This is a genomic window from Streptomyces hokutonensis (genome assembly GCF_000376565.1).
Classification (GTDB): Bacteria; Actinomycetota; Actinomycetes; order Streptomycetales; family Streptomycetaceae; genus Streptomyces; species Streptomyces hokutonensis.
The window spans coordinates 55,670-111,726 of the sequence record NZ_BARG01000047.1 but is presented as its reverse complement, the minus strand read 5'-3'; the positions used below and the strand labels follow the sequence as shown (position 1 = coordinate 111,726).

The window sequence follows — 56,057 nt, the reverse complement described above, 5'->3', positions numbered from 1 at the left end:
GTCACCCGTACAGAACAGGAACAGCCCATGCCTGAGCCCGACATGAACGCGGTCGTCGGGGACCACGACATCCTGCTGGTCACCCTCGACACGCTGCGGCACGACGTGGCCGCCGAGTTGGCGGCCGAGGGGCGCATCCCGAATCTGGCCCGCCAACTGCCCGGCGGACGCTGGGAGAAGAGGCACGCCCCGGGCAGTTTCACGTACGCCTCGCACCAGGCGATCTTCGCCGGGTTCCTGCCCACTCCGGCCCGACCCGGCCCGCATCCACGGCTGTTCGCGGCGAGCTTCGCGGGCAGCGAGACGACCGCCGAGGGCACCTTCGTCTACGACACCCCCGACCTGGTGTCCGGACTGGCGGCGGCCGGCTACCGCACCGTCTGCGTCGGGGGCGTGGGCTTCTTCAACCGGCGCGGTCCGCTGGGCTCCGTACTGCCCGGCCTGTTCCAAGAGGCGCACTGGGAGGAGGAGTTCGGCGTCACCTCGCCGCACTCCTTCGAGAACCAGGTCGCCCGCGTGGAACAGGTGGTGGGCCAACTGCCCGCCGAACAGCGCCTGTTCCTGTTCGTGAACGTGTCGGCGCTGCATCAGCCCAACTGGTTCCATCTGCCCGGCGCGACCCGCGAGTCGGGTGACACCAGGGAGACGCACGCCGCCGCGCTGGAGTACGTCGACCGGCACATCGGGCGGCTGTTCGCCGCCGCGAGCTCCCGGCGCCCCTGCTTCGTCATCGTCTGCTCCGACCACGGCACCGCCTACGGCGACGACGGCTACACCGGCCACCGCCTGGGCCACGAGTCCGTGTGGACCGTGCCGTACGCCCACTTCTTCCTCGACCCCGCAGAGGCCGTCCGATGACCACCGCGCAGCAGACCGGCCCCTACCAGCACTACGTGTACGCCTATCCGCACAAGACGGCGTACCGCCGCCTGCAAGACCGGCCCGCGCTGCGGGAGTTGTGGGCGGCGGAGGACCGGAGCGCGCTCTCGCTGTATGTGCACATACCGTTCTGCGAGGTCCGGTGCGGGTTCTGCAACCTCTTCACCCGCATCGGTGCCCCGGACGGCCTGACCGGCGCCTATCTGGACGCCCTGGAGCGGCAGGCGGACGCCGTCCGGGCAGCGTTGGGCGACGCGGAGCCAACACGTTTCGCCACGGCGGCGTTCGGCGGCGGCACCCCGACCTTCCTCACCGCGGCCGAGCTGGAGCGCCTGTGCGACATCGCCGAGCGGCGCATGGGCGCCGATCTGCGCGCGGTCCCGCTCTCCGTGGAGGCCTCGCCCGCCACGGCCACCGCTGACCGGCTCGCCGTCCTCGCCGAACGCGGCGCGACCCGCCTCAGCCTGGGCGTGCAGAGCTTCGTCGACTCCGAGGCCAGGGCCGCCGTACGCCCGCAGCGCCGCGCCGACGTGGAGGCGGCGCTCGGCCGGATCCGGGACGCCGGGGTCCCCGTTCTCAACATCGACCTCATCTACGGCATCGACGGCCAGACCGGGCGGACCTGGCGCGACTCCCTGGACGCGGCCCTGGCGTGGCGGCCCGAGGAGCTGTACCTGTACCCGCTCTACGTACGGCCGTTGACCGGCCTCGGCCGTCACCAGGGGGACGCCGGAGCCGACCCGGAGTGGGACGAGCAGCGGCTGCGCCTGTATCGCGCGGGACGCGATCACCTCCTCGCACACGGCTATGTCCAGCAGTCGATGCGGATGTTCCGCCGGGCCGACGCCCCGCCCCAGGGCGCCGACGACTACGCCTGCCAGACGGACGGCATGATCGGACTCGGCTGCGGGGCCCGCTCGTACACGTCGGCGCTGCACTACTCCTTCGACTACGCGGTCGGCATGCACGAGATCCGCGGCATCATCGACGACTACGTCACGACGGCCGACTTCGCGCACGCGGAGGTCGGCTACCGCGTGGACCGGCACGAGGCGCGCCGCCGTCATCTCCTCCAGTCCCTCCTCCAGGCCGAGGGGCTGTCCGTCGCCGACTACCGCGCCCGCTTCGGGAGTTCACCCGACGACGACTTCGGGACGGAGCTCGACCGGCTGGCCGGGCGCGGCTGGCTGACCGACACGGCGGGCGAGCGGCTCGTGCTGACCCCGGAGGGGCTGGCGCACTCCGACGCCATCGGCCCGGAGCTGTTCTCCCCCGAAGTGCGGTCCGCCATGGCCGCCTACGAACGGAAGTGACGGACCGTCATGGATCTCACCGTCCTCTACCGGGGCCCGCTCGCGTCCTGCGACTACGACTGTCCCTACTGCCCGTTCGCCAAGCGCCGCGACTCGACCGCCCAACTCCGCGCGGACCGCGATGCGTTGGAGCGCTTCGCGCGCTGGGCGGCGGACAGCGAGGACGAGTTGTCGCTCCTGTTCACGCCCTGGGGCGAGGGGCTGGTCCGCTCCTGGTACCGGCGCACCCTGACCGAGTTGTCCCAACTGCCGCACGTGCGCCGGGTCGCCATCCAGACCAACCTGAGCTGCCGCACCGGCTGGCTCGCCGAGGCCGACCTGGACACGCTCGCGCTGTGGTGCACGTACCACCCGGGCCAGACCCCCTACGACCGTTTCCTCGCCAAGTGCCGCGAACTGGCCGACCGCGGGGTGCGGTTCAGCGTCGGCGTGGTCGGCCTGCCCGCCCACCTGCCGGCGGCCCGCCGGCTCCGCGCCGACCTGCCCCCGCACGTCTACCTCTGGATCAACGCGGCCGAGGGGCACATCTACGGCGACGCCGAGGCCGACGACTGGACCGCGCTCGACCCCCTCTTCCCGTACAGCCGGCACCCGCACCGCAGCGCCGGACTCCCGTGCCGTACGGGCGAGTCCGTGATCTCGGTCGACGGCACCGGCACGGTCCGCCGCTGCCACTTCGTCCGCGACGAGCTGGGGAACCTGTACGACGGCTCGTACCGGGCGGCGCTGCGCCCGCGCGCGTGTCCGCTGGCCGTCTGCGACTGTCACATCGGGTATGTCCACCTGGAGTCCCTGCCGTTGTACGACGTGTTCGCGGGCGGTGTCCTGGAGCGGGTGCCGGCCGCACTCCGCTGAGCCGACGGGTCGATGTGCGTCGTAATGTCAAGATCGTGTCCTCAGTGATGCCGTCCCTTCTCAGGCGTGTCTCAGGAGTGTCATCGGCTGAGGGATCGTCCCGGGGGCCCCGTGATGGAGGGAGAACGACCGCGGGGCAACCGCGGATCGGCAATCACGGGGAGAACGAGACACATGATGTTCAAGCGATTCGGGACCATCGCCGCGACCGCGATCACCGGCACCCTGCTTCTGACCGCCTGCAACGGCGTGGACGGTGCGGCCGACGCCACCGTGTCCCATCCGGCGGCGGAGGCGGGGGCGACGCAGGCCGCCGGTGCCGTCGGCCGCTACTCCCAGAACGCGCCGGGGGCGCGGTACTTCACCACGATCCTCACCGGTGACAACGAGGTGCCCGTCAAGGGCAAGCCGGCCGTGGGCGACAAGGACGGCAACGCGGTGGCCCTCATGCGGATCCAGGGCGACGAGGTGTCCTTCGCGTTCGCGTGGACGGGGATCGGGACCCCGACCATGGCCCACCTCCACCAGGGTGTGCGGGGCACCAACGGTGACGTGAAGATCCCGTTCTTCATGGAGAAGCTCAAGGGCGGCACGCCGTTCGTGTTCGGCACGGTGAAGGTCAAGGACGCCGACCTGCTGCGCAGCATCAAGGCACATCCCGACCAGTTCTACTTCAACCTGCACACCGCCGAGTTCCCCGGCGGCGCGGTCCGCGGACAGGCCGTGGCACTGCCGGGCGCCGTCTCGCTGCCCGACGCCATCCGGCACTCGGCGCTGGCCGGCGTCGTCAAGGGCGCCCAGATCTACGCCTGCACCAAGCAGGCCGACGGCTCCTACGCCTTCACCCAGGACAACGTCGACGCCACCCTCCAGGGCGGCATCCAGCACAGCTTCGCCAAGCACGGCCCCGCCGGCCCGCCCCAGTGGATCGCCCCCGACGGCTCCTCGGTGACCGGCTCGGTCGTCAACAAGTTCGACAACGGCAAGGGCAACATCCCCCAACTCCTGCTCCGCGCCCAGCAGACCGGCAAGAGCAAGGGCCTCCTGTCCAAGACCACCTCGGTCCTGCGGCTCAACACCGCCGGCGGCGTCGCCCCGTCCGGCACCTGCAACCCGACCGAGCAGCCCACCGCCCGTGTCCCCTACACGGCCGACTACCTGTTCCTCGCCACGAAGTAGCACCTACCTGGCCGACCGGCCCGAACACCACCAGGCGATGCGAGTCCCGCGCGGACTCGCATCGCCGCGTGTTCCGACAACAGGCGCTTCGCGCCTCACTAGAGGTTGATCGTTACGGACGCTCCCGGCTTGAGGGAGATCTTCCTGCGCACCTTTCCGGCGCGGAGTTCCGTCCCCGTTCCTCCGACGCTCCGGACCGTCACCGTGGTCGCCCTGCCGTCCCGCCAGGCGAAGTCGACCGTGAAGCCGCCGCGGGCGCCGATCCCGGTGACGGAACCCTTCGCCGACCAGGCCTTCGGCAGTGCGGGGAGCAGTTCCAGGACTCCCGGTCTCGAGTACAGGAGCATCTCCAGCGCGGCGGTGGGACCGCCGAGGTTGGCGTCGATCTGGAAGATCGTGTAGCTGCCCTGGCTGTACATGTCGAACCAGTTCGCCGAGGTGCCGTTGCCGTTGTTCATCGAAGGGCGCAGCACGGTGAGATAGAGCTGGTAGGCCTTCTCCGCGTCCTTGAGCCGCGACCAGCACAGCGATCGCCAGGCACAGGCCCAGCCGAAGCTGTCCATTCCCCTGGCGGTCAGGAGTGCGCGTACGCCGTCCACCAGTTCGCGCGGGCCGGTGTCCACGGAGATCCGGTCGCCGGGGAAGAATCCGATGAGCGGTGACAGATGACGGTGTGTCGTCTCGCCGAGATTGTCGGGGCTCATCCACTCCTCGAGCCAGCCGGTCTTCGGGCTGACCCGGGGAAGGTAGAGCCTGGCCTGCATCGCTTCCAGCTCCGCGGCGAGGTCGGCGTCACGCTTCAGAACGCGGGCGGCGACGGCGAACTCCCGGAAGAGTTCCCACGCGAGCTCCTGCCCGTAGGTGTTGCCCTTGCCGTCCGGTCCGTGCTCCGGCGACCAGGAGGTGTCGTCCACCAGGACCTCCCGGGACGAACCGTCCGCGTCGGTCACCTCGGTGGTGATCAGCCGGGCCTTCCAGAACTCGGCGGCCCCCTTGAGCACCGGGTAGATCGTCTCCAGGTACGCGCGGTCCTGGGAGTACTCGTAGTGGCGCCACAGCGTGGCGCAGAGCCAGGCGTTGCCCGAGGGGTGCCAGGCCCAGCCGCTGCCGCCGTAGATGTTGGTGGAGAAGGCGACGGCCCAGCCGGCCACGTTTCCCGAGCTGTTGCGGAAACGGTTGTCGGGGCTGTTGAAGAGCCGTCTCGTCACATCGGTCCAGACCGGCAGTTGGGACCGGCAGTAGCGGGCGAGCGCCTCCGCGTTGTCGCCCAGCCCTGCGGGGTCGGCCAGCCAGTAGTTCATCTGCACGTTGATGTCGGTGTGGTAATCGGCGTACCAGTCAGGGGTGTTGTTGTGGATCCACAGCCCCTGGAGGTTCATGGGCAGCCAGTCCCTCGACCCGGTGATGGTCAGATAGCGGCCGTACTGGACGTACGCGGCCTCCAACTCCGGGTCCGGGGTGGACGCGTCGGTGTGTCTGACGGCGATGCGCGACCACGAGTCCAGCGACCGCTGCACCGTCGAGGATCTGCCGAGATCGATCGAGAAGCGGTCGTAGAGGCGCCGGTAGTCGGCCACATGGGTGGCGAGCAGCGCGGCGCCGGAGACCTTCGCCGCGGCGGCGGTCTTGGTACGGGCCACCGTGAGCGGGACCAGGGACGGGTCGCGGAAGTCCTTGTCGGCATCGGGTGCGTAGTCGGTACCCGCGCAGAGCGCGATCAGCAGTTCGCGGCAGCCGGAGAAGGACAGCTTGCCGTCCTCGGCCCTGATGGTTCCGGTACTGCTCACGGCGGTCACGGAGGCCGCGTACCGCAGGCCGTTCTTCAGGTTCGCGGCGAACGAGAGCTGTTTCCCGTCCGCCGAGGTGGTCTCGCCGTGCGTGCCCTCCAGCGAGATCGCACCGGTGTGGGTGCCGCCTCCGGTGAGCCGGACCACGATCACGTCGTCCGGGTGGCTGGCGTAGATCTCGCGACGGAAACGGGCGCCGCTGTGCTCATAGCTCGCCGACACGACGCCGTTGCTCAGGTCGAGGCTGCGCCGGTAGCCGCTGATCTGCTGTGCGGTGTGGCCCGGCAGCGTGACGCGGAGCTTGGCCAGCAGCCCGAAGCTTCCGAAGTCATCTGCTCCGTAAGGAAGTTGGCCGTCGCTGGTGGGGGTGTCGTTGCGTCCGCCCGTCCAGAACGAACCGTCCGTGAGGTACAGGAAGTCGTCCGCGGGGTCGCAGCCGACCAGGGCGCCCATCCTGCCGTTGCCCACGGGAAGCGCCTCTTGGATGATGCGCGACTCGTCGGCCGACTGCCGGTACCAGAGGGTGGTGGCCTCGCTCTCCGGAACGATGTCCGCGTGCGCGGGACGCTCGGGGTCGGCATGCGCCACGAACGGGGGCAGGCCGCCGAAGGCGGCGAGACCAGCACCGGCGACACCGGTCAGACGAAGGAAGTCACGACGGGAGGAAGAAGGCACGGCGGATCTCCTCGGGCGAGACGGTCGGGATTAATTCGTAAATTAGTGAGACGCCGAGGAACAAGCAATGGTCGTGCAGCCAAAAGATCCGACCTCTGAGACCTTCCTTCGCCGCCAAAGAGGCGATTAGCGATCCAACCGGGACTATTTATCGGATGACTGAACGACACCCTTGAGCCGTCCGGCCGTCACCGTGCCGCACCGCGTCCCCACGCCGTCCCCACCAGGACGAGTACGCCGCCCGCCAGCCCGTACGCGCCGAGCCGTTCCCCGCCGAGCGCGATGCCGGCCGCGGCGGCCCACAGGGGCTCGGTGCCGAGCAGCAGGCTGACCCGGGAGGGGGAGGTCCGGCGTACGGCCCACATCTGGACGAAGAACGCGAAGAGGGTGCAGCACACGGACAGGAACAGCAGCCCGGCCCACTCGCGCGGCCCGAAGTCCGCCGCCGTCGCCCACGGTGTGGTGTCGGCACCGGCGGACAGCAGCGCGAACACCCCTACGGCGGAGCCGAGTTGGACGGTGGTCAGGGGCAGCGCGTCGGCGCCCCGGACCGACTTGCTGCGGGACATGGCCAGCACGTGCAGGGTGCGGGCCAGGGCAGCGAGCAGCATGAGGAGGTCGCCGAGGGAGGGGCGGCTGAAGCCGGCGCCCTGGGTCAGGAGCAGCACGCCGAGGACAGAGAGCGCGGCGGCTCCGAGGAAGGCGCGGGAGGGCCTCGTGCGGGTCACCGCGGCCTCGGCGAGCGGGGTGAAGATCATGGTGAGGCTGATGATGAGGCCCGCGTTCGTCGCCGAGGTGTGGACGACGCCGTAGGTCTCCAGGAGGAAGATCCCGGCGAGGATCAGCCCGAGCAGGGCCGCGCCGCGCCACTGGGCGGCCGTCAGGGCGCGCAGCGAGCGGTGGCCGGCGACCGCCAGGACGGGCAGGACGAGGGCGAAGCGCAGGACCAGGACGGCGAGGACCGTGCGGGCGGTGGTGATGTCCTTCGCGGCGAGATAGCTGGCGCCCCAGACCACGGCGACCAGCAGGACGGGCAGGTCGGTGGACCAGGTGCGGCGGGGCGCGGCGGCGCGCGGTACGGCGATCGAGGACATGGGGGCGGCTCTCCCGGTCTCCGGCGAAGGGGTGGAGACATCGGCGGCTGCCACACGGAACGATCACCGTACCCGCGCGGACCCCGGCTGACTAGGCGTTTTCCGGGTCGGCGTACGAGCCGTACGTCGGGCGGCCCGCGAGGTCGTACGACTGGATGGAGACCCCGGTGCTGGTGATGGTCCCGCCGGTGCGCCTGAAGGCCTTCGGCGTGGTGCCTTCGGGGAACAGGCGCAGGCCGGTGCCGAGCACGACGGGGAAGGTCACCAGGTGGACGGTGTCGAGGAGGTCGAGTTCGAGGAGGGAGCGGACGAGGGCGCCGCTGCCGTGCACCTGGAGCTCGCCCTCCGTGCGCTCCTTGAGGTCGGCGACCTCCTTGGCGAGGTCGCCGCCGAGGACGGTGGTGCCGGCCCAGGAGGGGTCGGTGAGGGTGGCCGAGGCGACGTACTTCGGCAGGGCGTTCAGCTTGGACGCGATCGGGTCGGCGGGGTCGGTCATGTTCGGCCAGTACGAGGCGAAGATGTCGTACGTCCGGCGGCCGAGCAGATAGGCGCCGGAGCGGTCGAAGACGTCGACCACGAAGCGGCCGAAGTCGTCGTCGCCGTACACGAAGCTCCAGCCGCCGTGCTCGAAGCCGCCGCGGGTGTCCTCTTCGGGGCCGCCGGGGGCCTGGTAGACGCCGTCGAGGGTGACGAAGATGGTGGAGACGAGCTTGCCCATGTCGGGTGCCTGCTTCCTGGTGCGGGGGCCGATGGTGTCATCAGCTCAGACCCCGCCCACCCCCGCAACTCATCGGTCGTCGCTACGGCGTCTCACCCGGCGTGGGTCGAGAACATGCCGCCGGTCGGGCCCTGCTTGTCGCCGCCCTGGGCCTTCTTGAGGGCGTTGGCGAGGCTCTCGATGGTGAGGGACTGGAGGATGACACGGCCGTTGCCCTCCAGGGTGGCCAGGGAGAGTCCCTCGCCGCCGAACACGGCGTTCATCAGGCCCTGGCGGTTGAGGCCGCCGATGCGCTGGACGCCGTACTGGATGCCCTCCTCGAAGGCGACGAGGCAGCCGGTGTCGACCTCGATGCGGCCGCCGAAGTCGGCCGGGTTCAGGTCGATGAAGTTGCCCGCGCCGGCGATGATCACCGTGCCGCGCCCGGTGAACTTCTCCAGGATGAAGCCCTCGCCGCCGCTCATGCCGGTGCGGCCGCCCTGGAAGGCGATGCCGAACTGGACGCTGGACTCGGCGGCCACGAAGGCGTCCTTCTCCGCGAACCACGCGCGCGTGCCGTCCAGTTCCAGGGCGCGCATCTCTCCGGGGAGCACACCCGCGAAGCCGACGGTGCCCTCGCCGCCCTGGGAGGTGAAGTACTGGAACGCCAGCGACTCGCCCGCGAGCGCGCGCTGGCCGACCTGCATGGCCGTCCCCATGGCCTGCCGGAGGATGCCGCCCATACCGCCGGAGCCGGCGCCGCCCTGCTGCTGTCCGGCGCCGGGCGGGCCGCTCAGCCGGGTCTCCATGGTCACGTTCGTCGTCTTGAAGAGGAACTTCCCGGCCTCGCAGTACACGGTCTGGCCGGGGCTCAGGTTGACGACCGCCATCTGCATGGCGTTGCCGACGATTTCTTGCTGAAGGGTCACATGGGGAGAACGCGGCGGGGGGTCGTCCCGGTTCCGGGTGCGGGTGGATTGTGGCTCGGGTCCTTCTGGGAGCTGCGATGAAGAGGCGCCGGACAGGCCGGCAATGCCTGCCCGGCGCTCGCAACCGTGGCTCAGCCGCCCAACTCCTGGTGCCTCGCCGCCAGCCCCGCCGCCCCCTGCTCCGTCAGCGAACCGAACAACCTCAGCCGCGAGATCCCGCCGTCCGGATAGATGTCCACGCGCGCGTGCGTCGCGATCGCCGGGGTGGGGAGTACGAAGCGGTGGTTCGTGTCGGGCTGGAGGCGGGTGCGGGGGAGGATCTCGTGCCAGTCGCCGGTGTCGCCGTCGCGTACCGACACCGATGCCCAGCCCGCGCTGTTGCCCTTCAGGTATGCCGTGTCGATCTCGAGGGCGCGGATCTGGGACTGGGCGGCCAGGGCGTAGCGGATCCAGTCGTTGCCCTGGTCGCGGCGGCGGCGGGTCTCCCAGCCGTCGTCCATCTTGCGGGAGCGGCCTGGCTGGATGGTGTTGGTGGCGGGTGAGTAGAAGAGGTTGGAGGCGTCCTCGGCCCGGCCGCCGTTCTCCAGGGCGACCACGTCGAAGGTGCCCAGCGCCGCCAGCCAGTCGGGGTCGGGGACGACCTCGCCGTAGACCCGCAGGCGCGCGATGCCGCCGTCGGGGTGCTGGTTGACGCGGAGGTGGGTGAAGCGCTGTTCGACCGAGATGGCGAAACCGTTCGCCGCGTGGCCGCCGACCGGCGTGCGCGGGACCAGGGTCGTCCACTTCACGTCGTCGGAGAGCAGGTCCTGGGGGGACGGGGAGCCCGGCACCGAGGTGGCTTCCACAGACACCGCCTGGGGGTAGTTGCCCCGGAAGTGGGCCGTGTCGACGACGATCCCCCGGATGACGCCCGGCGCGCCGAGGCGTACCAGTGCCCAGTCGTGGTCCTCCGCCGTCGGCCAGGGGTGTTCCGCCGAGGCACCCCGGCGGCGGCGGGTCTCCCAGCCGTCCATGATCTTGCCCTTGTGGCCGAAGTGCTCGGGGTCGAACTCGGCGGGCCCGGGCACCAGGAGGTTCTCGCGCTGGGCGAAGAACTCGTCGTTGGCGGCGATGACCCCGGCGCCGAGCTGCCGGTCGGCGAGATTGGCGTACTGGGTGAAGGGGAAGTCGGCCGTGCGGTAGTCCGCGTACGGGTCACCGCCTCCGTAGGGGTTCGCGTCGCCGGTGAAGCGAGCCAAAGGAAATGGATGCTGCGCCGTCACTGAATTTGCCTTTCGGGAGTCGGCCGCTGCGGGTGCGGGGAATCGATCAATCAGGGGGTACGGGTCAGGAGTTGGCCCTTCGGGTCGGTGAACTCGCCGTCCAGCACGATGCGTTCGCCGCGCAGCCAGGTCGACTTCACGACGCCGCTGAGGGTCTTTCCGGCGTACGCCGTGACGCGGTTGCGGTGCTGGAGGGCGGCCGGGTCCACGGTGAACGTCTCGTCGGGCGCCAGGACCGCGAAGTCGGCGTCGCGGCCCGCCTCGATGGCGCCCTTCTGGTCAAGTCCCGCCAGCCGTGCGGTCCTTGACGACATCCAGCGGACCACGTCCTCCAGGCCGTAGCCACGCTTGCGCGCCTCCGTCCACACCGCCGCGAGGCTCAGCTGGAGGCCGGAGATACCGCCCCACGCGGTGGCGAAGTCGGCGGTCTTGAGGTCGGCCGTGGAGGGCGAGTGGTCCGTCACCACGCAGTCGATCGTGCCGTCCGCCAGCGCCTGCCACAGGAGGTCCTGGTTGGCGGACTCGCGGATGGGCGGGCAGCACTTGAACTCGCTTGCGCCGTCTGGGACTTCCTCGGCCGTGAGGGTCAGGTAGTGCGGGCACGTCTCCACCGTGATGCGGACGCCCTCGGCCTTGGCGGCGGCGATCAGCGGCAGCGCGTCGGAGGAGGACAGGTGCAGGACGTGCACGCGCGCGTCGAGGCGCTTGGCGGCGGCGATCAGTCCCGCGATGGCCGTGTCCTCGGCGTCGCGCGGCCGACTCGCAAGGAAATCGGCGTACTTGGGGCCGCCGTGCTGCGGAGCCGCCTCCAGGTGGTGCGGGTCCTCGGCGTGCACGATGAGCAGGCCGCCGAAACCGGCGATCTCGGCCAGGGAACGGGCCAGTTGGTCCTGGTCGAGGTGCGGGAACTCGTCCACGCCGGACGGGGACAGGAACGCCTTGAAACCGAAGACGCCGGCATCGTGCAGCGGGCGGAGGTCCTTGACGTTGTCGGGCAGGGCACCGCCCCAGAAACCGACGTCGATGTGGGCCTTGGTCGCGGCGACCTCCTGCTTGGTACGGAGGTTGTCGACCGTCGTCGTCGGCGGGAGGGAGTTGAGCGGCATGTCGATCAGGGTGGTGATGCCGCCGGCCGCCGCCGCGCGCGTGGCGGTCCAGAAGCCCTCCCAGTGGGTGCGGCCGGGGTCGTTCACATGCACATGGGTGTCGACCAGGCCGGGCAGCAGGACGTCGTCGCCGAAGTCCTCGAACCGTGCTCCGGACGGGACTTGGGCGTCGTAGGGGAGAACGGCCGTGATCTTTCCGCCTGTGACGGCGACCGCCGCGGCGCGCGTCCCCTCGGGGGTGATGACTCGCGTGGAGCGCACCACCAGTTCAGCGTCGGACACCCGGACCCCTCTCTGCCGCCGTCGTCGCTTCCGTTACTTACGAGAAACGGGATTTACGTCCACGTAACGGAATTCAACGTTCTGTTGAAGGAGTCTTCACTCCCGCTCCCGTACCGTCAAGGGCACACTTCTCCACGATGCGCCCACCGCGCACACTCTGGACGTTTCCACAAAGCGGAATTAAACTTCCGGCAAGCAGAACGTAGCTACGCACAGGCGGGGAGTCAACCGACCCCCGGGTAGGCTTCAGCCCTTCCCGCCCGTGCCGAAAGGAACGCGCCGTGCCGCCGTCCAGCGCCAGCAGCACCGACTCCACCAAGTCCGCCACGGGTGGGGTCCAGTCCCTCGAGCGCGCCTTCGACCTGCTGGAGCGGATGGCCGACGCGGGCGGTGAGGTCGGCCTGAGCGAGCTGTCCGCGAGCAGCGGTCTGCCGCTGCCCACCATCCACCGGCTGATGCGCACGCTCGTGGTCTGCGGTTACGTCCGCCAGCAGGCCAACCGGCGGTACGCCCTCGGCCCGCGCCTGATCCGCCTCGGCGAGTCCGCGTCCCGGCTGCTCGGCACCTGGGCCCGCCCCTACCTCGCCCGGCTGGTCGAGGAGACCGGCGAGACGGCGAACATGGCGCTGCTCGACGGCGACGAGATCGTGTACGTGGCGCAGGTGCCGTCCAAGCACTCGATGCGCATGTTCACCGAGGTCGGCCGGCGCGTCCTGCCGCACTCCACGGGCGTCGGCAAGGCGCTGCTCGCCAACACGCCGGACAACGAGGTGCGCGCGCTGCTCGCCCGCACCGGCATGCCCGCCGCGACCGAGAAGACGATCACCACGCCCGATGGGTTCCTCGCGGCCCTGGAGGACGTGCGCCGCCTCGGCTACGCGATCGACGACAACGAGCAGGAGATCGGCGTGCGCTGTCTCGCGGTCTCCGTGCCCAACTCCCCCACCGCCGCCGCGATTTCGATCTCGGGTCCGGCGGGCCGGGTCACCGAAGTGGCGACCGAGAAGATCGTGCCGATCCTCCAGCAGGTGGCCGGCGAACTGTCGGAGGCGCTCACCAGCCAGAACCCGGCGTGAGCGCCGAGCAGTTCTGGCCGGGCCGCTACACCGACCGGCACGGCAGCGAGGCGGTCGTCTTCGAGTCGGACGGCCGGGAGTCGATCCGTACGACGATCCGGGGCGTCCGCTTCGAGGGCGACAGCATGGACGACCTCGGCGCGCTCGGCGGCGATCCGCCGGAGGTCCCGTTCGCCTTCTTCGACGGGGCGTTGTGCTCCTGCCTGTTGGAGTGGGAGGTCCCGGTCTCCGTCACGGTCGAGGGACAGGGCGTACGGACGGCCGCACTGGACTGCGCGTTGTGGCTCGGGGCACCGGCCGGACCGGGCAGGGGCCTGGACATGGAGAGGCTGTTCACCATCCTGCGCCTGGACGGGCAGGAGCACCTGACCACGGAAGACCATGGCACCTTCGAGGACGCCCTGAACGACCTCCAGCGCTGGCTTCTCCCGACAGGCGTACGGCTCCGGACCTGTGTCGCGTGCGCCTGGTCCGACTACAGCCCGTTCGGCAACGGGCTGATGGCGGGGCTGGCCTGCTTCCGTGACGTCAAGGACCGCTACCGCCGGGTCGACGGCAAGCACGGCCCGACGGGCATCTTCGACCTCTGGGACGCGCGCACCGAGTTCATCCAGGAGACCTGGCTGTGCGGGGAGTTCGAGCATCGTTCCGGGAACGCGGGGTACCGCGGAGCGTTCCCGGCGCCGCCGAACTAGCCCTGCCCGCCCCGTGGTTGCCCGAACAGATCCACCGCGTTGCGTACGTCCGTCAATCCCCTCGCGAGCGCGCTCACCGAGCCGATCGCGCCGGCGATCAGGAGCAACGAGCGGCGCAGGCGCGGGATTTCGGGGATGCCGTCGATGGTCATCGCGGCCAGCGCCGCGAGTTCGTCCTCGGCGATGACGCGGTCGGGGAACTCGGCCGGATGCGCGGCCAGTTCGCGGCGCAACCGGGACACCGCGGTCCGCAGTTCCGCCACCCTCGGATCCTCGTCGCTGCCGGTCACTGGCCTCTGCCCCAAGCTCCGCAACACAGCTCTCCCCCCTCGCACGCCGTCGTGCGCAAGAACTTTGTGATCCCGCCGCGCACCCCGCGACACTGGTCGGGCACCGAGGGACGCGGGCCAGTAAACGCCACCCGGTACGGGCTGCGCCACTCCGCGGACCGAAATTAAGTCGGAGGATTCCGTGCCGTCGCCGCCCGGTCAGGTATGCAGGAGGTATGACGCGAAACGAAGACCAGGTGGCCGGGCTGCTGCTCGCCGCCGGGGGCGGCCGGCGGCTCGGCGGGCGGCCCAAGGCGCTGCTGGAACACCGGGGGCGGCCCCTCGTGGAGCACGCGGTCGGGGTGCTGCGCGCCGCCGGGCTCAGCCGCGTCCACGTGGTCCTGGGGGCGCGCGCCGACGCCGTACGGGAGCGGGCGGAGCTGAGCGGGTGCGTGGTCGTGGAGAACCCGGAGTGGGAGCAGGGGATGGGGTCCTCGCTGCGGGCCGGGCTCGACTCGCTCGCCGGTACGGGGGCGCGGGCGGTGCTCGTGTCGCTCGTCGACCAGCCCGGGATCGGTGCGGAGGCGGTGGCGCGGGTGCTGGCGGCCTACCGCTCCGAGGACTCGCTCGTCTCGGCCGCCTACGACGGGGTACGCGGGCATCCGGTGCTGTTCGGGGCCGCGCACTGGGCCGGGATCGCCGAGAGCGCGACCGGGGACCGGGGGGCGCGGGCCTACCTCAAGGCGCATGCGGACGAGGTCGTGCTCGTCGAGTGCGGGGATGCGGCCGAGCCGTACGACATCGACACTGAGGCGGATCTCGTCCACCTTGAGTGAACGGGGTGACACTGAGCGCCACTTTGGCTCGATACGGAGAATCTCGACGTCAACAAACCATTGAACTTCCACGATGAGGAAACTAGTATCCACTGTTCAGAAGCGCCCGGCGGCCCCTCGGGTGCTCACCGTCCTACCCGGGTCATCTGGCACCCGGTGCCACGCTCGCTGAAGGAAGTGACAGTTCATGTCCGCACCAGCGCCGTCCTCGCCGGTCGTCGTCGACGCCGAACCGCTGCCCCGGCAGGAGGAGGTCCTCACCGACGAGGCGCTCGCCTTCGTGGCCGAGCTGCACCGCCGGTTCACGCCCCGCCGGGCCGGACTCCTCGCCCGCCGGGCCGAGCGCCGCGCGGAGATCGCCCGCACCTCGACGCTCGACTTCCTCCCGGAGACCGCCGCGATCCGCGCGGACGACTCCTGGAAGGTGGCCCCCTCCCCCGCCGCGCTGAACGACCGGCGGGTCGAGATCACCGGCCCCACCGACCGCAAGATGACGATCAACGCCCTCAACTCGGGCGCGAAGATCTGGCTCGCGGACTTCGAGGACGCCTCGGCACCGACGTGGGAGAACGTCGTCACGGGCCAGCTCAACCTGATCGACGCCTACACGCGCGCGATCGACTTCACCGACCCCAACTCCGGTAAGTCGTACGCCCTGAAGGCGGACGAGGAGCTGGCGACCGTCGTCATGCGGCCCCGCGGCTGGCATCTCAACGAGCGGCACCTCCTGGTGGACGGTGAGCAAGTCCCGGGCGCCTTCGTGGACTTCGGGCTGTACTTCTTCCACAACGCCCAGCGGCTACTGGACCTGGGCAAGGGCCCGTACTTCTACCTCCCGAAGACCGAGTCGCACCTCGAAGCGCGGCTGTGGAACGACGTGTTCGTCTTCGCGCAGGACTACGTCGGCATCCCACAGGGCACGATCCGCGCGACCGTGCTGATCGAGACGATCACGGCCGCGTACGAGATGGAGGAGATCCTCTACGAACTCCGCGACCACGCCTCGGGGTTGAACGCGGGCCGCTGGGACTACCTGTTCTCCATCGTCAAGAACTTCCGTGACGGCGGGCCCAGGTTCGTCCTCCCGGACCGCAACGCGGTCACGATGACGGCCCCGTTCATGCGGGCGTACACCGAACTCCTCGTCCGCACCTGCCACAAGCGCGGGGCGCACGCGATCGGCGGCATGGCGGCGTTCATCCCGTCCCGCCGGGACGAGGAGGTCAACAAGGTCGCGTTCGAGAAGGTCAAGGCGGACAAGGACCGTGAGGCGGGCGACGGTTTCGACGGCTCGTGGGTGGCCCACCCGGACCTGGTGCCGATCGCCCTGGCCTCCTTCGACGCGGTGCTCGGCGAGAAGCCGAACCAGAAGGACCGGCTGCGCGAGGACGTCGACGTCAAGGCGGCCGACCTGATCGCCGTCGACTCGCTGCACGCGAGGCCGACGTACCCGGGGCTCGTCAACGCCGTCCAGGTGGGCATCCGTTACATCGAGGCATGGCTGCGCGGGCTCGGCGCGGTCGCCATCTTCAACCTGATGGAGGACGCGGCCACCGCCGAGATCTCGCGCTCGCAGATCTGGCAGTGGATCAACGCGGACGTCGAGTTCGAGAACGGCGAGAAGGCGACTCCCGAGCTGGCGCGCAGGATCGCCGCCGAGGAGCTGGAGAACATCCGTGCCGAGATCGGCGCGGACGCCTTCGCCGCGGGCCACTGGCAGCAGGCCCACGACCTGCTCCTGGAGGTCGCGCTCGACGCCGACTACGCGGACTTCCTGACGCTGCCGGCGTACGAGCAGCTCAAGGGCTGAGCCCTCAGGAGGCGGCGGGTTTGTCCGAGTGGCCCAGGGACTTCTCCGGGGCCACTCGGTCGCGTACGAGCTGCTTCACCGCCGTAGGCTCGGGGAAGCCCTGCACACGGCGGTCCCACACGACCTCGTCGTTGACGCGGACGACGAAGACACCGCCGGTGCCGGGCTTCAGGGACAGTTCCGTCAGCTCGGTCTCGAAGGTGGTCAACAGCTCCTGCGCCAGCCAGGCGGCGCGCGGCAGCCAACGGCACTGGGTGCAGTACTCGATCTGAACTCTTTGGGTCATGCCCGTCGTCTTCCCGTCATCCCAGGTGTACCGACCAATCCTGTTCCGCCGCCGGTTTGCCGTGCAGGTCGGGGACCCGCTTGAGCCAACTCGGGCGGCCCTGCTGTGTCTTCGCCGCGCGCCGGGCCTCCTCTGCGGCGAGTTCCTCCCCGCTGGGGAAGTCGGTGGGCAGCCAGGCCGCGGAGGCCCGCACGCGCGCGTGGAGGTGGTCGACGTACGCCTCCCGGATGAGGGCGGGGGTCGCGAGGCCCGGTTCGCCGGCCAGCCAGGCGTCCGGGACCTCGGCCACGATCCGGCGCAGCAGCTCCTCGGTCACCCGGGGCGCGAGTTCCGCGTCGGCGGCCCGGGTGTCGGGCGTGTAGCGGCCGAGGGCGTGGTGGCGGAAGTCGTAGGCCTTCGTGGGGTCGGCGCCGTCCCAGCGGTGGTGGAAGACGAGGGCGGCGCCGTGGTCGATGAGCCACAGGCGCGGGGGTGCGACACCGAGGGTGGGCCAGATCATCAGGTTCGAGCTGTGGACCGTACGGTCGACGTTGACGGTCAGCGCGTCGAGCCAGACGATCCTCCCGGCCTCCAGCGGGTCGACCGTGCACCGCGCGGCGACTTCCGGCGTGAAGTCCTGCGCGCCCGGCAGATAGTCCATCCCGAGGTTCAGGCCCGCGCTCGCGCGGTGCAGGTCCCGTACCTCCTGGTGCGGTTCCCCGTCGGCGATCTCCGGGTCGAAGTGCACGAGCACGAGTTCGGGGAAACGCAGTCCCAGGGCGCGGGCGAGTTCTCCTACGACGACTTCGGCGACGAGTGCCTTGCGGCCCTGCGCGGAGCCGGTGAACTTCACGACGTAGGTGCCGAGGTCGTCGGCCTCCACGACTCCGGGGACGGAGCCGCCCGACCTCAGCGGGGTCACGTATCGAACAGCGGTCACTTCGCGCAGCACACCGGTCAGGGTATGTCAGGCGCTCACCTCGCCAGCGGGCTGGCCACCGGGAGATAGCGCGCGTCCGCGCCGTCCGCGCCCGTCCAGCGCAGCAGCAGATTGGTCTTGCCGGGCAGGGTGGGCGAGGCGAGGAGCGCGGCGATCTCGGGAAGGTCGTCGCGGCGGGCGAGTTCGGCGCGGACGGCGGGCCAGGGGTCCAGCTCCGGGTGGCGCTCGGCGAGGACTCCGGCCACCTCCACGAGGTGGTTGACGACCAGGCAGTACACCAGCCGCTCCCACCCGGCGGCCCGGTCCACGTCCGGCAGCAGCTTCACGCCCTCCGCGTCCCGGTACAGCGCTTGTACGGGCGTTCCGTCGGCGTCGACGGCGACCACCGTGTTCTGCAGATGCGCTTCGAGTACGACGCCGTGGTCCGCGAAGGCGGCCAGCGCGGGCGGTACGACCGTCCTCAGATACGCCTCCCACCAGGCCGCCGGGTCCGCCGTACCGTCGAGCGGGTTGCCGTCGAAGCCCTCCACGAACGCTGCGGCGAGCAGCGGGGTGGTGCCGGGCAGGACGTGGTCGCGCAGGCCGTCGCGGACCAGGACGGCGAGTTCCTCGAAGGCGAAGTCGGCGGTGCGGTGGCCGCGGTCGCTCAGCCAGCCGGCCGGGCCGCCCATCGCCGCGAAGGCGTCCCGGACGGCCGTGTCGGTGCGCCGGAGTTTCAGCAGGTCGTGGCGCCAGAGCCGGCGCACGTCGTTGGTGATCCGCACATCGAGACTGAACTTGAGGAACAGGTCGTCGACGGGGTCGTACACCGTGCGGATCGCGGCCGTCGGCCAGACCGGCGTCGCCGTCGTGCCGAGCCGGATCAGCCGGCCGTCCGCGAAGGCGTCCGCCAGTCCGTCGCCAACGAGGTCGAGCTGCCAGGGATGGGCGGGCAGCAGCCGGTAGCCGGGCGGGGCCTCGCCCAGCGCGTCCAGCGCCGACACGTCGCCCTCCTCCACGACCGCGTCCTCACGCAGCCCCAGCAGCACCAGCGGGAAGCGGGCGTACGCCTCGGGGGCGTAGGGCAGCCAGCCGGCGACGGGGCCGCCGCCGCGGGCCTTGGGCGCGGGATGGTAGGGATGGCCGGTGATCAAGGACTGTTCGGAGCGGAGATACGGGTCGTCGGGCGCCGTCGCGCTCTCGCGCGCGGCGAGCAGCGCGGCGACCGCGTCACGGCTGTCCGTCATCTCGGCGGGCAGTTCGTGGTTGGACACCCCGGTGTGCCGTGCCAGTTCCTCGGCTACGAGTTTCACGAGTTCGGGGTGGCCGACGGGGTGCCAGTCGCCGTCCGCGTACACCTCGGGCCCGGCGGGCCGCCGTGCGCCGCGCACCCGCAGCAGGCGGCCGCTCGCCGGCAGCCGGTACACCCGTCGCTCCCCGGGATCCGGGAGTGGCCGGGCCACCTCCCGGAGCAGACAGTTGAGCAGGGGCGCCGCCGCGTACGCGTCGGCGCGCTCGGCCGTGTCGGCGCCCGGAGGTGTGAAGTCGACGCGATCCATTCGTTCCCTAAGTCCGTGTCCTGCGATCGCGATCAGTATGTCTCTCGTCGTCACCGACCCTGACGCCCCGTCCGCACCCGAGGAGTCGACCGTGGACCGTCCCCCGCATCCCGAGGCAGAGGTGGCCGAGGAGCTCGCCGCCGTACGGCCCGACCTCCTGCAACGGTACGCGGCCGAGTTGCCCGGCGCCCGTGCGGCGGTCCTCACCCGGCTGTGGCGGGCGCTCGCGCACGAGCCGCTGCCGTGGATCACCGGCCGGTCCCCGGGCCTGGTCCTACGGCTCTCCGGCGGCCGGACGCTGCACGGCCCGCCCGCCGATCCGTACGCCACGGCCGCGTACGTCACCGTCGTCCACCTCGACGGCGTGACCTACGACGATCCGGCGCGGCTGATGACCGACCTCGCGGTGCCGCACGGCACGGCCTTCGCCGTCGAACTCGGGCACAGCGTCGCCTCGTTGGCGCTGTCCCGGGCCAACCAGCCCGCCCGCACGGAGGAGTGGCCGACGCACGACTGGGAGTGGGAGCAGCGGATCGTCGACGGGCATCCCTTCCACCCCAACTGCCGTTCCCGGCCCGGGTTCTCGGTGGCCGAGCAGCTCGCGTACGGGCCCGAGCACCGGCCGGTGGTGGCGCTGGGGTCCGTGCCGGTGCGGGTGGAGGAGTGTCTGCTGACCGGCGCGTGGCCGGACGAACTGCGGGACACGGGACGGCTGTTGATCCCGGTGCACCCGTGGCAGGCGGCCCATGTGCTGAAGCGCGCCGGGGACGCTCCGGTGGACGCGCATCCGCTGATGTCGCTGCGCACGCTGGCCCTGGCGGGCGGTACGCACGTCAAGACCGCGCTGAGCGCCCGGCTGACGTCCTCGGTGCGGGACATCTCGGTCTACTCGATCGGCCTCTCGGCGGCCTTGTCGGCCTTCGGGGAGACCCTGGCGGCGCGCTCGGACGGCCTGTTGCACGTCACCCGCACACTGGGCGCGGCCACGGCCAACTCCCCCGACCTGGCGGCCGTGTTGCGGGAGTCGCCGCAGACGTACGCGGACACGGAAGCGGGCGAGCGGGTGCTGCCGGTGGCCGCCCTCGCGACCACCGGCCTGCCCCGATCGCCCGCCTGGCTGGCCGAGTTCACCCGTCTCGCCCTCGTCGTCGGTCTGCGTCTGCTGGAGTCCGGTGTGGCCCTTGAGGCCCACGGTCAGAACCTGCTGGTGGTGCTGGACCGGACGGGTGCCCCGATCCGTCTGGTCTACCGCGATCTCGCCGACATCCGGGTGAGCCCCAAGCGCCTTGCCCGGCACGGGATTCCGGTCCCGGAGCTGAGCGGACGGATCGTCACCGACGACGAAACGACCCTGCGCCGCAAGCTGTTCGGCTCGCTGGTGGCGGGCGCGCTCGCGGGCACGGCCGGTTCCGGTACGGCGCTCAGGGCGGCGCTGGCGGCCGTCGTACCGAAGCTGGAGCGGACGCCCGACCTCCTCGCGCTCCTCCGACAGCCGCTGCCGACCAAGGCGTTGACGCTGATGCGGCTCTCGCCGGAGCTGCCCGGGGACCAGTGGACCGGGCTGCCCAACCCGCTCGTTTTGGAGCCCGGTCCATCTGATCAATAGGATCCGGCGATGATCACAAGACAACGGCTGGCGGCGGGGATCTGTGCCCTGCTCGCCACCCTCTCGGCCGGGGTCGCCTTCCCGGCCGGAGCGGTCGCCGACGAGACGGACTCCACGGCCTCCCCCAAGGTCGAACTCGTGCTGGACGTCAGCGGATCCATGAGCGCCAAGGACATGGACGGCGGCTCGCGGATGGCAGCGGCGAAGCAGGCGTTCAACGAGGTGCTCGACGCGACACCCGAGGAAGTGCAGCTCGGCATCCGCACCTTGGGCGCCAACTACCACGGCAACGACCGCAAGACGGGCTGCAAGGACACCGCGCAGCTCTACCCGGTGGGCACCCTGAACCGCACCGAGGCCAAGACCGCGGTGGCGACGCTCCAGCCCACCGGCTGGACGCCGATCGGGCCCGCGCTGCTGAAGGCGGCGGACGACCTGAACGGCGGTGACGGCTCCCGCCGTATCGTCCTGATCAGCGACGGCGAGGACACCTGCCAGCCGCTGGACCCGTGCGAGGTGGCCCGCGAGATCGCGGCCAAGGGCATCGGCCTGACCATCGACACGCTGGGTCTGGTGCCGGACGCCAAGACCCGCGACCAGCTCAGCTGCATCGCGGACGCGACCGGCGGCACCTACACCTCCGTACAGCACAAGGAGGAACTCTCCGACCGCGTGGGCCAGTTGGTGGACCGCGCGGCCGACCCCGTGGTGACTCCGGTCGCCACCGACGGCACCGCTCAGTGCTCAAGCGCCCCGACCCTCAAGTCCGGTCTGTACACGGACCGCGAGGAGTTCGGCAAGCAGCGCTTCTACCGCGTGGACGTCGACCCCGGTCAGGAGCTGCGCGCCTCGGTCAGCGTCGGCGCCGACCGTGAAGTCAACCCGGACTACGGGGTGTTGCTGCGGGCGGTCACCGTGCACGGCCGCGAGATCGTGCGCGGCGAGGGCACGGGCAACGGCCGTACGGACGTCATCTCCACCGGGCTGCGCTACCCGAAGGCGGAGAGCGACGACGACAACGCACCGGCCGAGACCGTGTGTCTCCAGGTCACCAACTCCTTCTCGGCGGCCTCCGGCGTGAAGACCACACCCGGCCTGCCCCTGGAACTGACCGTCGACGTCGTGGACGCGCCCAGCAGTTCGAGCGACGTGGCCTCCTTCGGCCTCGGCCGCGGCTGGTGGCTGCTCGGCGCCCTCGTGCTGACCGGCTTCGTCGCGGGTCTGCTCTGGGGCTGGCTGTCGCGCTGGCGTCTCGCGGTCTGGAGGACCAACTGATGCGGATCACACGTGTGTTGAGCACAGCCCTGCTGATGGCGGGACTGGCGGCCGCCCCCGCGGTGGCGGACTCCTCGCCCTCCGCGAGCGCCTCCGCCTCCGACGGCAGTTCGGCTCCCACCCAGGCCGGCACCTCCTTCCGTACGGCCACGGAACTCGACCAGGGTCAGCAGGGCACCGCGAGCGGCTCCACGGGTGACTACCTGTACTGGTCGTTCGCCGCGGACGCCGGCCAACGCCCCACCGTCAAGGCGACGGTGAAGCTCCCGGACACGCACGCGGGCGAGACCTGGCAGCTCGATGTCTACGACGGCCTGCGGCGCCGCCAGGCCTGCCAGTACGGGGCCGCGACGCGCACCGCAGCGCAGGGCACCGCCTCCCTGGACCTGGCGTGCACGCTGCGCACGGTCCGTGCCTGGTCGGAGCAGTGGGCCAACGACCCGTTGCCCGGCACCTATTACGTCCGGCTGACGGTCGTGGACCTCCAGTCCTCGGACCTGGGCCAGCCGGTGAGCACCGAACTGCGGGTGGACTCCAAGGACATCGGCGGTTCGGCGGCGGTGGACGGCTCGCTCGCGGAGCCGCTGACGCCGGGGATCGCGGTCAAGTCGTCTTCGGACGAGGACAGTTCGTCGACCACGTCGGCCGCGCTGTCGAGCATCGAGCCCGACGGCGGCTGGTCGTCGGGCTGGTGGTCCGACCGCTGGGTGTGGACGGCCATCGGCGGTGTGCTGGCCGCGCTCGCGGGGATCGGCGGGTATGCGCTGACGCGGGGGTCGGGACGGCCTCGGCGCGTACCGCCACCCGGTATGTGACGTCCCGTCAGAAGGCCCGCCCCCGGCGGGCCTTCTGTCATCTCAGGCTTCCCGCAGGACCTTCGCGAGCGTGCCGTCGCCGCTCACCTCGATGCGTCCGGCACGCACCCCTTCGACAAGGCTCAACTCCCCCTGGGCGACGGCCGTGCACGTCTCGACGCCGAGGACCAGCCGGGCATCGGGCTCGACGGGCGCGGGCCCTTCCCCGTAGACCGCCTCCTCACCGCCCTCCCCCACCCGCAGGTGGAACTCCCCCTCGTCCAGCCGGACTTCGACGAGCCCCTCGCCCTCCAGCGCCCGCAGCAGCGGCAGCGCGAACCAGTGGGCACGCACCGCGTCCGTGGGCCGCCGCTCCCCCAGCTCGGGCGCGCCCCAGGCACCGAGGGCCTGCAGCACGGGCAGCAACTCCCGCCCGCGCCCGGTGAGTTCGTAGACGTAGGCCGCACCGGGCGGCGGCAGCCGTCGCCTCGTCGTCAGCCCGTCCCGCTCCATGTCCTTCAGCCGTGAGGCGAGTACGTCCGTGCTGACACCCGGCAGATCGGCGTGCAGGTCCGTGTAGCGGCGCGGTCCTGCGAGGAGTTCGCGGACGATCAGCAGGGTCCAGCGGTCGCCGACGAGGTCGAGGGCCCGGGCCGCGGAACAGTACTGGTCGTAGCTTCGGCGAGGTGACATGCGACGCAGTCTAGACATGTTGTTGGACTTTCCAAGCTCACACTTGGTAAAACCAAGCAACACACGAAGCCGATGGGGCGAGGGCGCAATGGAGTTCCGGCAGTCGAGCAAGCTCAGCGAGGTCTGTTACGAGATCCGCGGTCCGGTGATCGAGCACGCCAACGCACTGGAGGAGGCGGGCCACAGCGTCCTGCGTCTGAACACCGGCAACCCCGCGCTCTTCGGCTTCGAGGCACCCGAGGAGATCATCCAGGACATGATCCGGATGCTCCCCCAGGCGCACGGCTACACGGACTCGCGGGGCATCCTCTCGGCCCGCCGCGCGGTCGCCCAGCGCTACCAGACCCTGGGCCTGGAGGTGGACGTCGACGACGTGTTCCTCGGCAACGGCGTCTCCGAGCTGGTCTCCATGGCCGTACAGGCGCTGCTGGAGGACGGCGACGAAATCCTCATCCCCGCCCCGGACTTCCCGCTCTGGACGGCGGTGACGACCCTCTCCGGCGGCAAGGCGGTCCACTACCTCTGCGACGAACAGGCCGACTGGTACCCGGACCTGGACGACATGGCGGCGAAGATCACCGACCGCACCAAGGCCGTCGTCATCATCAACCCGAACAACCCCACCGGCGCCGTCTACCCCAAGGAGATCGTCGAGGGCATCCTCGACCTCGCCCGCCGGCACGGCCTGATGGTCTTCGCCGACGAGATCTACGACCAGATCCTCTACGACGACGCCGTGCACCACTCGGCCGCCGCGCTCGCCCCCGACCTGGTCGTCCTCACGTTCTGCGGGCTGTCGAAGACGTACCGGGTGGCCGGCTTCCGCTCGGGCTGGCTGGTGGTGACGGGCCCGAAGCAGCACGCGAAGAACTATCTGGAGGGCCTGACGATGCTGGCCTCCATGCGGCTGTGTCCCAACGCGCCCGCGCAGTACGCCATCCAGGCCGCGCTGGGCGGCCGGCAGTCCATCCGCGACCTGACCGTCCCCGGCGGGCGGCTGTACGAACAGCGCGACATGGTGTGGGAGAAGCTCAACGAGATCCCCGGGGTGTCGTGTGTGAAGCCGAAGGGCGCGCTGTACGCGTTCCCCCGGCTCGACCCCAAGGTGCACAAGATCCACGACGACGAGCAGTTCGTCCTGGACCTGCTGCTCCGGGAGAAGATCCAGGTGGTCCAGGGCACCGGCTTCAACTGGCCCACCCCCGACCACTTCCGCATCCTCACGCTGCCGCACGCGGACGACCTGGAGGCGGCGATCGGCCGGATCGGACGGTTCCTCGGCGGGTATCGCCAGTAACCCCGTCCCACCCTGGGTAGCTCCTCCGCATGACAGACCGCCCGCTGCTGCTCCTCGATGTCGACGGCCCGCTCAACCCGTACGGCGCCCGGTTCCTGCGCCACCGCGGCTATGTCACCCGTCGGATGTGGCCGCCGAACTGGGCGGCCCGCCAGCGGGCGGGCTCCCGGCGGCTGCGGCGCGGGCTGCGGGTACGTCTGCACCCGGGGCACGGCGAGCGCATACTGGCGCTGCCGTACGAGCCGGCCTGGGCCACCACCTGGATGCACCACGCCAACGAGATGATCGCTCCGGTGATCGGACTCCCCGGCGACCTCCCGGTGATCGAGTTCACCGACCTGTTCGCGAAGGACCCGGACGGCCTCTACTGGAAGACCCGGCAGGTCGTGGCCTGGGCGGCGGGACGCCCCTTCGTCTGGGTCGACGACCTGGTCACCGACCTGGACGTACGGCATGTCGAGGCCCACCACGACGGGTCGGCGCTCCTCCTCAAGGTGGACCCGCGCCGCGGTCTACGGGAGAGCGATTTCGCGACGCTGGAGCGGTGGGCCCATAGCCTGTGAGGTATGGGTGATCTTTTCCTGGTACGGCACGGAGAGACCGAATGGTCCCGCTCGGGGCGGCACACCGGCTCGACCGATGTCCCGCTGACCGCGAAGGGGCGGGAGGAGGCGCGCGGCCTGGTCCCGCTGATCCGTTCGCACCGGGTCGGCGCCGCGTTCGTCAGCCCCTTGCAGCGGGCGCGGGAGACCGCCGAGCTGATCGGTCTCACGGACGTACGGATCGACGTGGATCTGCGGGAGTGGGACTACGGCGGCTACGAGGGGATCACGACCGTCGAGATCCAGCGCACCCGGCCGGACTGGTTCCTGTTCACCGACGGGGTCGCGCCCGGGCCGCCCGACCATCCCGGGGAGACCCCGGAGCAGGTGGGCCAGCGCGCCGACCGTGTGCTGGCCAAGGTCGACGCGGCGCTCGCCAACACCGAGGGCGTGGTCGTCCTGGTGGCGCACGGCCATTTCCTGCGGGTCCTCACCGCGCGGCGGCTCGGGCTGCCGCCGTCGGACGGGGCGCTGTTCCAGCTGGCGACCGGGACGCTGTGCCGGCTGGGCACGGAGCACGGGCGGCCGGTGATCGCCGCCTGGAATGTCAGACCCCCGTCGTAGCCTTCGAATGAGCCGCGGACACCCGTCGACGCGGCGGGGAGGAGCACGCCGTGACACGACCGCCGACCGCCGCGCAACGGCGTGTCATCGACGCCGCCGATCCCGTCACCGGACGGCTGCGGGGTACGGAGGCGCAGCTCGCCGCGCTGGTGAAGCGGGGCCTCGCGTTCCGGCATCCGCGCCCGCCGCACGACCACTTTCTGACGCCGACGGGGCATCGCGTACGGGAGGCGCAGCCCGAGGTCGCCGAGCCGGTCGCGGAGACCCCCGCGACCGCCGGGGTCTTCGCCGCCCGGATCGGCGGCGAGGACCTGCCGGACACCGGTCCGGCCCGCACCCGTGAGGTGCACAGCGCCTGGCAGGGGCTGCTGGAGCTGCGCCGGATGACCAATCCGGACGGCTCCGTGGACCGGCCGTGCGGCTGGGAGCGTACGCATCTGGTGCAGGCCGCCGCGCTCGCCCTGGAGGCGGCGGGGCACCGGCCCGCCGGACGGGACTTCGACGGCTACAAGGTGCGGGCGACCCCGCAGCCCGAGGCCGTCGCCGTGCGCGACCCGGACGGGGCGGCGCTGCGCGCCTGCGCGGGGACGCTGGAGCGGGCGGGCTGGCAGGTGAGCGAGCACAACGAGGCGCGAACGGGGGCGAGTTATCTGCTGGCCTCACCGCGGAGAAGCTGAGGGGCGTGCCAAGATCGGTGGGGCAGATCGTCCGTCAGTACGAGAAGGGAACGCAGTGAGCGAGCCGTTTTCCGTCCCGGTGACCGTCCGCGGATACGAGACCGACAGCCTGGGGCACCTCAATCAGAGCGTGTATCTGCAGTACGCGGAGCATGCCCGCTGGGAGCTCTTGCAGGCCGCGGGGGTGGGTCAGGCCGAGCTGCTCGCCGAGGGGATCGCGCCGGTCGTGCTGGAGACGACCATCCGCTATTTGCGGGAGCTGCGCGCGGGCGAGGACGTCGAGGTCAGCTGTGTCTTCGAGTGGGGCGAGGGCAAGACCTTCCGGGTCACCCAGACGATCACGAAGACCGACGGCACGGTCTCCGCGGAGGTCGCGTCGGTCGGCGGCCTGCTGGACCTCAAGGAACGCCGGCTGACCGCCCAACCCCGGGAGTACTTCAAGCAGTTGACCACGGACCCTGGCCTGTTCGGGCTCTGAGCCACGACGCGACCGACGTCCCGGGCCCGGCCTCCATGCCCACCCGTGCTCGGGTCACCCCGCCTCGAACGCGCCTCGGTGGTCCCGGACCCACTCCCGGTAACTCCGCGCCGGGCGGCCCAGGACCTCCCGGACGTCGTCGGTGACGGCCTCGTTGCCGCCGGCGCGGACGAACGCCAGGCCGGTCAGCACACCGTCCGCCCGGATCTCGTCCATGCCCCAGGCTGTACGAAGGAATGCGCGGGTCCCGTCCGGGGACAGGTTCCGGACCGGAACCGGGCGGCCGAGGACCTCGGCGAGCACGGCGGCCTGGCCGGGAACGGTGATCGCCTCGGGACCGGTGAGGGTGTACGTCCGCCCCTCGTGCCCGGCGTCGAGCAGCGCCCGTACCGCCACCTCGGCGATGTCCCGCGGGTCGATCACGCCCGAGGCGCCGTCCCCGGTCATGTTGGGCACCGGCTCGCCCGCCCGGAGCGCCGGGAGCCAGGTCAGTGTGTTGGAGGCGAACGACGACGGCCGCAGCACCGTCCAGTCGAGCCCGCTGTCCCGCACGGCCCGCTCGCCGTCCACGTGCCACTGTCCGGAGGGGCCGGAAGCGGAATCGCCGGTGGCGATGGCGGAGAGCTTGACCAGCCGGTCCACACCTGCGGCCCGCGCCGCGGCGACCAGCGCCGCGTCCTGTCCCTCGTCCGGGCCGGGCGGACGGACCAGGAACACGGCCGTCGCACCGGCCGACGCGGCGTCCAGGGACGCCGGTTCGCCGTAGTCCCCGCGCACCACCTCCACCCCGGCGGGCAGCCGCGCCCGCGCCGGGTCACGGGTCAGCGCGCGCACCTTCGCGCCACGCTCGGCCAGTTGTCGCACGACGTCACTTCCGATGGTGCCCGTGGCACCCGTCACCAGGATCATGTGGTCCACGGTGGACCCGCCGGGGCGCTCGGCTCTTGGAAATTCCGGCACGACCGGCCCGCTCGGACGGCGGCCCCGGTCGCTTACGGTGGAGAGGTGCCGATGACCATCGCCGAGCCGCTTCCGACCATGCCCGAGGCGCTGCGCCCGTGGATCGCCGAGGTGCGGACCATGTCCTTCGGCGAGCCGCCCGAGGGGACGTTCGTCCAGCTGCCGGACGCGGTGATCAAGGTGGTCCTGCGGGTGACGGGCGAGGGTCGGCGTGACGTCCTTGCCGTCGGACCACGGGTACGGGCGGCCTACCACGAGGGGAAGGCCCATATCGAGTGCCTGGAGTTGCGCCTCGCACCGGGTACGGCCCGGCCCCTGCTGGGTGTCGCGGCCGCCGGACTGACCGGCCGGGTGGTGCCGCTGGACGACCTGCCGGGCGGCGCGGCCCGCCGGTTCGCACGTGAGGTGCGGTGGCTGGACCCGCGGGAGGCTCTGCCCCGCGTCGCCGAGGTGCTGCCGGAGCTGCTGGCAGACCCGGCGGATGCGGCCCGGACGGCGCTGCTGCGGGCGGCCGTCGAGGCGTTGTCCGTGCGGATGGACCGGGTGCCCGCGCAGGTGATGGACGTGGCCCGGGAACTGGCCGTCAGTGAACGCCAGTTGCGGAACCTGTTCACCGACGGCGTCGGTGTCTCTCCGAAGCACTACGCCCGTATCGACAGGGTCCGCGCCCTCGCCGCCCGGGCGGGCAGCGCCGGCTGGTCCGAACTGGCCGCCGCTGCCGGCTACTTCGACCAGTCGCACATGACGACCGACTTCCGGGCCCTGATGGGTGTCCCGCCCCGCTCGTTCCTGACCGGCCGGCTTCCCGCGGTCAGCCCCTGTCAGGCGGTCCGGGGCGGCTGAATTCGGGTGCGGGCAAGCCCGTCCACCTGCGATGCTCCGGCCCATGCCCGCACGACGCGTCAAGCCCAGTCTGTACATCTCCGTCGACGTCGAGGCCGACGGTCCGATTCCGGGCCCGTACTCCATGCTGAGCCTCGGCGCGGCCGTCGCCGGGACGCAGGACGCCGACGGGTTCACCGCGGCGGACCCGGAGAAGCAGACCTTCTACCGTGAACTGCGGCCGATCGGCACGGAGTTCGTGCCGGAGGCGCTGGCGGTGAGCGGGCTCGATCGTGAGCGGCTCCTGGACGAGGGGGCGGAACCCGCTGTCGCTCTCGCCGAGTTCAGTGCCTGGGTGCGCGAAGTCGCGGTGGGCGCGCAGCCGGTGATGTGCGGCTACCCGGCGTCGTACGACTGGATGTTCCTGTACTGGTATCTGATCCGCTTCACCGGCGCGAGCCCCTTCGGGCACTCCGGCTGCCTCGACATGAAGACGCTGTACGCGACGAAGGCGCGGCTGCCGCTGCGTGCCGTGGCCAAGGGCACGATGCCGCGCGAGCTGCTGTCCCGGCGGCGGCACACGCACCACGCGCTCGACGACGCGATCGAGCAGGCCGAGCTGTTCGCCAACCTCATGGCGTGGCCCGGGAATTCACAGTGACCTCCTGACGTCACCCCACGGCTTTCCCAAGGTGACCGGCGAGTCTCAGCTGCCTTTCACAGTTGCTGTGTACCGCGCCCGCCTTGGAGTCGACGTGCCGTTCTTCCGGAGAAGAGCCACCCGCCGCACCCTGCTCGCCGCCCTCGGCACCGCGGCGATCGCGAGCCAGTGGCCGTCCGCCGACGCCTCGACCTCGGGTGCGGCGGGACTCGACGCCCCGGCGAAGAAGGACCTCGCGATGCGGCTGGTGTCGAGCGCGGAGAACTCCTCCCTGGACTGGGAGGCGCAGTACGAGTACATCGAGGACATCGGCGACGGCCGCGGCCACACCGGCGGGATCATCGGCTTCTGCTCCGGTACGAGCGACATGCTCGCGCTTGTCGAGCTGTACACGAAGCGGGTCCCGCACAACGTCCTCGCCGGTTGTCTGCCCGCGCCGCGCGCCGTGAACGGCACCGCCTCGCACAAGGGGCCGGCCCCGGGCTTCCCCGCCGCCTGGCGCAAAGCCGCGAGGACGTCCGCCGCGTTCCGCGAGGCCCAGCGCGACGAGCGGGACCGCGGCTACTTCGACCCGGCCGTGGCGCGTGCCAAGAAGGACGGAGTGCGCACGCTCGGGCAGTTCATCTACTACGACGCGATGGTCATGCACGGCCCCGGCACGGGCGACCTCTGCTTCGGCGGCATCCGCGCCCGGGCCCGCCGGCACGCGGCCACGCCCGCCGACGGCGGCAACGAGACGACGTACCTCAACGCCTTCCTGGACGCCCGTGTGTGGGCGATGAAGCAGGAGGAGGCGCACAGCGACGTGACCCGGGTCGAGACCGCCCAGCGGGTGTTCCTGAAGCAGGGCAGTCTCGACCTGGACACACCGCTCAAGTGGAAGGTGTACGGGGACGGTTACACGATCGGCTGACCGGCGAGGGGTGCGGCCTCGGCCGTACCCCTGGTCTGCTCGCGGACCCGGCCGAGGTGGTTGAAGACCAGGTTCAGGGCCACCGCCGCCACACAGCCGGTGGAGATGCCCGAGTCGAGGACGATCCGGACGGTCACCGGGAACGCGTGGTAGAAGTCCGGTGCCGTGATCGGGATGATGCCGACGGCCAGCGAGACCGCGACGACCAGGACGTTGTCGCCCTTCTCCAGACCCGCCTTGACGAGGGTCTGGATCCCGCTCGCGGCGACCGAGCCGAACAGGACGACGCCCGCGCCGCCCAGCACCGGGCGCGGTACGACGGCGATGAGCGACGCGGCCGTCGGACACAGGCCCATCAGCACCAGGAAGCCGCCGCCCGTGGCGACGACGTAGCGGCTGCGGATGCGGGTCATGGCGACCAGGCCGATGTTCTGGGCGAAGGCGCTGCACATGAAACCGTTGAAGAGGGGGCTGATCGCCGAGCCGAGGGTGTCGGCGCGCAGGCCCGCGGCGATGGTCGCCTCGTCCGCGGGGCGTTCGACGATCTCGCCCAACGCCAGCATGTCCGCGGTGGATTCGGTCATCGAGACCACCATCACGACGCACATCGAGACGATCGCGGCGAGCTGGAACTGCGGTGCGCCGAAGTGGAAGGGGGTGGGGAAACCGATCACGTCGGCATCCGTGACCGGGCCGAAGTCCGTTGCGCCGAAGGGGATCGCGAGGAGCGTGCCGAGCAACAGGCCCAGCAGGACGGCCACTTGCCTGGCGAAGCCCCGGGTGAAGCGGCGGAGCACGAGGACGATGACGAGGGTCGCCGCCGCGAGTCCCAGGTTGGTCGTCGAACCGTAGTCATGGGCCGAGGGGTTGGGCCCCTGCGCCCAGCCGAAGGCGACCGGCAGCAGGGACACGCCTATGAGGGTGATCACGGTGCCGGTGACGACCGGCGGGAAGAAGCGGACCGCCCTGCTGAAGAAGGGGGCGGCGAGGAAACCGAGCAGGCCGGCGACGATCACCGCGCCGAAGATCACGGGCAGCGCGTCGGACTTGTCCCTGGTGGAGGCGGCGATCGCGGTCATCGGGGCGACCCCGGCGAAGGTGACGCCGTTGACGAAGGGCAGCCGGGCGCCGATCTTCCAGATCCCGAGGGTCTGCAGGAAGGTGGCGAGACCCGCGGTGAAGAGGCAGGCGCCGGTGAGGAAGGTGAGCTCGGTGCCGGAGAGGCCGACGGCCGCCCCGACGATCAGCGGCGGGGCGACGACGCCCGCGTACATGGCGGCCACGTGTTGCAGGCCCGTGGTGGCCATCTTGAGTGCGGGGAGTTTCTCGTCGACGGGGTGAGCGGTCACTGCGGTTCCTCCGGGTCAGCTAACACGTCGGCTCTGACGTGGGTTTTGTGGAGGTGGTGCGCGGTCGTGCGGGACCGGAGGACGGAACCCAACAAAAGGGATGGGTAAGGCCGTTCCGGGGCGCGCGGATGCACGCCCCGGCCACGGCCACCGGATGAGGGCCGTCCCCCTCAACCGGAGATCTCGGACCGGCCGGCCTGCCGACCTGTCAACTGCTCAGGCCTGTGCGGCGATCCGCGCCAGTCGCCGGGCCTCTTCCCGCGTGGAGCGGGCGATGGCGTCCTCGTCGACGTGCAACAGGCGTCCTGCTTCTACGATCTGACGGCCGTTCACGAACGACGCTGTGACCGGGGCCGCCGCGCCGAAGACCAGCGCGGTCACCGGGTCGGCGATCGAGGCGTGGGCCAGGGTGTCGAGGTTCCACAGCACCAGGTCGGCCAGCTTGCCCGGCTCCAGGGAGCCGATCTCGCTCGCGCGGCCCAGGACCTGGGCGCCGCCGTAGGTTCCGAGGCGCAGCGCCTGACGGGCGTTGAGGGCGGCCTCGCGGTGGGCGCCGAGGCGGTTGATGAGGAGCGCGTTGCGCAGCTCGGTGTGGAGTTCGCCGGACTCGTTCGAGGCGGTGCCGTCGACTCCGAGGCCGACCGGGACGCCGGCGGCGAGCATGTCGGGGACGCGGGCGATACCGGCCGCGAGCCGGGCGTTGGACGAGGGGCAGTGGGCGACACCGGTCTTCGTGCGGGCGAAGGCGGCGATGTCGGAGTCGTTCATGTGGACGCAGTGCGCCATCCACACGTCCTCGCCGAGCCAGCCGGTGGACTCGAAGTAGTCGGTCGGGCCCATGCCGAACAGCTCCTTGCAGAACTGCTCCTCCTCGACCGTCTCCGAGCCGTGCGTGTGCAGCCGTACCCCGAGTCGGCGGGCCAACTCGGCGCCCTGCTTGAGGAGTTCGGTCGAGACGGAGAACGGTGAGCAGGGGGCCACGGCGACCTGGGTCATCGCGTCGAAGGAGGCGTCGTGGTGCTCCCGTACGGTCGCCTCGGTCGCGGCGAGGGCGCTCTCCAGGGTCTCCACGGCGAAGTCGGGCGGCAGTCCGCCGTCCTTCTCGCTGCGGTCCATCGAACCGCGGGCCAGCGTGAAGCGGACACCCGTCTCGCGGGCGGCGCCGATGATGGCGCCGGAGAGGTCGCCGGAGCCCTTCGGGAACACGTAGTGGTGATCCATCGCGGTGGTCACCCCGCCGCGCGCCATCATCGCGAGGGAGCCCTGCGCGGCGGCGCGGACCATCGGCTCGTCGATGCGCGCCCAGGTCGGGTACAGCGCGACGAGCCAGTTGAAGAGGTTGTGGTCGGTGGCCAGGCCCCGGGTGATCCACTGGTAGAAGTGGTGGTGGGTGTTGACCAGACCGGGGGTCACCAGGTGACCGCTGGCGTCGATGCGCCGGACCACGTCGGCGAGCCCCTCGGGGGCGCTGCCCGCGCCGAGCGACTCGATGCGGTTGCCGGCGATGACGACATACCCGGTGGCGTACTCGGTGTCGGCGGCGTCCACCGTCGCGATCGCACAGTTCTCGATGACGACACGCTGAACCATCGTTACCATCGTTCGTCTCAACTTCCTTGTTTCCGAGCCGAGTTCACGGTTCGCGTCGTTGGCGTCAGAGATTGGTGAGATCCACCGGGATCCTCGGCTCGCAGCCGTCACGCAGGACGGTCGCCTCGATCAGCCCGTAGGGCCGGTCGGCGGCGAAGTACACCTCGTTGTCGTTCTTCAGCCCGAACGGCGCCAGGTCCACGAGGAAATGGTGCTTGTTGGGGAGTGAGAAGCGGACCTCGTCCACCTCCTCGCGGTTGTCGATGATCCGCGAACCCATCTGGTACAGGGTCTGCTGGAGCGACAGCGAGTACGTCTCGGCGAAGGCCTCGAGCATGTGCTGCTTCGTCCGCTCGTAGGAGGTCTCCCAGTCGGGCATCTCCTGTGCGTCGTCGGACCAGTTGAAGCGCCAGCGCGCGGACACCTCGGTCGCGAGGATGCGGTCGTGGGCCTCGGGGAGGGTCGTGTACTTGTCCTTGACGTAGCCCCAGAACTCGGAGTCCGTCGAGTTGAGCACCGTCAGGTCCTTGAGCCCGGAGACGACTTCCCAGCTCCGGCCGTCGTACGTGATCTGGGTGAGCCGGGTCTCCTGGCCCTTGCGGACGAAGGAGTGGCCCCCCGTCGTACGCTCCCAGGCGTACTCCTCGATGCGGATCCGGGCGGTCCTGATCGGCTCCTGGCTGGTCACGAAGTGCCGGGCGAGGTGGATGCCGAACTGCTCGGCGGACTCGATGCCGTGCTCCTTGGCGAACGCGTACACCGTGTTCTTGGTGGTGTCGGTCGGCAGCACGTTGGCGTTCGAGCCGGAGTAGTGGACCTCGTCCATGTCGCCGCTCAGCGACACGGACACGTTGAGGTCCTTGATGTGGTGGGTGGCGCCGTCCCGCGTGATCTTGACGACTCGGTTCTCGGCCTTGCCGTACTGGTTCTGACCCAGGATGGTCGGCATAGCTAGCTCCCTCGGTATACGGAGTAGCCGAACGGGTTGAGCAGCAGCGGTACGTGATAGTGCTCCCCGGGCCGGACGGCGAAGGTGATCGCCACCTCAGGGAAGAACACTCCGCTCGTACCGCTGTCCCGATTCGCGGGGGCGTCCTGCTGCGCATCGGCTTGCTGGTTCTCTGAACGCTGGAAATACGTCTCGACGGCGAAGTCGAGCCGCACGTGTGTGGTGCCCGCCGGCAGCGCCGGGAGGTCCTTGCACCGCCCGTCCGTGTCGGTCGCGGAACCGCCGAGCGCCTGCCAGTCCGCCGACGCCCCACTGCGGGCGGCGAGTTGGACGGCGACGCCGACGGCGGGGCGGCCGATGCTGGTGTCCAGGATGTGCGTGGACACCGAGGCGGTGGTGCTGCTGCTCATGCCGTTTCTTCCTCTACGAGCTTGGCCAACCGGATGCGGTTGATCTTCCCCAGCTCGGCGCGGACGATCTCGCGTTCCCGCTCCGGCGAGTTGCCGATCCGTTCCTTGACCGCGTCGCGCATCTGCTCGCCGGTGCGACCGGTGGCGCAGATCAGGAAGACATGGCCGAACCTCTCCTGGTACGCCAGGTTGAGTTCGAGCATCTCCGCCCTGAGCTCCTCGGAGGCGCCCGCCATGCCGCGCTGTTCGCGGGCGGAGGTGGGATCGCCGGGCTTGGGGCGGCCGATCGGCGGGTGGCCGGCCATCGCCTCGCCGAGGTCCTCGGCGGTCAGGTCCGCCATCGCCGCGTCGCTCTCGGCGTAGAGGTCCTCGGGTCCGCCGTACGGACGGCCTGCGAGCAGTCGCCCCGCCCACGCCGTGGAGGCGCACACCTCCAGGAGGGCGGCGAGGGCCGCGTGCTCCTCCAGGGCGTTGAACCGGGCGAGGCCCGGCGGCGTGGATGTCGACGTCACGGGAGCCTCCGTGGCCTTGTGCTGATCGGGCTGGCAGTAGCTAACGCCCTCGGCAACACCACGTCAACACTTTGTTGAAAATTCCGGGTAACAACCGGGGAAGGGGTTCAGCTCTCCTTCTCGCGGTTGAGGTAGTTGTAGACGGTGAACCGGCTGACCCCGAGGGCGCTCGCGACGGTCTCCACGCCGTGCCGTACCGAGAAGGCGCCGCGCGCCTCCAGTATCCGTACGACCTCCTGCTTGGCCTTGCGGTCCAGGTCCGCGAGGGGCCTGCCCTTCTTGCGCTCCATGGCGGCCAGGATGTGGTCCAGCGAGTCCGCGAGCTGCGGCAGGCGTACGGCGACCACGTCGGCGCCCTCCCAGGCGAGCACGACGTCATCGGGGCCGGCCTCGTCGGGCGGGACAAGTTCGCCGCCCATCGCGTCGACCAGCGGCTTCACGGCCGTGATGAAGGGCTCGTCACCGAGGCCGGTCACCGGTCGCCCTCGCCGATCACGTTGAGCTGGAGCGAGATCCGGGTGGCACCGGCCTCCAGGGTCCTGCGCAGCAGCGCGTCGACGGCGGTGAGCACCGCGTCGGCGCCCCCCTCGGCCGTGTTGCCGAACGGCCCGACGTCCACGGCGTCCAGCTCCGCCCCCTCGACGACCTCCCTCGCGACCAGCGCATGCGCGGGGGCCTCGTCGAGGTCGAAGGGCTCTGTCGTGAACTCCACTCGCAATCGCACGCGCACAACCTAACGCGCGGTGCCGTTTTCCGCCGAGCCCTCTTGACAAGCTCCGACACCCGGCGGCAATCTTCCATTAAGCAGAAACAATATTCCACGATACGGAAGGGAGTGCGAATCCGGTGCCGACTTTCACATGGGACACAGCCGCAGACCAGCGCTTCAACGTCAACCTGTCGATCCTCTTCACCGAACTCCCGCTCCTGGAGCGCCCCGCGGCAGCGGCCGCGGCCGGCTTCACCGCGGTCGAGCTCTGGTGGCCCTGGGTCGACTCCCCCACCCCCGCGCAGTCCGAACTCGACGCCCTCAAGCGGGCGCTGGAGGACGCAGGCGTCCAGCTCACCGGCCTGAACTTCTACGCCGGACAGCTGCCGGGGCCGGACCGCGGCGCCCTGTCGATCCCGGGCGAGGAGTCGGAGCGGTTCCGCGCGAACATCGACGTGGCCGCCGACTTCGCGGGCTCGGTCGGTGCCACCGCGCTCAACGCGCTCTACGGCAACCGCGTGGCCGGTGTCGACCCGGCCGAGCAGGACGCGCTCGCGCTGGAGAACCTGGTCCTCGCGGCCCGCGCGGCCGACCGGATCGGCGCGGTCCTGCTGATCGAGGCGCTCAACAAGCCCGAGTCGCCGCTGTACCCGCTCGTCAGCGCGCCCGCCGCCGTGGGCATCGTCGACAAGGTCAACGACGCGACCGGCCTCGGCAACGCGCGCTTCCTCATGGACCTCTACCACCTGTCCATGAACGGCGAGGAACTCCCGTCGGTGATCGAGGAGTTCGCGGCGAAGACCGGCCATGTGCAGATCGCGGACAACCCGGGCCGCGGCGCCCCCGGCACCGGCACCCTCCCCCTCGAAGACCTCCTCGACCAGCTGAGGAAGGCCGGTTACGACGGCTGGGTGGGCCTGGAGTACAAGCCCGGCGACCGCCCGAGCGCCGAGGCCTTCGACTGGCTGCCCAACTGACCTTCACCGAAAGGCACTTCCGATGAGCAAGCTCCCGAAGATCTCCTGGATAGGCCTCGGCATCATGGGCTCCCCCATGTCCGAGAACCTACTCAAGGCCGGTTACGACGTCACCGGATTCACCCTGGAACAGGACAAGTTGGACCGCCTGGCCGCCGCCGGCGGCAGCGCGGCCGGCTCCATCGCCGAGGCCGTGCGCGACGCCGACGTGGTGATCACGATGGTGCCCGCGTCCCCCCAGGTCGAGGCCATCGCCTACGGCCCCGACGGCATCCTGGAGAACACGCGCGCCGGCGCCCTGCTGATCGACATGTCGTCGATCACCCCGCAGACCTCGGTCAACCTGGCAAAGGCGGCCGCGGCCAAGGGAGTTCGGGTCCTGGACGCCCCCGTGTCCGGCGGCGAGGCCGGTGCGATCGAGGCCGTGCTGTCCATCATGGTCGGCGGCGACCGGGCCGACTTCGACGAGGCGCAACCGATCTTCGACGCGCTCGGCAGGACCATCGTGCTGTGCGGCCCGCACGGCTCGGGGCAGACCGTGAAGGCCGCCAACCAGCTGATCGTCGCCGTGAACATCCAGGCGTGCGCCGAGGCCGTGGTCTTCCTGGAGAAGTCGGGCGTGGACCTGGCCGCCGCCCTGGACGTCCTCAACGGCGGGCTCGCGGGCTCCACCGTGCTGACGCGGAAGAAGGACAACTTCCTCAACCGCGACTTCAAGCCGGGCTTCCGGATCGACCTGCACCACAAGGACATGGGCATCGTCACGGACGCGGCCCGCAACGTCGGCGCGGCCCTCCCGGTCGGCGCGGTGGTGGCCCAACTCGTCGCGTCGCTGCGCGCGCAGGGCGACGGCGGCCTCGACCACTCGGCGCTGCTGCGCGCCGTCGAGCGCCTCTCCGGCGCGCAGCTCTGAGACTTCCGGGCGGTGCCGCCGCCGACATCTGTCCTGTCGCGCCCAGGCGGTGGCGCCGCCCGGAATCACGCCCACGAGTTGGGCTGCAGACGGCCCGTGTGTGCCGGACGACCCGGATGAGGGGTGGTCGCCGGCACGGCGCGGGCGGGGCCAGGACCGCGGCGGAGTGCGAGCCAGTGCGGTGGTGAAGGTCCCGGGACCTCCTTCTCGACCTGAGAGAAGCAGCTCCCGGTTCCGTCGCGACCGCCGCGGTCCCAGCCGAAACACCGGCCCGAAACACCGGCCCGGAATACCCCTCCCCATGACCCCGTCCGGCGGCGCGAATGTCCTGTCGCGCCCAGCCTCGCGCCGTCGGACGGCCACCACGAAGAGCGCCGGAGACGGCGCTCTTCGGTGTTTCCGGGTGCGGTTCCGCCGTACTCGCAGGAGCCTTGACGCATGACACATCCACCGACGGAGTTTCCGCACATCGTGGTCCACCCCCCGGCCCTGGACGGCTCCCGTCGGGTCACCACCGGCGACGAGACCCTCGGCATCGCCTCCCACCTGGACGACGTCGTCGAGATCCTGCGGCTGGCCGACCTGGACCGGATCGAGGTCGAGGAGAGCGATCTCATCGAGTGGCAGGGCGGTGGGCCGGAGGACTGGCCGGGGCTGTCGGAGCACCACGATCGGTAAGCCCGCGATCCACAACCCAGCCCCACAAAAGAAGCCCCACAAAAGAGAGGGGGCCGTCCTCAAGGACGGCCCCCTCTGTTCCTCCCGCGGTCTCAGACCTTCAGCGCCCTGATCGACGTCGGCGCGTGGCCCGGCTCGGTCGCGATCTCCTCGAACTCGACCACCTCGCCGATGTCGTTCGTCCGGCTCATCGAGATGTTGGTGACGCGCTCCAGGATCGCCTCGACGACGACCGGCACGCGGAACTCCGCGGCGAGCTTCTTCGCCTGTTCGAAGGCGGTGCCGAGGTCGGCGGGGTCGGTGACCCGGATGGCCTTGCAGCCCAGGCCCTCGACGACCTTGACGTGGTCGACGCCGTAGACGCCCAGCTCCGGGGAGTTGATGTTCTCAAACTCCAGGTTGACCTGGAAGTTGATGTCCAGGCCGAGCTGCGCCTGGCGGATGAGGCCCAAGTAGGCGTTGTTCACCAGGACATGGACGTACGGGATGCGGTGCTGGGCGCCGACCGCCAGTTCCTCGATCATGAACTGGAAGTCGTAGTCGCCGGAGAGGGCGACGACGGACGCCTCGGGGTCGGCCTTGGCAACGCCGAGCGCGGCCGGGATCGTCCAGCCGAGGGGGCCCGCCTGGCCGCAGTTGATCCAGTGGCGGGGGCGGTAGACGTGCAGCATCTGGGCGCCGGCGATCTGGGAGAGGCCGATGGTGGAGACGTACCGGGTCTCCGGGCCGAAGGCCTTGTTCATCTCCTCGTAGACGCGCTGCGGTTTGATCGGGATGTCGTCGAAGTGCGTACGGCGCTGGAGAGTTGACCTCTTCTCCTGTGCCGAGGCCGCCCATGCGGAGCGGTCGGGCAGGCTGCCTTCCGCCTTCAACTCCCTTGCCACTTCCACGAAAAGCTCCAGCGCCGCCTTCGCGTCGGAGGCGATGCCGTAGTCGGGGGCGAAGATCCGGCCGATCTGGGTGGGCTCGATGTCGACGTGGACGAAGGTGCGGCCGGCGGTGTAGACGTCGAGCTTGCCGGTGTGGCGGTTGGCCCAGCGGTTACCGATGCCGAGGACGAAGTCGGACTCCAGGAAGGTCGCGTTGCCGTAGCGGTGCGAGGTCTGGAGGCCGACCATGCCGGCGTTCAGCTCGTGGTCGTCGGGCAGGGCGCCCCAGCCCATCAGGGTGGGGACGACCGGGGTGCCGGTCAACTCGGCGAACTCGACGAGGAGTTCGGCCGCGTCGGCGTTGATGACACCGCCGCCGGCAACGATCAGCGGGCGTTCGGAGGCGTTGAGGAGTGCGAGCGCCTTCTCGATCTGGGGGCGGGTCGCGGCCGGTTTGTAGACCGGCAGCGGCTCGTACGTCTCCGGGTCGAACTCGATCTCGGTGAGCTGGACGTCGATCGGCAGGTCGACGAGGACCGGGCCGGGGCGGCCCGAGCGCATCAGGTGGAAGGCCTGCTGGAAGACGCCGGGGACCTGGGCCGCCTCCAGGACGGTGACCGCCATCTTCGTGACCGGTCCCGCGATGGAGGCGATGTCGACGGCCTGGAAGTCCTCCTTGTGGATCACGGAGGTCGGGGCCTGGCCGGTGATGCAGAGAATCGGGACGGAGTCGCCGGTCGCGGAGTAGAGGCCGGTGATCATGTCGGTGCCGGCCGGGCCCGAGGTGCCGATGCAGACGCCGATGTTGCCGGGGCGGGTACGGGTGTAGCCCTCGGCCATGTGCGAGGCGCCCTCGACATGGCGGGCGAGGGTGTGGTGGATACCGCCGGCGGCCTTGAGGGCGGCGTAGAAGGGGTTGATCGCCGCGCCGGGGACGCCGAACGCGTCGCTGACGCCCTCGCGCTTGAGGATCTCGACTGCCGCGCGGGCAGCGGTCATACGAGCCATGGAGTACTCCTGCTTCGGCTGTCGGATTCGCGTCACCGTCGCGCCCCGCGGTGAGTAATCCCGCATTGAATTCTGCGTTGACTTCCGCATTGCGGAAACTAGATTCTACTATCTGGAAGAAATGTAAGTGGAGGGACGAAGGCCGTCAAGACACGGACAAGCAGGGGTTTTCAGGAGGACCATGGGGCTCATGTCCGAGAGCGTGCCGGTGCGCTGTCCGGCCTGCCGACGTGAGCACGTCTATGCCGCGCCGTCCTACCCCTGTGTCTGCGGTGCCCCCGTGGCCCCGCCGCTCGATCCGCGCGGCGCGGCGACGGTCGTGAGCCACCGGGTCTGGGACGAGGACTGGATCGCGGTGCGCTGCGAGGCCTGCGGCCGGCTGGACGAGTGGCCGTACCCGGAGCTGGGCTGCCCGTGCGGGACGCTGCTGCGGATTCCCGTCGCCGGGGAGGAGCCGCCGGCGCAGCCGGCCGCGAGCGTCCCCAGGGTCGACTCCGGCGCACGGGACCGGCCCGCCTTCCAGCCCGTCACGATCCGCACGGCGCGCGACGCGGTAACGGCCGCAGCTCTCTACTTGCGCTGGCTCGGCTACCGGGACATCCGCCGCGCCGACCAGCGCCCCCCGTCCGGCATCGGCCTGGCCGCCCGCGGCATCCTGGCCCAGGTGGACCCCACCGTGCGCCCGGCGTCACTCCGGGACGTGGAGTGCCTGTGGCTCACGGCCATGACGGAGTCCACCGGCTGCGTCTACTTCTCCCTGGCCGGCTACGCCGACGACGCCCGCACCCGCGCCGACTCCCTCGGCGTCCCCCTCTTCGTCCTCGACCTCACAGGCACGCCTCAACCGGTGAACGAACTCGCGGACCAACTCGACGCGGCGGGGGGCTAGTTCGGGGGCCGCGACAACCACGGCCGACTCCCGGCGATTCGCTGCGACCAACGGCCGCACCGGCGGACCGACTCCGGAACGGTCCGGGGTCGGCACCCCGGGCCACGCGGCCGAAGCAGCGCCACGAGCACCCTCCGCGGACCGTCGGCTCCCCCACGGAACGCCCGCAAGCACCCCGACCGCCGAACGACCCGACCCACCAACTCACCGCAACCAACGCCCGCTCCGGCGGCCACACCGCGGGACGATCCAAAGCCGGCGCCCACAGCCACGCCACCAGGGCGGCACCACGAGAACCCGCCACGCGCCGCCAACTCCGTCGCGGAACGTTCGGGCACCCCGACCGGTGAGCGATCGGCCCGACCAACTCGACACGGCGGGCGGTCAGTTCGAGGACGCCGCCCGGGGCCGGCGCTCCCGCGCACAACCCCGGGCGGCCGCCCCGCCGCGCCCACCCCGTCAGCGTTCCCGCACCGCCCACTCCCGCAGCTCGATCTTGCGCACCTTCCCCGACACAGTCATCGGGAAGGCGTCCATGACCTGGAGCAGGGTGGGGATCTTGTAGTGGGCCAGTCTGTCCTGGCAGAAGGCGCGGAGTTCCTCCAGGGTCAGGGGGTCGGCCTGGTCGCGGGGGATGACGCAGGCGAGAACCTCCTCGCCGTAGCGCTCGTGGGGTACTCCGACCACCTGGACGTCGGCGATCTTCGGGTGGGTGTAGAGGAACTCCTCGATCTCGCGCGGGTAGATGTTCTCGCCGCCCCGGATGATCATGTCCTTGATGCGGCCGACGATCTCGACGTAGCCGTCCTCGCGCATCAGCGCGAGGTCACCCGTGTGCATCCAGCGGCCGGCGTCGATCGACTCGGCGGTCTTTCCGGGCTCGTTCCAGTAGCCGAGCATCACGCTGTAGCCGCGGGTGCACAACTCCCCTGCCGTGCCCCGGGGTTGGGTGACGCCGGTCGCCGGGTCGACGACTTTGACCTCCAGGTGGGGCAGCACCCGGCCGACCGTGCCGGTGCGGTGTTCCAGGTCGTCGTCCCGGCGCGTCTGGAGCGAGACCGGGGACGTCTCCGTCATGCCGTAGCAGATGGACACCTCCGCCATGTGCATCTCGGCGACCACCCGTTTCATCACCTCGACCGGGCAGGGCGAGCCCGCCATGATGCCCGTGCGGAGGGACGAGAGGTCGTACGACGCAAAACCCGGGAGGTTCAACTCCGCGATGAACATGGTCGGTACGCCGTAGAGGGACGTGCACCGCTCCTGCTGTACGGCCTCCAGGGTCGCCGCCGGGTCGAACGACGGGGCCGGGATGACGATGCACGCGCCGTGCGAGGTCGCCGCCAGGTTGCCCATGACCATGCCGAAGCAGTGGTAGAAGGGCACCGGGATGCAGACCCTGTCCTGCTCGGTGTACGCGATCAACTCGCCCACGAAATAGCCGTTGTTGAGGATGTTGTAGTGGGAGAGCGTGGCGCCCTTGGGGAAGCCGGTCGTGCCCGAGGTGTACTGGATGTTGATGGGGTCGTCGCAGGAGAGTTCCGGGTACGGCTCGTCTCCCGTGCCGCGGCCGAGCAGCGCGTCCCAGCTCGGGTCGCCGATGTACACGACCTCGCGCAACTCCGTGCACTTTCCCCGCACTTGGTCGACCATCGCCCGGTAGTCGCTGCTCTTGTGGGCGACCGAGGAGAACAGGACCGAGATGCCCGCCTGGTTGAGGACGAACTCCACCTCGTGGGTGCGGTACGCCGGGTTGATGTTCACCATGACCGCGCCGATGCGGGCGGTGGCGTACTGGACGAGCACCCACTCGGGGCAGTTGATCGCCCAGATCCCGACCCGGTCGCCCTTCGCCACCCCGCTCGCGAGCAGCGCGTGCGCCAACTGATCGACATCGGCGGCGAATTGGCCGTACGTCCAGCGTCGCCCGGACGGTACGTCGACGAGCGCCTCGCGGTCGGGCCAGGCGGCGACCGCCCGGTCGAGGTTCGCCCCGATGGTGTCGCCGAGGAGCGAAGTCCCACCGGTTCCATGGCTGTACGAGTTCATCGGCGAGTTCATCGGAAGTCCTCCTCGCGGTACTCGGCGTCCGACCCCGCGGCCGTCGCCTCGCGCAGTTCGATCCGGCGGATCTTGCCGGAGACGGTCTTGGGCAGCTCGCCGAACTCCAGCCGCCGGATGCGCTTGTACGGGGCGAGGACGTCCCGCGAGTGCTCGAACAGCACCTTCGCCGTGTCGGGCCCCGGCTCCCAGCCCGCCGCGAGCACGACGTACGCCTTCGGCACGGCGAGCCGCAGCTCGTCCGGCGCGGGCACCACCGCGGCCTCGGCCACCGCCTCGTGCTCCAGCAGCGCGCTCTCCAGCTCGAACGGGGAGATCTTGTAGTCGGAGGCCTTGAACACGTCGTCGGACCGGCCGACGTAGGTGATGTAGCCGTCCTCGTCGCGCGAACCGATGTCGCCGGTGCGGTAGTAGCCGCCGGCCATCGCCTCCGCCGTACGGTCCGGGTCGCCGTGGTAGCCGGTCATCAGGCCCACCGGGCGGTTGGACAGGTCGAGCGAGATCTCGCCCTCGGTCGCGCCCGGGGCACCGGACACCGGGTCGAGGAGTTCGACCCGGTACCCCGGACTCGGCCGCCCCATCGAACCCGTCTTCAGCGGCTGGCCGGGGCTGTTGGAGACCTGGACGGCGGTCTCGGTCTGCCCGAAGCCGTCCCGGATGGTGACGCCCCAGGCCCGCCGGACCTGCTCGATGACCTCGGGGTTCAGGGGCTCCCCGGCGGCCAGGGCCTCGCGGGGCGGGGTGCGCAGCTGGGTCAGGTCGGCCTGGATGAGCATCCGCCACACGGTCGGCGGGGCGCAGAACGTCGTCACACCCGCGCGGTCCATCTCGGCCATCAGCCGGACCGGGTCGAAGCGCGTGTAGTTGTGGATGAAGACGGTCGCCTCGGCGTTCCAGGGCGCGAACAGGTTCGACCAGGCGTGCTTGGCCCAGCCGGGCGAGGAGATGTTGAGGTGCACGTCGCCGGGCTGGAGCCCGATCCAGTACATGGTGGCCAGATGGCCGATCGGGTACGAGGTGTGGGTGTGCTCGACCAGCTTGGGGTGGGCGGTGGTGCCCGAGGTGAAGTAGAGCATCAGCGGGTCGTCGGCGAGGGTCGGGGCGGGGTCCCGTACGAAGAGGGAGGCGGAGGTGTCGTAGACCTCCTCGAAGTCCAGCCAGCCGGGCCGCTCGCCACCCACCGCGATGCGGGTGTAGTCGCCGGGTACCTCGTCGAACTTGCCGGTGTCCTCGGAGCGCACGATGACGTGCCGGACCCGGCCGCGGTCGACGCGGTCGCGCAGGTCGGCGGGGCCCAGCAGCGGGGTGGCGGGGATGACCACGGCGCCGAGCTTCATCGCGGCCAGGGCGGTGATCCACAGTTCGGCCTGGTTGCCGAGCATGACCAGGATCCGGTCCTCGGCGCGGACACCTCGTGTGCGCAGCCAGTGCGCGGCCTGGTCCGAGCGGACGGACAGCTCGCCGAAGGACAGCTTGGTCTCGCGCCCGTCCTCCTCGACGATGTGCAGCGCGGTGCCGGCGTTGCCGTGGGCGATGACGTCGAACCAGTCGAAGGCCCAGTTGAAGTGCTCGGGCCGGGGCCAGGAGAAACCCTCGTAGGCCGTGGCATAGTCCTCGCGATGCGCCAACAGGAAATCCCGCGCACTACGGAACGACTCGCTTGCCGTAGTCATCTGTCCTCCTAGTAACCGGACCATTGCCGGGCGGCTCTCTGACATCGTGTAATCCGTGATGTGGGTCTCACTACCCCCGTACGGGGGTGAGTGCAGCGGAACGGCCGCAATGAAGGGGCAAGCGGGTGGCGACGGACGCGGCGGGGATGGTGGAGATTCAGGCGGCACTGGTACGGCTCCGGCGCGGCACGGGGCTGCCGGTCGCCTTCGGCGGCCTGGTCGAGAGCGGCCGGCAGCAGATGCGCATCAGCGAACTGAGCGGCACGCTGACCCCGTCCCTGCGCGCCCTCGCGGTGAACTCGGGCAACGGTCTCGGCGGCAAGGCCGTCGCCCTCGCCCGCCCGTGCGCCGTCCTGGACTACTCCGCCTCCCGCCAGATCAGCCACGAGTACGACGCCCCGGTGGCCGCCGAGGGCCTGCGCGCGATCCTCGCGGTCCCGGTCGTCGTACGGCGCCGGGTGCGCGGTGTCCTCTACGGCGCGCTGCGCACCGCCCAGCCGCTGGGCGACCGGATGCTGAGCGCGGCGATGGCGGCGGCCCGGGACGTGGAACAGGCGCTGGTGGTCCGGGAGGAGGTGGGCGAGCTGCTGAGCGCGGCGCGTCCGGCACCGGTGCCCGACCCGGCGGCGAGCGCGGTGTGGGAGCAGGTGCGGGAGGCGCACGCGGCGCTGCGGGCGCTGGCCCCGCGCATCCCGGACCCGGCACTGCGGGCCGAACTCCTGGACGCCTGCGGCCTGTTGACGGCCGACGCGGCCACCGGGGAGGTGGAACTGGCGCCCCGGGAACTGGACGTACTGACGTGCGTGGCGGCCGGGGCGACGAACGCGGTGGCGGCGGAGCGGCTCGGGCTGCGGCCGGAGACGGTGAAGGGGTATCTGCGCTCGGCGATGCGGAAGCTCGGCGCGCACACGCGCGGGGAGGCCGTGGTGGCGGCGCGGCGGGCGGGGGTGCTGCCGTGAGACAGGCCCCGGGGACCGACTCCGGTGAGGGCCGTCTATTCATTCATCGGAGCTTTGAATTTCCTCCTGTCACACGGTTGTTATTTCCCTCACGACCCCATCCATCCGAATTTCAAGGACTGATTGCCTAATATTGGCCCGGACACGACACACGAGGGGAGCGGTGACCGTGCGACGGGACTTCAAGGAGCCGGCCAGAACCCGCCCCGACCTGGTCATCGGCCGGGAGGAGATGTTCAACGCCGCCCGCGACCAGCTCGCCGGCGGTGGCAGTGTGCTGCTCCACGGCCCCGCCGGAATAGGAAAGTCGACCGTCCTGCGGGCGCTGAGCGCGGAATACGGCGACTCGGCGCGGACCGTGTTGCGCTGCTCGGCCACGGAGTCCGAATCGCATCTCCCCTTCCTGGCCCTCGCCGACCTCCTCGGTCTGGTCCTCGACGAGGTGTCCGAGCGGCTGCCCGCCGCCCAGCGCACGGCACTGGAATCCGCCCTCACCGGACGCGGCGAGTCCTCCCTCCAGCGCGACGGCCTCGCCCTGCGCCTCGCCGTCCTGTCGGCGCTGCGCGCGCTGGCCGCCGACGGTCCCGTGCTCGTCGTGGCCGACGACCTCCAGTGGCTGGACCCGGCCAGCGCGGAACTCCTCGGCTTCGCCGCCCGCCGCCTCGGCGACACCCAGGTGCAGATGATCTTCGCGGTGCGCACCGAGGGCCAGGAGTACGACCGCTATCTGAACGCCTCGCCGCCCGACACCCTCGCGTTCCGGCTCAGCCCGCTCTCCCGGGCGCAGGTCTCCGCGCTGCTCGACGACCGCGGCTACACCGGACTGCCCCGCTCCACGGTCCGCGAGATCCACCGCACCAGCGGCGGCAACCCGCTGTTCGCGCTGGAGCTGGGACGCGCCCTCGCCGAGAACCCCACCCCGCCCAGACCCGGCGAGCCGCTGCCCGTGCCGACGTCACTACGCGCGTTGGTGCTGAGCCGGCTCGACATGCTGCCCGCCGAGGCCCGCCGCACCCTGCTGGTCGCGAGCGCCGGCGCCCGCCCCACCGTGGCCCTCCTCCAGACCGCCGGCCGCGAGAACGCCGAGGCCGAGACCGCCCAGGCCGCCGAACTCGGCCTGCTGGCAACGGAACCCGAGGGTCCCGCCGTACGGTTCGCGCACCCGCTGATCTCCGCCGCGCTGTACGCGGAGGCCCCCGCGCAGGAACGGCGGGCCGCGCACGCGGCGCTGTCGACCGCGGCCTCCGACCCCATCGAGCGCGCCCGGCACCTCGCCCTCGCGACCACCGGCACCGACCCGGAGGTCGCCGCCCGGCTCGCCGAGGCCGCCACTCTCGCCCGCGACCGCGGGGCGCCCTCGGTCGCCGCCTCCCTCGGACTGCTCGCCGCCCGGCACACCCCCGGCGACAGCGTGCCGGGTCCCGACGAGCGGCGGTTGCAGGCCTCCGAGGACGCGATCACGGCGGGCGAGCTGGATCTCGCCCGGGACATCGCGCGCGACGTGCTGAGCCGGACCTCGGTGCCCGCCGAGCGGGTGCGGGCCTGGATCATCGTGATCGACACGGCCGGCCACGCCATGGCCGACGTCGACGCCGTCTTCCCGCAGGCCCTGGCCGACGCGGGCGACGACCCCCGGCTGCTCGGCCTGGTGCGCTACCAGCTGGCCTGGCGGGGGCTGCTCGTCGAGGGCGACTTCGCGGAGGCCCGGGCGGAGGCCGCGCGCTCGGCCGACCTGGCGGCACTCGCCGGTGACCGGCGCACCGAACTCCTCGCGCTCTCCTTCCAGGCCCAGACCGAGACCCTGATGGGCCATCCGGACGCGCCCCTCACCATCAAGCGCGCGCTGAAGGAACCCCAGGACCCGAGGGTGGCCTGCCATCACAACGGCGCCGGTTCGGCCCGCTTCCGCTGGCTGGTGATGAGCGATCAGCTGCCGGAGGCCCGTGCCACCATCACCGCGCTGCTGCGCGAGGTGCGGCGGCGCGGGTCGGTGGAGAGCGAGGTGCACTTCCTGCGCGGCTTCGCCGAGACCGAACTGCGCTCCGGGCACTGCGGCCGCGCCCTCGACCTCGCCCGCGAGGGCCTCAGGCTGGCCCGCGACTCCGGCATCGGCCAGACCGCGTCCGCGATGCTCACCGCGCTCGCCGAGGCCTCCGGCGGTGACGTCGAAGAAGCTCTCGCCCTAGCCCGGGAGGCGGTCGAGCACGCCGAGGAGGACGGCGACCAGATGTACCTGTCCCGGGCCCTCGGCGCCCTGGGATACGCCCAGTTGGTCGCCGGGGACGCCCACGGCACCGTCCGCTCGCTGCGCCGGGTCCGCGAACTGGAGCAGGCCCTCAAGGTGACCGACCCGGCACGCGGCCGCTGGCACGGCGACCTCGCCGAGGCCCTCGTGCGGATCGGCGAGACCGCCGAGGCCCAGGACGTCATCGACGTCACCCGCGAACGCGCCCTGCGCCTCGGCCGCGAGAGCGTCCTCGCCGTGCTCGACCGCGCCGAGGCCCTGGTGCGCGCGGCCCGCGGCGAACACGACGCCGCCGTAGCGCAACTGACGTCCGTTCAGGACCGGCTCGCCAAACTCGGCTACGGCCTGGAGGAGGCCCGCGCCGCCTTCGCGCTGGCGTCGCTGCGCACCGCACAGCCCGGACCGACGTCGTACGACGAGGCGACCCGCCTCTTCCGCCGCTGCCGTGCGCTGCCCTGGCTGCGCCAGGTGGACGAGGCCGCGGTCACCCGCCCGCCGGAGCCGGCGCCCGCGGCCACGCCCGCGCCGCCCGCCCTGGACGGGCTCGACGGGCTGGCCTCGATGGAGCGTCAGGTCGCCGCGCTGGTCATGGAGGGCGCCACCAACCGGGAGATCGCCGCCCGGCTGTTCATCAGCGTCAAGACGGTCGAGGCGACCCTGACCCGGGTCTACCGGAAATTGGGGATCCGCTCGCGGGTGGATATCGTCCGACTGGCGGCGGGGCGCCGTCCGAACTGAGGACCCTACGGGTTAACTGTGCGGCGACCGAGGGTTTTCCCTGCCCAACTCCCCTAGGGGGTTCCCTCATTGGGAGCAGGGTGTGCCTGGTTCTAGCTTATGGGTGTGCCGCTCGCCCGGGCATACGGGGGTCGGTCCCGCGACCCCCGTTGCACACCCCCACACCCGCGCGACCCCCCACCGGCAACCCTAATGAGGAGACTCATGTTCGGGCTCAACCGCGCCAAGAGATCCACCGCAGTCGTCGTAGCAGCCGCCGCTGCCGCAGCGACCGCACTGCTCAGCGCCCCCACCGCTGTGGCAGCCCCCCAGCCCATCGTCGGCGGTTCCACGACCACGACGACGTCGTACCCGTTCGTCATGCAGATCACGGACGCCTCGCAGAACCAGTTCTGCGGCGGCACGCTCGTCTCCGCCACCAAGGTGATCACCGCGGCTCACTGTATGGTCGGCGAGACCACCAGCAGCGTGCGCGTGGTCGGCGGCCGCACGTACCTCAACGGTACGAACGGCACCGTCAGCAAGGTCAGCAAGATCTGGATCAACCCCAGCTACACGGACGCCACCAACGGCGACGACGTGGCCGTACTGACCCTCTCGACCTCGATGCCGTACACGACGGCGTCGTACGTCTCCTCCTCACAGACCAGCGTGTACGCGGCCGGCACCACCGCCCGCATCCTCGGCTGGGGCACCACCTCGGAGAACGGCAGCTCCTCCAACCAGCTGCGGACGGCGACCGTGCCGATCGTGTCCGACACCAGCTGCAAGAGCTCCTACGGTTCGGACTTCATCGCGTCCGACATGGTTTGCGCCGGATACACATCCGGCGGCGTAGACACCTGCCAGGGCGACAGCGGCGGTCCCCTGCTCATCGGGGGCGTCCTGGCAGGGATCACTTCTTGGGGCGAGGGCTGTGCCGAGGCGGGTTACCCGGGTGTCTACACCCGGCTGACCACGTTCTCCAGCCTGGTGACCACACAGGTCAACTCGTAACCCGGAAGGTCTCCTGAGTACTCCTCAGGGAAGAACCAGGGTGCGTTGCGGGCTTCCACGAGCAGCCCGCAACGCACCCTATCCATGTGCCCGGCAAGCCTTTGATGCCTACTGCTTGTCGGCGATGAGCTGCCCCGCCGCTCCCCAGCTGTCGGCGGGCACCTCGTGGATCCACACCTGCACGGTCTCGGCGGGGATCTTGTACGCGTCCACGAAGGCGTCGGTGACCCGCTTGACGAGGTCCCGCTTCAGCTCGACGTCGCGCGGGCCCTGCTGGATGGTCACGATGGGCATGCTGAACTCCCTTGAGTCGGGCTCCTGTTCGGTGAGTCCAGTTCATCGCGCCGGGCGTCCCCGACCAAGAAGCAGCTTGCGAACGCAGCGATCAGTTCTCGTGATCGCCGCAGGCCAGCAGCAGGGTGTCGAGATGCGGGGACGGGTTCGTGGCGTGCACGGCGAGGCCCGTCGACAGCGCGAGACCGGGTGCCTCGAACGGTACGAAGGCCACGCGCGGGTTGTGCAGGACGCGCGCGTGGGAGGCGTAGACGACCGTCCACAGCGGGCGCGTGCCGATGCTGGCGAGGGTGTCCTGGAGTGACCCGCTCACGGGTCCCGGCAGCGGCTCGAAGCCGGCCCGGTGACAGGCGCCGACGACGAGATCGACCAGCGCCGGGTTGTTCCGGCGCTCGGTGACCGCGAGCGGCAGCGCGGCGAGCTCGTCGACGCGGATCTCGGGACGCGCGGCCAACGGATGCGAGGTGGGGACGGCGGCCACGAGGGGATCGGGCCACAGGGGCAGCACCCGTACACCCGGCACCGGCTCGACGGCGCGGACGAACGCGGCGTCCAGCTGCCCGCCGGCGACCCGGGCCAGCCGCTCCCCGACCGGCAGCGAGAACAGCTCGACGGGCACGTCCGGTGCCCGCTCGGCGAACGCGCCGAGGACCCGGTCCAGATGCGCGCCGAGCCCGGTACTGGTCCCGATCCGCAGCCCCGCCGGCGGCGCGACGGCGGCCCGGGCCCGCTCGGCGGCGGCCAGCACCGCCCGCGCCTCGGGCAGCAGCCGCTCCCCCGCCCCCGTGAGCCGCACCCGCCGGGGCGACCGGTCGAACAGCTCGGCGCCCAACTCCCGCTCCAGCCGCCGGACTTGCTGACTGACCGCGGACTGCACGATGTGCAGCCGCTCGGCGGCCCGCCCGAAGTGCAGCTCCTCGGCGACCGCGACGAAGTAGCTGAGCTGCCGCAATTCCATGGGTTCGACTCTAGAGGGGGCTCCTGGACTCCTGTTTCAATGAGCGCCGGATGGGAGTTGATGGAAATGGTGTCCACGGACCGCTTTCTCGCCTTCGCGGCGATGTCGCTGCTGGTGATCGTGATCCCGGGGCCGAGCGTCCTGTTCGTCATCGGCCGCGCGCTCGCCCACGGCCGCCGTACGGCGGTGGCGACGGCGATCGGCAACGTCTTCGGCTCGTACCTGCTGGTGACGGCGGTCGCCTTCGGCATCGGCTCACTCGTCGAACGCTCGGTCACGATCTACCTGACGGTGAAACTCGCGGGCGCGGCCTACCTCGTGTACCTCGGGGTCCAGGCCTTCCGCCACCGCAAGGACCTGAAGGCCTCGGCGATGCGGACGGACCAGGCCTCGGAACCGCGCGGCGACCTCCGCACGGTATTGGACGGCGCACTGGTCGGCGTCACGAACCCCAAGGGCGTGGTGTTCTTCGCCGCCGTACTCCCCCAGTTCGTGAACCACTCGGCGGGCAACGTCCCCCTCCAGATGCTCCTGCTCGGCCTGATCCCCATCTCCATCGGCCTGGTCACGGACACCCTGTGGGGCCTGACCGCCTCGGCGGCCCGCACCTGGTTCGCCGGCTCCGACCGCCGTCTGTCCCTGATCGGCGGCGCGGGCGGCTTCACGATGATCGGCCTGGGCGTGACGGTCGCGGTGACGGGCCGCGCGGACTGACCCGCTACGCCCCTACGCCCCTACGCCCCTACGACCGTCCCGAACCGGATGTCGTACGACGTCCCCGGGTGCAGGGTGTCGAGCATCCGCGCCCCTTCGGCGGTCACGTCGTCGCGCTGGGCCTTGGTCAGCCGACCGAAGGGCTCGACGACGAGGTGACCGTCGCCGTCGTCGATTTTCCACACCCCGGCGAGGAAGCCGTCGACGAGGAGCGTGCGGTGGGCGACGTTGCCCTGCCAGGCGCGGCCCCAGTACTCGGCCGGTACGACCCGGGTGCGGTCGGCGTGGGAGAGGAGCAGGTTGTCGAACTCGGGCAGGAAGCGCGGCGGGGCCGGGGTGTCGGCGGCGGGGCGGGGCGCGTCCGGGAGGTCGAAGAGTTCGACGCCGTTCGGGTCGTGGAAGGTGACGAGCCGCGGACGCAGCCGTTCGAAGGCCTCGCGCAGTCGGGTCAGGCCGGCCCAGGTCTGCATGTCCTTGACGGAGGCCGGGCCGAAGGCGGCGAGATAGCGCAGCACGGTCGCGTCCGGGGTCGGCACGGGTTCGGCGGGCCGGCCGAGCCAGTGCTCGGCGGTGGTGAGCGCGACCTGACCGCTCCTCCCCCACAGCCCGCGCGGGGTGACCTGGACGAGCGGCAACCGGCACCGGGCGGCGATCGCGAGGGCCTGCGGATCGGCGTCGGGCCACTCGACGAGCAGGGCCTCGCGCAACTCCTTCATGGTGCGCGGCTCGGCCTCGACGAGTTCACGGGCGAGTACGGCGAGCCGGTCCAGGTCGACGCCTACGAGCCCCTTGCGGAAGTTGCCGAGCTCACGGTCGCGGGCGGCCTGCACCAGCGGGCGCAGGGTGAGGGCGTCGTCGGCCGTGTGGGTGTGGATGGTGGACCGCATGGTGACGATCCGGACAACCTCGCGCTCGGCCATCGGCCCGGACAGTGCCCCGGGCGTGAAGCCGTCGAGGCGGGCGGCGAGCGCGTAGTACGGCGGCTTGACGTTCTGGGCCTGGAGGCCGAGGAGATGCTCGACGGCCGCTGTGGCGGAGAGCGGTGAGCGGCGCAGGAGGAGCTGCCGGTCGAGGGTGGCGCGGTTGAGTGCGCGGAGGTCGAGTACGGGAGCGGTCGGGTTCTTGGCCATCGGGGTCTTCGCCTTGGTCACAGTCCGCACGCTAGCGACGATTGCGGACACGTTCGGTCCGCAACTCTCACCGAATCCCGGACCCGATCACACGCAGAGGTTGTTTGCCCCGTATATCCTGCTCGTGCCCTTGCTCCGTGATCACGCAGACACAGGCCCGATCGAGAGGCACCGCGATGCCCCAGCGACGCGCCCGCCCCACCTCGAAGAACGGCTGGACCGGCAGGCCCGGTGGAACCGGCAGGAAGTCCGGCTGGCGCCGCACGCCCGCCCCGCCCCCACCCCCCGCACCGGAGCCGCCCCGCTCCACCACCGACGCACCCCCCTCCGAGCCCTCCGACGCGGGCAGTGTCGTCCAGGCCGCGCTGTACCGGGACGGGGTACGGGTCTCGGCGCCGGACACCCTCGCGGACACCTTCCGCGAACTGCGCGAACAGCCGTCCGGCATGGCCTGGATCGGCCTCGCCCGCCCCACCGAGGCCGAACTCCTCTCCCTGGCCGCCGAGTTCGACCTCCACCCGCTGGCGGTCGAGGACGCGATGGAGGCCCACCAGCGCCCGAAACTGGAACGCTACGGCGACACGCTCTTCGTGGTCCTCAGCGCCGCCCGGTACTTGGACACACCGGAGGAGGTCGACTTCGGCGAACTGCACGTCTTCGTCGGCCCGGACTTCGTGATCACGGTCCGGCACGGCGCGGCCCCCGACCTCTCGGCGGTCCGCCAACGCATGGAGGAAACACCGGAGTTGCTCAAACTCGGCCCCGAGGCGGTGCTGTACGCGATCCTCGACGCGGTCGTCGACGGCTACGCGCCGGTGGTCGCCGGCGTCCAGACCGACATCGACGAGATCGAGACGGAGGTCTTCCGCGGCGACCCGGCGGTCTCCCGCCGCATCTACGAACTCTCCCGTGAAATGGTCGAGTTCCAGCGCGCCACCCGCCCCCTGGTCGGCATGCTCCACAGCCTGATGGCGGGCTTCGCCAAGTACGGCACGGACGAGGAACTCCAGCGCTACCTACGCGACGTCGCCGACCACGTCACCCACACCAGCGAACGAGTAGACGGCTTCCGCCAGGCCCTCACCGACATCCTCACGGTGAACGCGACCCTCGTCACCCAGCAACAGAACGCGGAGATGCGGGCGTTGGCGGAGGCGGGGTTCGAACAGAACGAGGAGATCAAGAAGATCTCGAGCTGGGCCGCGATTCTGTTCGCCCCCACGCTCGTAGGAACCATCTACGGCATGAACTTTGAGAACATGCCTGAGCTTGGGTGGCGCTTCGGATACCCCTTCGCGATCGGCCTGATGGGGCTGGTCTGTGCGAGTTTGTACGTTATTTTCAAGCGGCGGGACTGGCTCTAGCATCCGTCGATCGCCCTTCACCTGAGTCCCTGGGCGCGGACTTGGAGTCGTGGTCCTGGGTACGTGGCTCAATCGGTGCCGGGTTGGACGAGCTTGAAGACCAGGCGGGCGACGGCCCGTTGGGCGGCTTGGCGGACGCGCATCGGGGGCGGCAGGGCGGGAGTCCGTGCGGGAGCGCCTGCCAGGCGGGGGAAGAGGGTTTCGGCGTTGGTGCGGTTGACGGCCTGGAGGACACCGGGGTCGACACCGCTGTCGAGGCCGTTGGCGAAGTACTGGCCCGCGACGACGGGGGCGAACGGCCAGTCGCTGCCGAAGAGGATGTGTCCGGGGCGGGCAAACGCGAGCAGCGTGGGCAGGGCGGCGGAGCTGGAGGACAGCGCGGTGTCGTAGTAGAGGCCGCGGAAGTCGTCCAGTACGTCCAGGGGGCTGCGTCCGGTGTCGCCGGCGATGGCGACGGCCATGCGGTGGGAGGCGTAGGGCACGAAGCCGCCGGCGTGGCTGAGGATGAACCGGATGTTCGGGTACCTGCGTACGACGCCGTTGCGGACCAGGAGGTATGCGGCCCTGGTGGTGTCGAGGAGGAAGTCGGCGGCGAACGGCGGGATCCTGTCGACAGCGGGTGCCGGGAGGTCGGCGGGGTGGACGAACACGACAGCGCCCCGGTCGTTCAGGGTCTGCCACAGTTCGTCCTGGCCGCCCGCTCCGACGTAGACGCCCCGGTTGTTGGCGAGCAGGGTGACCCCGTCGGCTCCCAGCCCGTCCAAGGCCCGCTCGGCCTCGACGGCGGAGGCGGCGGCGTCGGGCATGGGCAGCGTGGCGAAGTACCCGAAACGGCCCGGGTGTTCGGCGGCGAGGGACGCGGAGAAATCGTTGAGCTGTCGGGCCAGGTCGGCGGCCTCGCCCGGATCGGCGAGGAAGCCGGTGCCCGGCGTGGAGACCGACACGATCGCCGTGGCGGTGCCCAGCAGGTCCATCACCTCCAGGGCGGACTCGGCGCTCCACTCGGGCAGCTCACGGCCGCCGGCCTCGGCGATGCCCGCCCGGGTGAGGAGGTCCCGGTAGAAGGAGGGAACGATGTGCTGGTGGACGTCGACCCGGCCCGCCGCGCCGGTCACGAGGCGTCCCCCTCGGCCTGCTGGACAGTGAGCGGGTCGAGCGTCACGTCGGTGAGCAGGTCTACGGGGCGGCCTCTCAGCGGTCGTACGAGGTCGTCGGCTGCGTCCGGCACGGCGAACAGGTCACA

At 70.9% G+C, this 56,057-nt stretch carries 54 protein-coding genes and 1 pseudogene (1 of these 55 cut by a window edge); 28 read left to right on the top strand and 27 right to left on the bottom strand.

What is annotated here, in order from left to right; genetic code table 11:
• The first annotated feature begins 42 nt into the window (after positions 1-42).
• From SSP08S_RS29300 to SSP08S_RS29285, 4 genes are all read left to right on the top strand, one after another.
• Positions 43-858, top strand: a complete 816-nt coding sequence (locus SSP08S_RS29300) for an STM4013/SEN3800 family hydrolase (RefSeq protein WP_169400757.1) — start codon at positions 43-45, stop codon at positions 856-858.
• A complete protein-coding gene (locus SSP08S_RS29295) occupies positions 855-2,192 on the top strand; it encodes an STM4012 family radical SAM protein (RefSeq protein ID WP_019071211.1) in 1,338 nt (445 codons plus the stop codon). The genes SSP08S_RS29300 and SSP08S_RS29295 overlap by 4 nt, the downstream gene beginning before the upstream one ends.
• Before the next feature lie 9 nt (positions 2,193-2,201).
• The gene (locus SSP08S_RS29290) at positions 2,202-3,047 is read left to right on the top strand and encodes an STM4011 family radical SAM protein (protein WP_019071210.1); all 846 of its coding nucleotides are present in this window, start codon (positions 2,202-2,204) and stop codon (positions 3,045-3,047) included.
• A 174-nt stretch (positions 3,048-3,221) separates the two neighbouring features.
• Positions 3,222-4,226 (top strand): CHRD domain-containing protein, encoded by a 1,005-nt coding sequence (locus SSP08S_RS29285; protein ID WP_019071209.1) that lies wholly within the window; start codon positions 3,222-3,224, stop codon positions 4,224-4,226.
• A 98-nt stretch (positions 4,227-4,324) separates the two neighbouring features.
• Here SSP08S_RS29285 and SSP08S_RS29280 read toward each other — a convergent pair whose 3' ends face one another.
• The 6 genes from SSP08S_RS29280 to allB form a co-directional block, all read right to left on the bottom strand.
• The gene (locus SSP08S_RS29280; protein ID WP_019071208.1) at positions 4,325-6,688 is read right to left on the bottom strand and encodes a glycosyl hydrolase family 95 catalytic domain-containing protein; all 2,364 of its coding nucleotides are present in this window, start codon (positions 6,686-6,688) and stop codon (positions 4,325-4,327) included.
• A 188-nt stretch (positions 6,689-6,876) separates the two neighbouring features.
• On the bottom strand, positions 6,877-7,782 hold the full coding sequence (locus SSP08S_RS29275) for a DMT family transporter (protein WP_019071207.1): 906 nt from the start codon (positions 7,780-7,782) through the stop codon (positions 6,877-6,879).
• 91 nt (positions 7,783-7,873) lie between these two features.
• Positions 7,874-8,500 (bottom strand): dihydrofolate reductase family protein, encoded by a 627-nt coding sequence (locus SSP08S_RS29270; RefSeq protein WP_019071206.1) that lies wholly within the window; start codon positions 8,498-8,500, stop codon positions 7,874-7,876.
• 92 nt (positions 8,501-8,592) lie between these two features.
• Positions 8,593-9,408 (bottom strand): AIM24 family protein, encoded by an 816-nt coding sequence (locus tag SSP08S_RS29265; RefSeq protein WP_019071205.1) that lies wholly within the window; start codon positions 9,406-9,408, stop codon positions 8,593-8,595.
• 131 nt (positions 9,409-9,539) lie between these two features.
• Complete coding sequence (alc, locus tag SSP08S_RS29260) at positions 9,540-10,670, bottom strand: allantoicase (RefSeq protein WP_026178927.1); 1,131 nt, start codon at positions 10,668-10,670, stop codon at positions 9,540-9,542.
• A gap of 50 nt (positions 10,671-10,720) precedes the next feature.
• Positions 10,721-12,058 (bottom strand): allantoinase AllB, encoded by a 1,338-nt coding sequence (gene allB, locus SSP08S_RS29255; protein ID WP_019071203.1) that lies wholly within the window; start codon positions 12,056-12,058, stop codon positions 10,721-10,723.
• Positions 12,059-12,339: 281 nt separating this feature from the next.
• Between allB and SSP08S_RS29250 the strand changes: the two genes are divergently transcribed.
• Positions 12,340-13,134 carry an IclR family transcriptional regulator gene (locus SSP08S_RS29250; protein ID WP_019071202.1) on the top strand — a complete coding sequence of 265 codons (795 nt, stop codon included), beginning with the start codon at positions 12,340-12,342 and terminating at the stop codon, positions 13,132-13,134.
• A complete protein-coding gene (locus tag SSP08S_RS29245; RefSeq protein WP_019071201.1) occupies positions 13,131-13,829 on the top strand; it encodes a DUF6304 family protein in 699 nt (232 codons plus the stop codon). Before SSP08S_RS29250 ends, SSP08S_RS29245 begins: the two co-directional genes overlap by 4 nt.
• Here the strand turns inward: SSP08S_RS29245 and SSP08S_RS29240 are convergent.
• Positions 13,826-14,146 carry a DUF5955 family protein gene (locus SSP08S_RS29240; protein WP_078532552.1) on the bottom strand — a complete coding sequence of 107 codons (321 nt, stop codon included), beginning with the start codon at positions 14,144-14,146 and terminating at the stop codon, positions 13,826-13,828. The genes SSP08S_RS29245 and SSP08S_RS29240 overlap by 4 nt on opposite strands.
• 188 nt (positions 14,147-14,334) lie before the next feature.
• Between SSP08S_RS29240 and SSP08S_RS29235 the strand changes: the two genes are divergently transcribed.
• Both SSP08S_RS29235 and aceB read left to right on the top strand, forming a co-directional pair.
• Positions 14,335-14,934: a nucleotidyltransferase family protein gene (locus tag SSP08S_RS29235; RefSeq protein ID WP_019071199.1), complete on the top strand. Its 600-nt coding sequence runs from the start codon at positions 14,335-14,337 to the stop codon at positions 14,932-14,934.
• Positions 14,935-15,121: 187 nt separating this feature from the next.
• On the top strand, positions 15,122-16,744 hold the full coding sequence (gene aceB, locus SSP08S_RS29230; RefSeq protein ID WP_019071198.1) for a malate synthase A: 1,623 nt from the start codon (positions 15,122-15,124) through the stop codon (positions 16,742-16,744).
• A gap of 4 nt (positions 16,745-16,748) precedes the next feature.
• On the opposite strand, the gene SSP08S_RS29225 is transcribed toward aceB, so the two are convergent.
• Genes SSP08S_RS29225 through SSP08S_RS29215 form a run of 3 tightly spaced genes read right to left on the bottom strand, consistent with a single transcriptional unit; the run spans position 16,749 to position 19,487 of the window.
• Positions 16,749-17,030, bottom strand: a complete 282-nt coding sequence (locus SSP08S_RS29225; RefSeq protein WP_019071197.1) for an Rdx family protein — start codon at positions 17,028-17,030, stop codon at positions 16,749-16,751.
• Positions 17,031-17,046: 16 nt separating this feature from the next.
• Positions 17,047-17,961 (bottom strand): HipA family kinase, encoded by a 915-nt coding sequence (locus SSP08S_RS29220; RefSeq protein WP_026178926.1) that lies wholly within the window; start codon positions 17,959-17,961, stop codon positions 17,047-17,049.
• A gap of 23 nt (positions 17,962-17,984) precedes the next feature.
• Positions 17,985-19,487 (bottom strand): IucA/IucC family protein, encoded by a 1,503-nt coding sequence (locus SSP08S_RS29215; protein ID WP_019071195.1) that lies wholly within the window; start codon positions 19,485-19,487, stop codon positions 17,985-17,987.
• Positions 19,488-19,524: 37 nt separating this feature from the next.
• Here SSP08S_RS29215 and SSP08S_RS29210 point away from each other — a divergent pair, with 37 nt between their 5' ends.
• The 3 genes from SSP08S_RS29210 to SSP08S_RS29200 are packed head-to-tail and all read left to right on the top strand — an operon-like array spanning position 19,525 to position 23,183.
• Entirely contained in the window at positions 19,525-21,093 is a 1,569-nt protein-coding gene (locus SSP08S_RS29210; protein WP_019071194.1) for an IucA/IucC family protein, read from the top strand.
• Positions 21,094-21,102: 9 nt separating this feature from the next.
• Positions 21,103-22,368 carry a VWA domain-containing protein gene (locus tag SSP08S_RS29205; RefSeq protein WP_019071193.1) on the top strand — a complete coding sequence of 422 codons (1,266 nt, stop codon included), beginning with the start codon at positions 21,103-21,105 and terminating at the stop codon, positions 22,366-22,368.
• A complete protein-coding gene (locus SSP08S_RS29200) occupies positions 22,368-23,183 on the top strand; it encodes a hypothetical protein (RefSeq protein ID WP_019071192.1) in 816 nt (271 codons plus the stop codon). The genes SSP08S_RS29205 and SSP08S_RS29200 overlap by 1 nt, the downstream gene beginning before the upstream one ends.
• A gap of 42 nt (positions 23,184-23,225) precedes the next feature.
• Here SSP08S_RS29200 and SSP08S_RS29195 read toward each other — a convergent pair whose 3' ends face one another.
• On the bottom strand, positions 23,226-23,855 hold the full coding sequence (locus SSP08S_RS29195; RefSeq protein WP_019071191.1) for a winged helix-turn-helix transcriptional regulator: 630 nt from the start codon (positions 23,853-23,855) through the stop codon (positions 23,226-23,228).
• A gap of 88 nt (positions 23,856-23,943) precedes the next feature.
• Between SSP08S_RS29195 and SSP08S_RS29190 the strand changes: the two genes are divergently transcribed.
• From SSP08S_RS29190 to SSP08S_RS29170, 5 genes are read left to right on the top strand one after another with little or no spacing between them, the layout of a single operon-like run.
• Positions 23,944-25,152 carry a pyridoxal phosphate-dependent aminotransferase gene (locus SSP08S_RS29190; protein ID WP_019071190.1) on the top strand — a complete coding sequence of 403 codons (1,209 nt, stop codon included), beginning with the start codon at positions 23,944-23,946 and terminating at the stop codon, positions 25,150-25,152.
• Between the two features lie 29 nt (positions 25,153-25,181).
• Positions 25,182-25,715 (top strand): HAD domain-containing protein, encoded by a 534-nt coding sequence (locus tag SSP08S_RS29185; protein ID WP_019071189.1) that lies wholly within the window; start codon positions 25,182-25,184, stop codon positions 25,713-25,715.
• A gap of 3 nt (positions 25,716-25,718) precedes the next feature.
• On the top strand, positions 25,719-26,318 hold the full coding sequence (locus SSP08S_RS29180; protein WP_019071188.1) for a histidine phosphatase family protein: 600 nt from the start codon (positions 25,719-25,721) through the stop codon (positions 26,316-26,318).
• A gap of 50 nt (positions 26,319-26,368) precedes the next feature.
• Positions 26,369-26,995 carry a hypothetical protein gene (locus SSP08S_RS29175; RefSeq protein ID WP_019071187.1) on the top strand — a complete coding sequence of 209 codons (627 nt, stop codon included), beginning with the start codon at positions 26,369-26,371 and terminating at the stop codon, positions 26,993-26,995.
• Between the two features lie 55 nt (positions 26,996-27,050).
• Positions 27,051-27,473, top strand: a complete 423-nt coding sequence (locus SSP08S_RS29170) for an acyl-CoA thioesterase (RefSeq protein WP_019071186.1) — start codon at positions 27,051-27,053, stop codon at positions 27,471-27,473.
• 54 nt (positions 27,474-27,527) lie between these two features.
• On the opposite strand, the gene SSP08S_RS29165 is transcribed toward SSP08S_RS29170, so the two are convergent.
• Complete coding sequence (locus tag SSP08S_RS29165; protein ID WP_019071185.1) at positions 27,528-28,391, bottom strand: SDR family oxidoreductase; 864 nt, start codon at positions 28,389-28,391, stop codon at positions 27,528-27,530.
• 93 nt (positions 28,392-28,484) lie between these two features.
• Between SSP08S_RS29165 and SSP08S_RS29160 the strand changes: the two genes are divergently transcribed.
• From SSP08S_RS29160 to SSP08S_RS29150, 3 genes are all read left to right on the top strand, one after another.
• Positions 28,485-29,276, top strand: a complete 792-nt coding sequence (locus tag SSP08S_RS29160) for an AraC family transcriptional regulator (RefSeq protein WP_019071184.1) — start codon at positions 28,485-28,487, stop codon at positions 29,274-29,276.
• A 43-nt stretch (positions 29,277-29,319) separates the two neighbouring features.
• A complete protein-coding gene (locus SSP08S_RS29155; protein WP_043259778.1) occupies positions 29,320-29,916 on the top strand; it encodes a 3'-5' exonuclease in 597 nt (198 codons plus the stop codon).
• Between the two features lie 94 nt (positions 29,917-30,010).
• Positions 30,011-30,829: a chitosanase gene (locus SSP08S_RS29150; protein WP_019071182.1), complete on the top strand. Its 819-nt coding sequence runs from the start codon at positions 30,011-30,013 to the stop codon at positions 30,827-30,829.
• Here SSP08S_RS29150 and SSP08S_RS29145 read toward each other — a convergent pair.
• The 7 genes from SSP08S_RS29145 to SSP08S_RS29115 form a co-directional block, all read right to left on the bottom strand.
• Positions 30,814-32,178, bottom strand: coding sequence for a nucleobase:cation symporter-2 family protein (locus SSP08S_RS29145; RefSeq protein WP_019071181.1), 1,365 nt, complete (start codon positions 32,176-32,178; stop codon positions 30,814-30,816). The two genes, SSP08S_RS29150 and SSP08S_RS29145, sit on opposite strands and share 16 nt — an antisense overlap.
• 216 nt (positions 32,179-32,394) lie before the next feature.
• On the bottom strand, positions 32,395-33,768 hold the full coding sequence (locus SSP08S_RS29140) for an 8-oxoguanine deaminase (RefSeq protein ID WP_019071180.1): 1,374 nt from the start codon (positions 33,766-33,768) through the stop codon (positions 32,395-32,397).
• Between the two features lie 64 nt (positions 33,769-33,832).
• On the bottom strand, positions 33,833-34,717 hold the full coding sequence (gene pucL, locus SSP08S_RS29135) for a factor-independent urate hydroxylase (RefSeq protein WP_019071179.1): 885 nt from the start codon (positions 34,715-34,717) through the stop codon (positions 33,833-33,835).
• Positions 34,718-34,719: 2 nt separating this feature from the next.
• A complete protein-coding gene (gene uraH, locus SSP08S_RS29130) occupies positions 34,720-35,127 on the bottom strand; it encodes a hydroxyisourate hydrolase (RefSeq protein ID WP_019071178.1) in 408 nt (135 codons plus the stop codon).
• Complete coding sequence (gene uraD, locus SSP08S_RS29125; protein ID WP_019071177.1) at positions 35,124-35,639, bottom strand: 2-oxo-4-hydroxy-4-carboxy-5-ureidoimidazoline decarboxylase; 516 nt, start codon at positions 35,637-35,639, stop codon at positions 35,124-35,126. The genes uraH and uraD overlap by 4 nt, the downstream gene beginning before the upstream one ends.
• A gap of 107 nt (positions 35,640-35,746) precedes the next feature.
• Positions 35,747-36,115: a helix-turn-helix domain-containing protein gene (locus SSP08S_RS29120; protein ID WP_019071176.1), complete on the bottom strand. Its 369-nt coding sequence runs from the start codon at positions 36,113-36,115 to the stop codon at positions 35,747-35,749.
• Entirely contained in the window at positions 36,112-36,363 is a 252-nt protein-coding gene (locus SSP08S_RS29115; protein ID WP_043259777.1) for a YkoF family thiamine-binding protein, read from the bottom strand. The genes SSP08S_RS29120 and SSP08S_RS29115 overlap by 4 nt, the downstream gene beginning before the upstream one ends.
• Positions 36,364-36,485: 122 nt before the next feature.
• On the opposite strand from SSP08S_RS29115, the gene SSP08S_RS29110 reads away from it, so the two are divergent.
• From SSP08S_RS29110 to SSP08S_RS29100, 3 genes are all read left to right on the top strand, one after another.
• Positions 36,486-37,325 (top strand): TIM barrel protein, encoded by an 840-nt coding sequence (locus SSP08S_RS29110; protein WP_019071174.1) that lies wholly within the window; start codon positions 36,486-36,488, stop codon positions 37,323-37,325.
• Positions 37,326-37,347: 22 nt separating this feature from the next.
• Positions 37,348-38,238 (top strand): 2-hydroxy-3-oxopropionate reductase, encoded by an 891-nt coding sequence (locus SSP08S_RS29105; protein WP_019071173.1) that lies wholly within the window; start codon positions 37,348-37,350, stop codon positions 38,236-38,238.
• A gap of 438 nt (positions 38,239-38,676) precedes the next feature.
• On the top strand, positions 38,677-38,916 hold the full coding sequence (locus SSP08S_RS29100) for a hypothetical protein (RefSeq protein WP_019071172.1): 240 nt from the start codon (positions 38,677-38,679) through the stop codon (positions 38,914-38,916).
• Positions 38,917-39,008: 92 nt separating this feature from the next.
• On the opposite strand, the gene gcl is transcribed toward SSP08S_RS29100, so the two are convergent.
• A complete protein-coding gene (gene gcl / locus SSP08S_RS29095; protein WP_026178924.1) occupies positions 39,009-40,793 on the bottom strand; it encodes a glyoxylate carboligase in 1,785 nt (594 codons plus the stop codon).
• 181 nt (positions 40,794-40,974) lie between these two features.
• Here gcl and SSP08S_RS29090 point away from each other — a divergent pair, with 181 nt between their 5' ends.
• On the top strand, positions 40,975-41,682 hold the full coding sequence (locus tag SSP08S_RS29090) for a hypothetical protein (protein ID WP_019071170.1): 708 nt from the start codon (positions 40,975-40,977) through the stop codon (positions 41,680-41,682).
• Positions 41,683-42,141: 459 nt separating this feature from the next.
• Here the strand turns inward: SSP08S_RS29090 and SSP08S_RS29085 are convergent, their stop codons facing one another.
• Both SSP08S_RS29085 and SSP08S_RS29080 read right to left on the bottom strand, forming a co-directional pair.
• Positions 42,142-43,731, bottom strand: coding sequence for an AMP-binding protein (locus tag SSP08S_RS29085; protein ID WP_026178923.1), 1,590 nt, complete (start codon positions 43,729-43,731; stop codon positions 42,142-42,144).
• A gap of 8 nt (positions 43,732-43,739) precedes the next feature.
• A complete protein-coding gene (locus SSP08S_RS29080; protein ID WP_026178922.1) occupies positions 43,740-45,416 on the bottom strand; it encodes an AMP-binding protein in 1,677 nt (558 codons plus the stop codon).
• Positions 45,417-45,562: 146 nt separating this feature from the next.
• Here SSP08S_RS29080 and SSP08S_RS29075 point away from each other — a divergent pair, with 146 nt between their 5' ends.
• The 3 genes from SSP08S_RS29075 (at position 45,563) to SSP08S_RS29065 (ending at position 50,354) form a co-directional block, all read left to right on the top strand.
• Complete coding sequence (locus tag SSP08S_RS29075; RefSeq protein WP_043259776.1) at positions 45,563-46,375, top strand: response regulator transcription factor; 813 nt, start codon at positions 45,563-45,565, stop codon at positions 46,373-46,375.
• Between the two features lie 163 nt (positions 46,376-46,538).
• Positions 46,539-49,358, top strand: coding sequence for an ATP-binding protein (locus SSP08S_RS29070; protein ID WP_019071166.1), 2,820 nt, complete (start codon positions 46,539-46,541; stop codon positions 49,356-49,358).
• Positions 49,359-49,562: 204 nt separating this feature from the next.
• Entirely contained in the window at positions 49,563-50,354 is a 792-nt protein-coding gene (locus tag SSP08S_RS29065) for a S1 family peptidase (protein WP_019071165.1), read from the top strand.
• 108 nt (positions 50,355-50,462) lie between these two features.
• On the opposite strand, the gene dmpI is transcribed toward SSP08S_RS29065, so the two are convergent.
• A complete protein-coding gene (gene dmpI, locus SSP08S_RS29060) occupies positions 50,463-50,648 on the bottom strand; it encodes a 4-oxalocrotonate tautomerase DmpI (protein WP_019071164.1) in 186 nt (61 codons plus the stop codon).
• Between the two features lie 91 nt (positions 50,649-50,739).
• Entirely contained in the window at positions 50,740-51,606 is an 867-nt protein-coding gene (locus tag SSP08S_RS29055; protein WP_019071163.1) for a LysR family transcriptional regulator, read from the bottom strand.
• 66 nt (positions 51,607-51,672) lie between these two features.
• Here SSP08S_RS29055 and SSP08S_RS29050 point away from each other — a divergent pair, with 66 nt between their 5' ends.
• The gene (locus SSP08S_RS29050; protein WP_019071162.1) at positions 51,673-52,320 is read left to right on the top strand and encodes a LysE family translocator; all 648 of its coding nucleotides are present in this window, start codon (positions 51,673-51,675) and stop codon (positions 52,318-52,320) included.
• A gap of 20 nt (positions 52,321-52,340) precedes the next feature.
• Here the strand turns inward: SSP08S_RS29050 and SSP08S_RS29045 are convergent, their stop codons facing one another.
• Positions 52,341-53,450 carry a winged helix DNA-binding domain-containing protein gene (locus SSP08S_RS29045; protein WP_051106005.1) on the bottom strand — a complete coding sequence of 370 codons (1,110 nt, stop codon included), beginning with the start codon at positions 53,448-53,450 and terminating at the stop codon, positions 52,341-52,343.
• A gap of 176 nt (positions 53,451-53,626) precedes the next feature.
• Between SSP08S_RS29045 and SSP08S_RS29040 the strand changes: the two genes are divergently transcribed.
• Positions 53,627-54,814 (top strand): magnesium and cobalt transport protein CorA, encoded by a 1,188-nt coding sequence (locus SSP08S_RS29040; protein ID WP_019071160.1) that lies wholly within the window; start codon positions 53,627-53,629, stop codon positions 54,812-54,814.
• A 68-nt stretch (positions 54,815-54,882) separates the two neighbouring features.
• Here the strand turns inward: SSP08S_RS29040 and SSP08S_RS29035 are convergent, their stop codons facing one another.
• Together SSP08S_RS29035 and SSP08S_RS63650 are read right to left on the bottom strand one after the other, a co-directional pair.
• Positions 54,883-55,929: an amidohydrolase family protein gene (locus SSP08S_RS29035; RefSeq protein ID WP_019071159.1), complete on the bottom strand. Its 1,047-nt coding sequence runs from the start codon at positions 55,927-55,929 to the stop codon at positions 54,883-54,885.
• Positions 55,930-55,991: 62 nt separating this feature from the next.
• Positions 55,992-56,057 (bottom strand): annotated as a pseudogene (locus SSP08S_RS63650) (hydroxymethylglutaryl-CoA lyase-like TIM-barrel protein) (its annotated part continues 333 nt past the right edge of the window); the annotation flags it as partial.

Coding starts and splice junctions, on each gene's coding strand:
- SSP08S_RS29300 (WP_169400757.1), top strand. CDS start 43: ATGAACGCGGTCGTCGGGGACCACGACATCCTGCTGGTCACCCTCGAC.
- SSP08S_RS29295 (WP_019071211.1), top strand. CDS start 855: ATGACCACCGCGCAGCAGACCGGCCCCTACCAGCACTACGTGTACGCC.
- SSP08S_RS29290 (WP_019071210.1), top strand. CDS start 2,202: ATGGATCTCACCGTCCTCTACCGGGGCCCGCTCGCGTCCTGCGACTAC.
- SSP08S_RS29285 (WP_019071209.1), top strand. CDS start 3,222: ATGATGTTCAAGCGATTCGGGACCATCGCCGCGACCGCGATCACCGGC.
- SSP08S_RS29275 (WP_019071207.1), bottom strand. CDS start 7,782: ATGTCCTCGATCGCCGTACCGCGCGCCGCCGCGCCCCGCCGCACCTGG.
- SSP08S_RS29270 (WP_019071206.1), bottom strand. CDS start 8,500: ATGGGCAAGCTCGTCTCCACCATCTTCGTCACCCTCGACGGCGTCTAC.
- SSP08S_RS29235 (WP_019071199.1), top strand. CDS start 14,335: ATGACGCGAAACGAAGACCAGGTGGCCGGGCTGCTGCTCGCCGCCGGG.
- aceB (WP_019071198.1), top strand. CDS start 15,122: ATGTCCGCACCAGCGCCGTCCTCGCCGGTCGTCGTCGACGCCGAACCG.
- SSP08S_RS29225 (WP_019071197.1), bottom strand. CDS start 17,030: ATGACCCAAAGAGTTCAGATCGAGTACTGCACCCAGTGCCGTTGGCTG.
- SSP08S_RS29215 (WP_019071195.1), bottom strand. CDS start 19,487: ATGGATCGCGTCGACTTCACACCTCCGGGCGCCGACACGGCCGAGCGC.
- SSP08S_RS29210 (WP_019071194.1), top strand. CDS start 19,525: ATGTCTCTCGTCGTCACCGACCCTGACGCCCCGTCCGCACCCGAGGAG.
- SSP08S_RS29205 (WP_019071193.1), top strand. CDS start 21,103: ATGATCACAAGACAACGGCTGGCGGCGGGGATCTGTGCCCTGCTCGCC.
- SSP08S_RS29200 (WP_019071192.1), top strand. CDS start 22,368: ATGCGGATCACACGTGTGTTGAGCACAGCCCTGCTGATGGCGGGACTG.
- SSP08S_RS29195 (WP_019071191.1), bottom strand. CDS start 23,855: ATGTCACCTCGCCGAAGCTACGACCAGTACTGTTCCGCGGCCCGGGCC.
- SSP08S_RS29190 (WP_019071190.1), top strand. CDS start 23,944: ATGGAGTTCCGGCAGTCGAGCAAGCTCAGCGAGGTCTGTTACGAGATC.
- SSP08S_RS29185 (WP_019071189.1), top strand. CDS start 25,182: ATGACAGACCGCCCGCTGCTGCTCCTCGATGTCGACGGCCCGCTCAAC.
- SSP08S_RS29180 (WP_019071188.1), top strand. CDS start 25,719: ATGGGTGATCTTTTCCTGGTACGGCACGGAGAGACCGAATGGTCCCGC.
- SSP08S_RS29160 (WP_019071184.1), top strand. CDS start 28,485: ATGACCATCGCCGAGCCGCTTCCGACCATGCCCGAGGCGCTGCGCCCG.
- SSP08S_RS29155 (WP_043259778.1), top strand. CDS start 29,320: ATGCCCGCACGACGCGTCAAGCCCAGTCTGTACATCTCCGTCGACGTC.
- SSP08S_RS29140 (WP_019071180.1), bottom strand. CDS start 33,768: ATGGTTCAGCGTGTCGTCATCGAGAACTGTGCGATCGCGACGGTGGAC.
- pucL (WP_019071179.1), bottom strand. CDS start 34,717: ATGCCGACCATCCTGGGTCAGAACCAGTACGGCAAGGCCGAGAACCGA.
- uraH (WP_019071178.1), bottom strand. CDS start 35,127: ATGAGCAGCAGCACCACCGCCTCGGTGTCCACGCACATCCTGGACACC.
- SSP08S_RS29105 (WP_019071173.1), top strand. CDS start 37,348: ATGAGCAAGCTCCCGAAGATCTCCTGGATAGGCCTCGGCATCATGGGC.
- SSP08S_RS29100 (WP_019071172.1), top strand. CDS start 38,677: ATGACACATCCACCGACGGAGTTTCCGCACATCGTGGTCCACCCCCCG.
- gcl (WP_026178924.1), bottom strand. CDS start 40,793: ATGGCTCGTATGACCGCTGCCCGCGCGGCAGTCGAGATCCTCAAGCGC.
- SSP08S_RS29090 (WP_019071170.1), top strand. CDS start 40,975: ATGGGGCTCATGTCCGAGAGCGTGCCGGTGCGCTGTCCGGCCTGCCGA.
- SSP08S_RS29085 (WP_026178923.1), bottom strand. CDS start 43,731: ATGAACTCGTACAGCCATGGAACCGGTGGGACTTCGCTCCTCGGCGAC.
- SSP08S_RS29080 (WP_026178922.1), bottom strand. CDS start 45,416: ATGACTACGGCAAGCGAGTCGTTCCGTAGTGCGCGGGATTTCCTGTTG.
- SSP08S_RS29075 (WP_043259776.1), top strand. CDS start 45,563: ATGGTGGAGATTCAGGCGGCACTGGTACGGCTCCGGCGCGGCACGGGG.
- SSP08S_RS29065 (WP_019071165.1), top strand. CDS start 49,563: ATGTTCGGGCTCAACCGCGCCAAGAGATCCACCGCAGTCGTCGTAGCA.
- dmpI (WP_019071164.1), bottom strand. CDS start 50,648: ATGCCCATCGTGACCATCCAGCAGGGCCCGCGCGACGTCGAGCTGAAG.
- SSP08S_RS29055 (WP_019071163.1), bottom strand. CDS start 51,606: ATGGAATTGCGGCAGCTCAGCTACTTCGTCGCGGTCGCCGAGGAGCTG.
- SSP08S_RS29050 (WP_019071162.1), top strand. CDS start 51,673: ATGGTGTCCACGGACCGCTTTCTCGCCTTCGCGGCGATGTCGCTGCTG.
- SSP08S_RS29045 (WP_051106005.1), bottom strand. CDS start 53,450: ATGGCCAAGAACCCGACCGCTCCCGTACTCGACCTCCGCGCACTCAAC.
- SSP08S_RS29040 (WP_019071160.1), top strand. CDS start 53,627: ATGCCCCAGCGACGCGCCCGCCCCACCTCGAAGAACGGCTGGACCGGC.